At 66.8% G+C, this 57,671-nt stretch carries 52 protein-coding genes and 1 tRNA gene (2 of these 53 running past the window's edge); 16 read left to right on the top strand and 37 right to left on the bottom strand.

Features of this window, described 5'->3' with window-relative positions:
* On the bottom strand, positions 1-843 hold the 5' portion of the coding sequence (yedA, locus tag EO141_RS13670) for a drug/metabolite exporter YedA (protein ID WP_126943101.1). The gene continues 54 nt to the left of window position 1, outside the view; only the first 843 of its 897 coding nucleotides appear in the window; the start codon lies at positions 841-843; its stop codon lies off the left edge, out of view.
* 117 nt (positions 844-960) lie between these two features.
* Here yedA and EO141_RS13665 point away from each other — a divergent pair, with 117 nt between their 5' ends.
* Positions 961-1,344 carry a Rap1a/Tai family immunity protein gene (locus tag EO141_RS13665; RefSeq protein ID WP_232087887.1) on the top strand — a complete coding sequence of 128 codons (384 nt, stop codon included), beginning with the start codon at positions 961-963 and terminating at the stop codon, positions 1,342-1,344.
* 123 nt (positions 1,345-1,467) lie between these two features.
* Here EO141_RS13665 and EO141_RS13660 read toward each other — a convergent pair whose 3' ends face one another.
* From EO141_RS13660 to rocF, 7 genes are all read right to left on the bottom strand, one after another.
* A complete protein-coding gene (locus EO141_RS13660; RefSeq protein WP_164739224.1) occupies positions 1,468-3,162 on the bottom strand; it encodes a M28 family metallopeptidase in 1,695 nt (564 codons plus the stop codon).
* Between the two features lie 315 nt (positions 3,163-3,477).
* Positions 3,478-4,422, bottom strand: coding sequence for an MBL fold metallo-hydrolase (locus EO141_RS13650; protein WP_104584250.1), 945 nt, complete (start codon positions 4,420-4,422; stop codon positions 3,478-3,480).
* A 57-nt stretch (positions 4,423-4,479) separates the two neighbouring features.
* Complete coding sequence (locus EO141_RS13645; protein WP_104584248.1) at positions 4,480-5,769, bottom strand: tryptophan--tRNA ligase; 1,290 nt, start codon at positions 5,767-5,769, stop codon at positions 4,480-4,482.
* Between the two features lie 193 nt (positions 5,770-5,962).
* Positions 5,963-6,172, bottom strand: a complete 210-nt coding sequence (locus EO141_RS13640; RefSeq protein WP_016904514.1) for a CsbD family protein — start codon at positions 6,170-6,172, stop codon at positions 5,963-5,965.
* Positions 6,173-6,411: 239 nt separating this feature from the next.
* Positions 6,412-6,546, bottom strand: coding sequence for an entericidin A/B family lipoprotein (locus EO141_RS13635; RefSeq protein WP_016904515.1), 135 nt, complete (start codon positions 6,544-6,546; stop codon positions 6,412-6,414).
* A 78-nt stretch (positions 6,547-6,624) separates the two neighbouring features.
* Positions 6,625-6,777, bottom strand: coding sequence for an entericidin A/B family lipoprotein (locus EO141_RS13630; RefSeq protein WP_127169457.1), 153 nt, complete (start codon positions 6,775-6,777; stop codon positions 6,625-6,627).
* A 109-nt stretch (positions 6,778-6,886) separates the two neighbouring features.
* Positions 6,887-7,810: an arginase gene (gene rocF, locus EO141_RS13625; RefSeq protein WP_127169456.1), complete on the bottom strand. Its 924-nt coding sequence runs from the start codon at positions 7,808-7,810 to the stop codon at positions 6,887-6,889.
* A 469-nt stretch (positions 7,811-8,279) separates the two neighbouring features.
* On the opposite strand from rocF, the gene EO141_RS13620 reads away from it, so the two are divergent.
* From EO141_RS13620 to tmk, 5 genes are all read left to right on the top strand, one after another.
* The gene (locus EO141_RS13620; RefSeq protein ID WP_127169455.1) at positions 8,280-8,732 is read left to right on the top strand and encodes a roadblock/LC7 domain-containing protein; all 453 of its coding nucleotides are present in this window, start codon (positions 8,280-8,282) and stop codon (positions 8,730-8,732) included.
* 63 nt (positions 8,733-8,795) lie between these two features.
* On the top strand, positions 8,796-9,155 hold the full coding sequence (locus EO141_RS13615) for a hypothetical protein (RefSeq protein WP_016904518.1): 360 nt from the start codon (positions 8,796-8,798) through the stop codon (positions 9,153-9,155).
* Positions 9,156-9,249: 94 nt separating this feature from the next.
* The gene (locus EO141_RS13610; RefSeq protein ID WP_126942414.1) at positions 9,250-10,167 is read left to right on the top strand and encodes a hypothetical protein; all 918 of its coding nucleotides are present in this window, start codon (positions 9,250-9,252) and stop codon (positions 10,165-10,167) included.
* Positions 10,164-10,706, top strand: coding sequence for a GTPase (locus tag EO141_RS13605; protein ID WP_016904520.1), 543 nt, complete (start codon positions 10,164-10,166; stop codon positions 10,704-10,706). The genes EO141_RS13610 and EO141_RS13605 overlap by 4 nt, the downstream gene beginning before the upstream one ends.
* Positions 10,707-11,240: 534 nt before the next feature.
* Positions 11,241-11,918: a dTMP kinase gene (tmk, locus tag EO141_RS13600; protein ID WP_127169454.1), complete on the top strand. Its 678-nt coding sequence runs from the start codon at positions 11,241-11,243 to the stop codon at positions 11,916-11,918.
* Between the two features lie 170 nt (positions 11,919-12,088).
* Here tmk and EO141_RS13595 read toward each other — a convergent pair.
* The 4 genes from EO141_RS13595 to birA form a co-directional block, all read right to left on the bottom strand.
* Positions 12,089-12,164, bottom strand: a tRNA-Thr gene (locus EO141_RS13595).
* Positions 12,165-12,197: 33 nt separating this feature from the next.
* Positions 12,198-13,103 (bottom strand): SPOR domain-containing protein, encoded by a 906-nt coding sequence (locus EO141_RS13590; protein ID WP_127169453.1) that lies wholly within the window; start codon positions 13,101-13,103, stop codon positions 12,198-12,200.
* Between the two features lie 156 nt (positions 13,104-13,259).
* Positions 13,260-13,988: a type III pantothenate kinase gene (locus EO141_RS13585; RefSeq protein WP_126942420.1), complete on the bottom strand. Its 729-nt coding sequence runs from the start codon at positions 13,986-13,988 to the stop codon at positions 13,260-13,262.
* On the bottom strand, positions 13,985-14,989 hold the full coding sequence (birA, locus tag EO141_RS13580) for a bifunctional biotin--[acetyl-CoA-carboxylase] ligase/biotin operon repressor BirA (protein WP_343135054.1): 1,005 nt from the start codon (positions 14,987-14,989) through the stop codon (positions 13,985-13,987). Before birA ends, EO141_RS13585 begins: the two co-directional genes overlap by 4 nt.
* A gap of 50 nt (positions 14,990-15,039) precedes the next feature.
* Here birA and EO141_RS13575 point away from each other — a divergent pair, with 50 nt between their 5' ends.
* Positions 15,040-15,354 (top strand): hypothetical protein, encoded by a 315-nt coding sequence (locus tag EO141_RS13575; RefSeq protein WP_053046207.1) that lies wholly within the window; start codon positions 15,040-15,042, stop codon positions 15,352-15,354.
* A gap of 8 nt (positions 15,355-15,362) precedes the next feature.
* Positions 15,363-16,118, top strand: coding sequence for a M90 family metallopeptidase (locus tag EO141_RS13570; protein ID WP_127169451.1), 756 nt, complete (start codon positions 15,363-15,365; stop codon positions 16,116-16,118).
* Between the two features lie 146 nt (positions 16,119-16,264).
* On the opposite strand, the gene EO141_RS13565 is transcribed toward EO141_RS13570, so the two are convergent.
* The 14 genes from EO141_RS13565 to aroE all read right to left on the bottom strand — a co-directional run bounded on the left by EO141_RS13565 (position 16,265) and on the right by aroE (position 31,851).
* A complete protein-coding gene (locus tag EO141_RS13565) occupies positions 16,265-17,452 on the bottom strand; it encodes a DUF1501 domain-containing protein (RefSeq protein ID WP_127169450.1) in 1,188 nt (395 codons plus the stop codon).
* 84 nt (positions 17,453-17,536) lie between these two features.
* Entirely contained in the window at positions 17,537-19,126 is a 1,590-nt protein-coding gene (locus tag EO141_RS13560) for a DUF1800 domain-containing protein (RefSeq protein WP_206514803.1), read from the bottom strand.
* 123 nt (positions 19,127-19,249) lie between these two features.
* Positions 19,250-20,620 carry an ATP-binding protein gene (locus EO141_RS13555; protein ID WP_024939071.1) on the bottom strand — a complete coding sequence of 457 codons (1,371 nt, stop codon included), beginning with the start codon at positions 20,618-20,620 and terminating at the stop codon, positions 19,250-19,252.
* A gap of 74 nt (positions 20,621-20,694) precedes the next feature.
* The gene (locus EO141_RS13550; RefSeq protein WP_002808458.1) at positions 20,695-21,378 is read right to left on the bottom strand and encodes a response regulator transcription factor; all 684 of its coding nucleotides are present in this window, start codon (positions 21,376-21,378) and stop codon (positions 20,695-20,697) included.
* Positions 21,379-21,449: 71 nt separating this feature from the next.
* The gene (locus EO141_RS13545) at positions 21,450-21,752 is read right to left on the bottom strand and encodes a hypothetical protein (RefSeq protein WP_104584226.1); all 303 of its coding nucleotides are present in this window, start codon (positions 21,750-21,752) and stop codon (positions 21,450-21,452) included.
* A gap of 337 nt (positions 21,753-22,089) precedes the next feature.
* A complete protein-coding gene (dusA, locus tag EO141_RS13540) occupies positions 22,090-23,094 on the bottom strand; it encodes a tRNA dihydrouridine(20/20a) synthase DusA (protein ID WP_127169449.1) in 1,005 nt (334 codons plus the stop codon).
* A gap of 461 nt (positions 23,095-23,555) precedes the next feature.
* Positions 23,556-23,780, bottom strand: coding sequence for a hypothetical protein (locus EO141_RS13535; protein WP_016902784.1), 225 nt, complete (start codon positions 23,778-23,780; stop codon positions 23,556-23,558).
* Between the two features lie 864 nt (positions 23,781-24,644).
* Positions 24,645-25,220 (bottom strand): ankyrin repeat domain-containing protein, encoded by a 576-nt coding sequence (locus EO141_RS13530; protein ID WP_127169448.1) that lies wholly within the window; start codon positions 25,218-25,220, stop codon positions 24,645-24,647.
* Between the two features lie 57 nt (positions 25,221-25,277).
* The gene (katB, locus tag EO141_RS13525; RefSeq protein WP_206514807.1) at positions 25,278-26,783 is read right to left on the bottom strand and encodes a catalase KatB; all 1,506 of its coding nucleotides are present in this window, start codon (positions 26,781-26,783) and stop codon (positions 25,278-25,280) included.
* A 439-nt stretch (positions 26,784-27,222) separates the two neighbouring features.
* A complete protein-coding gene (locus EO141_RS13520; RefSeq protein ID WP_104649929.1) occupies positions 27,223-27,831 on the bottom strand; it encodes a DUF6624 domain-containing protein in 609 nt (202 codons plus the stop codon).
* A gap of 188 nt (positions 27,832-28,019) precedes the next feature.
* A complete protein-coding gene (gene dinG, locus EO141_RS13515) occupies positions 28,020-30,152 on the bottom strand; it encodes an ATP-dependent DNA helicase DinG (protein ID WP_115678023.1) in 2,133 nt (710 codons plus the stop codon).
* 250 nt (positions 30,153-30,402) lie between these two features.
* Entirely contained in the window at positions 30,403-30,639 is a 237-nt protein-coding gene (locus EO141_RS13510) for a hypothetical protein (protein ID WP_104584214.1), read from the bottom strand.
* On the bottom strand, positions 30,636-31,010 hold the full coding sequence (locus EO141_RS13505) for a hypothetical protein (RefSeq protein ID WP_181116597.1): 375 nt from the start codon (positions 31,008-31,010) through the stop codon (positions 30,636-30,638). The genes EO141_RS13510 and EO141_RS13505 overlap by 4 nt, the downstream gene beginning before the upstream one ends.
* Positions 31,000-31,851 (bottom strand): shikimate dehydrogenase, encoded by an 852-nt coding sequence (gene aroE, locus EO141_RS13500; RefSeq protein WP_104584212.1) that lies wholly within the window; start codon positions 31,849-31,851, stop codon positions 31,000-31,002. The genes EO141_RS13505 and aroE overlap by 11 nt, the downstream gene beginning before the upstream one ends.
* 52 nt (positions 31,852-31,903) lie before the next feature.
* Here aroE and EO141_RS13495 point away from each other — a divergent pair, with 52 nt between their 5' ends.
* Positions 31,904-32,785, top strand: coding sequence for a PD40 domain-containing protein (locus EO141_RS13495; protein ID WP_127169446.1), 882 nt, complete (start codon positions 31,904-31,906; stop codon positions 32,783-32,785).
* Between the two features lie 713 nt (positions 32,786-33,498).
* Here EO141_RS13495 and EO141_RS13490 read toward each other — a convergent pair.
* The 3 genes from EO141_RS13490 to EO141_RS13480 form a co-directional block, all read right to left on the bottom strand.
* The gene (locus tag EO141_RS13490) at positions 33,499-36,018 is read right to left on the bottom strand and encodes a sulfite reductase flavoprotein subunit alpha (RefSeq protein WP_127169445.1); all 2,520 of its coding nucleotides are present in this window, start codon (positions 36,016-36,018) and stop codon (positions 33,499-33,501) included.
* Positions 36,019-36,363: 345 nt separating this feature from the next.
* The gene (hemB, locus tag EO141_RS13485) at positions 36,364-37,353 is read right to left on the bottom strand and encodes a porphobilinogen synthase (protein ID WP_104584204.1); all 990 of its coding nucleotides are present in this window, start codon (positions 37,351-37,353) and stop codon (positions 36,364-36,366) included.
* A 254-nt stretch (positions 37,354-37,607) separates the two neighbouring features.
* Positions 37,608-37,850, bottom strand: coding sequence for a hypothetical protein (locus EO141_RS13480; RefSeq protein ID WP_206514806.1), 243 nt, complete (start codon positions 37,848-37,850; stop codon positions 37,608-37,610).
* A gap of 203 nt (positions 37,851-38,053) precedes the next feature.
* Here EO141_RS13480 and EO141_RS13475 point away from each other — a divergent pair, with 203 nt between their 5' ends.
* Positions 38,054-38,509, top strand: coding sequence for a hypothetical protein (locus EO141_RS13475; protein ID WP_104584202.1), 456 nt, complete (start codon positions 38,054-38,056; stop codon positions 38,507-38,509).
* Between the two features lie 112 nt (positions 38,510-38,621).
* Here EO141_RS13475 and EO141_RS13470 read toward each other — a convergent pair whose 3' ends face one another.
* From EO141_RS13470 to EO141_RS13460, 3 genes are all read right to left on the bottom strand, one after another.
* Entirely contained in the window at positions 38,622-40,412 is a 1,791-nt protein-coding gene (locus tag EO141_RS13470; RefSeq protein ID WP_164739208.1) for a DUF885 domain-containing protein, read from the bottom strand.
* 331 nt (positions 40,413-40,743) lie between these two features.
* Positions 40,744-42,972, bottom strand: a complete 2,229-nt coding sequence (locus EO141_RS13465; RefSeq protein WP_164739207.1) for a S9 family peptidase — start codon at positions 42,970-42,972, stop codon at positions 40,744-40,746.
* A 443-nt stretch (positions 42,973-43,415) separates the two neighbouring features.
* Positions 43,416-44,105, bottom strand: coding sequence for a glutathione binding-like protein (locus EO141_RS13460; RefSeq protein ID WP_119129823.1), 690 nt, complete (start codon positions 44,103-44,105; stop codon positions 43,416-43,418).
* A gap of 251 nt (positions 44,106-44,356) precedes the next feature.
* Between EO141_RS13460 and EO141_RS13455 the strand changes: the two genes are divergently transcribed.
* The 5 genes from EO141_RS13455 (at position 44,357) to EO141_RS13435 (ending at position 51,985) form a co-directional block, all read left to right on the top strand.
* On the top strand, positions 44,357-47,371 hold the full coding sequence (locus tag EO141_RS13455) for a TonB-dependent receptor (protein WP_127169443.1): 3,015 nt from the start codon (positions 44,357-44,359) through the stop codon (positions 47,369-47,371).
* 180 nt (positions 47,372-47,551) lie between these two features.
* Complete coding sequence (locus EO141_RS13450) at positions 47,552-48,253, top strand: SapC family protein (RefSeq protein WP_164739206.1); 702 nt, start codon at positions 47,552-47,554, stop codon at positions 48,251-48,253.
* On the top strand, positions 48,243-49,256 hold the full coding sequence (locus EO141_RS13445) for a cupin-like domain-containing protein (RefSeq protein WP_127169442.1): 1,014 nt from the start codon (positions 48,243-48,245) through the stop codon (positions 49,254-49,256). Before EO141_RS13450 ends, EO141_RS13445 begins: the two co-directional genes overlap by 11 nt.
* A gap of 12 nt (positions 49,257-49,268) precedes the next feature.
* Positions 49,269-50,831 (top strand): tryptophan halogenase family protein, encoded by a 1,563-nt coding sequence (locus EO141_RS13440; protein WP_127169441.1) that lies wholly within the window; start codon positions 49,269-49,271, stop codon positions 50,829-50,831.
* A 134-nt stretch (positions 50,832-50,965) separates the two neighbouring features.
* A complete protein-coding gene (locus EO141_RS13435) occupies positions 50,966-51,985 on the top strand; it encodes an energy transducer TonB (protein ID WP_127169440.1) in 1,020 nt (339 codons plus the stop codon).
* 468 nt (positions 51,986-52,453) lie between these two features.
* On the opposite strand, the gene EO141_RS13430 is transcribed toward EO141_RS13435, so the two are convergent.
* From EO141_RS13430 to EO141_RS13410, 5 genes are read right to left on the bottom strand one after another with little or no spacing between them, the layout of a single operon-like run.
* Positions 52,454-53,647 carry an ABC transporter permease gene (locus tag EO141_RS13430; RefSeq protein WP_127169439.1) on the bottom strand — a complete coding sequence of 398 codons (1,194 nt, stop codon included), beginning with the start codon at positions 53,645-53,647 and terminating at the stop codon, positions 52,454-52,456.
* Entirely contained in the window at positions 53,644-54,390 is a 747-nt protein-coding gene (locus tag EO141_RS13425) for an ATP-binding cassette domain-containing protein (RefSeq protein WP_104584186.1), read from the bottom strand. The genes EO141_RS13430 and EO141_RS13425 overlap by 4 nt, the downstream gene beginning before the upstream one ends.
* 31 nt (positions 54,391-54,421) lie before the next feature.
* Positions 54,422-56,020, bottom strand: coding sequence for an alpha/beta hydrolase (locus EO141_RS13420; RefSeq protein WP_164739205.1), 1,599 nt, complete (start codon positions 56,018-56,020; stop codon positions 54,422-54,424).
* 59 nt (positions 56,021-56,079) lie between these two features.
* Positions 56,080-56,280 (bottom strand): helix-turn-helix transcriptional regulator, encoded by a 201-nt coding sequence (locus EO141_RS13415; protein ID WP_016903655.1) that lies wholly within the window; start codon positions 56,278-56,280, stop codon positions 56,080-56,082.
* Positions 56,277-56,864, bottom strand: a complete 588-nt coding sequence (locus EO141_RS13410) for a hypothetical protein (RefSeq protein ID WP_127169437.1) — start codon at positions 56,862-56,864, stop codon at positions 56,277-56,279. The genes EO141_RS13415 and EO141_RS13410 overlap by 4 nt, the downstream gene beginning before the upstream one ends.
* Before the next feature lie 331 nt (positions 56,865-57,195).
* Here EO141_RS13410 and EO141_RS13405 point away from each other — a divergent pair, with 331 nt between their 5' ends.
* Positions 57,196-57,671, top strand: partial view of a beta-xylosidase gene (locus tag EO141_RS13405; RefSeq protein WP_127169436.1) — the 5' portion only. The gene runs 1,090 nt beyond the window's last position; only the first 476 of its 1,566 coding nucleotides appear in the window; it begins with the start codon at positions 57,196-57,198; the stop codon falls past the right edge of the window.

Genomic DNA, 57,671 nt, shown 5'->3' with positions numbered 1-57,671 from the left:
CATCGCGCCGATGTCGTGCGCGCTGAAACGCTCATGCCCCAGCCAGGCGCCCAACGCCACCGCAATCACCGGGTTGACGTAGGCGTAGCTGCCGGCCAACGCCGGGCGCACGTGATGCAGCAGCCACACGTAGGCGGTGAACGCCACGATCGAGCCGAACACGCACAGGTAGGCCACGGCCAGCAGCCCCTGCGGGGTCGGCAGGCGCTGTGGGCGTTCGCCGATCAGCAGGCCGGTGCCGACCAGCAACACGCCGCCGCACAGCATCTGCCCGGCGGCGGTCATGAACGGCGACGGCAGGTCGCGTCCGCGCGACCACACCGAGCCGAATGCCCAGCCGATCGGCGCAATCAGCAATAACACCAGCCCGCCCGGCGTGGCGGTCAGGCTGCTGCCGGCATTGAGCCAGACCACGCCCAGAAAGCCGACCACGATGCCCAGCCATTCGCCACGGCTGGCGTGCTGCCCGCGCACGGCGCCGAACAAGGCCATCCACAGCGGCACCGACGCCACCGACGTGGCGGCCAGGCCGGACGAGACGCTGCGCTCGGCCAGCACCACCATGCCGTTGCCCAGCAACAGCAGGGCCGCGCCCATCATCGCCACGTTCTTCCACTGCGCAGGTGTCGGCGCGGCCACACCACGCCAGCGCAACACCGCATACAACACCGTGCCGGCCACGATGAAACGCGTCCCGGACACCATGGTCAGCGGCAGCGCGCCGCCTTCCAGCGCAAAGCGGATCGCCAGATAGGTCGAGCCCCAGACCACATAGACCAGCAACAAAGCGACAACGACCAGGCCGCTGCGCGCAGGCACAGCAGCATCGTGTGAAGAGGACATCGGAGATTGCCAAGTGCAGCAGAAGCTTCAATTCTAGATCACCTGCCCACGCCAACGGCTACGCGCTCAGGCGCCTGCCGCGTTATGGTGCGCAGTGATCCCCGGCTCGGAGTGCCCATGCAGCGTCACGTCACCTGGTTGACCTTTGCCGCCCTGACCGTGCTATCGGCCAGTGCGTCTGCGCGCGTCCCCGAACCCTGGGAACCCAGCGGGCGCAAACTGCTCGAGGCCGGGCTGGACGGTTCGTTGGCGCCGGAAATCGCGCCCGAACAAACCGAACTCAAGGTCATGCTCTCGGCAAACCGCGCCGGCGCCTACCTGCTAGGCGTCGCCAGCAGCAGCTACCGCACGCACTGGTGCATGCCGGCCGGCAAAAGCGGCCCGCCGGATCTGCAGGCGATCATCGCCGATATCGGCGCGCTGCCGGATGCGCGCCTGGACGAGGCCGCACCCGCATTGATCGTACAGGCGCTGGCCAAGCGCTATCCGTGCCGCAAGTAGCGGGCGGTCGCCAGAAGCCAGCTCGACACACCGCCATGCAATGGCCGGATGTGGTGCACATGCGCCGCGCGAATCACTCGGCGCGCCGGCTTGGACGCACCAGGCGTTTGAACACCGCTGGCCTTACTTGCGCGCGGCATCGCTGCTGGCGCGGATCGCCTTGAACTCCGAACCGTCCTGCCAGCTCGGCCACTGCCGGCCGTTGGCCAGCGCCACGCCCACGTCGTAGACCAGGGTGGTGTCGGCCGCGTGGCCGCTGGCGTCCCATTGCGGGGTCCAGCGGTCGCAGGGCTGGTGATAGCACTCGGCAAAGTACTTGTCGCGCAGCGCCTTGCCGGCCGCCACGCCGCCTTCGAGCATGTCCAGACCGGGCCCTGCGGTGATCGCCGGCACGCCCATGCGCGCAAAGGCGAAATGGTCGGCGCGGTAGAAGAAGCCCGCTTCCAGATTCGGGTCCGGCGAATAGCTGCGGCCGCGCGCCTTGGCCGCGGTTTCCAGATCGCCTTCCAGCGACACCCGTCCGCGTCCCCACGAGGCGATATCGCGGGTGGGGCCATCGGGGCTGAACATTTCCATGTTGAGCACCGCCACGGTCTTGTCCAACGGCGCCAGCGGATGGGCGGCGTAGTAATTGGCGCCGAGCAGGCCCTTCTCTTCCGCCGTCAACGCGATGAAGTACAGCGTGCGCTGCGGCTTGGGGCCGGCGGCAAACACGCGTGCCAGCTCCAGCACGCTGGCCACGCCGGTGGCGTTGTCCACCGCGCCACGACGTACCGTGTCGCCGCCGGCATCGGCCTTGCCCACGCCGAACGCATCCCAGTGCGCGGAGAAGATCACCGTCTCGTCCGGATGCTGGCTGCCGGTGAGCTTGGCCACCACGTTGTGCGTGACCACGCGCTCGCGCTTGAGCTTGAAGTCCACCGACAGCGTCGCATCGCCCAACGCCATCGGTGCAAAGTCGCGCTGCTGCGCGCGCTGCTTGGCCTGCGCAAAATCCAGCCCGGCGCGCTGGAACAGCGACGCCGCCAATGCCTGCTGCATCCAGCCACGTACCGGTACGTGCTGCGCCTTTGCATCGGCGTCGCTGCGTTCGATATCGAACAACGGCGACAGGCCCGAACTCTGCACCGTCGCCCAGCCGTACGCGGCCGGCGCAGTCTCATGCACGATCAACACGCCGGCGGCGCCGCGACGCGCGGCCTCTTCGTACTTGTAGGTCCAGCGGCCGTAGTAGGTCACCGCCTTGCCATCGAAGGCGCTCGGCTGGCTGGATTCAAAGTCGGCATCGTTGATCAGCACCACCGCGATCTTGCCGCGCAGGTCCACGCCCTTGTAGTCGTCCCACTGCCGCTCCGGCGCGCTGATGCCGTAGCCCACGAACACCAGCGGTGCATTCTTCAAGCGCACCGCGTCCTGTGGACGGAGGCTCTGCAAGGTCACATCGCTGCCATTGACCAGCGCCTGGGTCTTGCCGCCGACACGCAGGCTGGCGCGCACCGGGCCGTCCACCTGCGCGCGTACCAAGGGCACCGCCTGGGTCCAGCCGCCCTGCTCGCCACCCGGCTGCAGGCCGCCGGCCTTGAACTGCTCGACCAGGTAATCGACCGTGCGCTGCTCGCCGGCACTGGCCGGCGCACGGCCCTCGAACTCATCCGATGCCAGCAGGCGCACATGCCGCGACAGCGCTTCGGCATCGATGCCGCCACCGGGCAGATCGTTGGCGGCCTGCGCCACGCCTCCCACGAACAGGCAGGCGGACAACAACAGGATGCGCATCGGATTCACGGCGTGGCCTTGCAACAGATAGATGACACACAGTTTACAAGCGCGCGCCCGCCACGGGACAGCAGACACGCCTTGCATACGCAACCTGCAACCTCTCGCCTGCCACCGCAAGCCGAACAACACGCTTTCAAGAAAGCAACCTGCAAACGGTCTGGTGCGGTGTCCTCGCCGGTTGCGGGACCGTGGCAGCATGGATGCCGCCACGAGCCCCCACGGACGGGTTCACGGCGTGCCCCGCAAGCGGCGAGGGCGCCGCACGCTCGACTGACTCGGCCTTTGACTGCAGCCACGCGAGGCTACGACTCGCGACAGCGTTCGCCTGGTGAGGCGTTACCCGCTCCAGGCGCGCTAATTCGTACGCGTCGCGCGGTCCAGCCAGCAGGCCAGGCCCTGCGCATTGAGTTCGATATCGGTACCCAGCAACTGCGCCACGCGCGCATCGTCCAGGCGGCAGCCATGCAGGCGGGCGCGCTGCAGATACAGGTCGGTCAGCGCCTCCACCATGCAGCGATGGCGATCGGCGCGCTGCGCGCAAGCGAGCGCGATGGCGGTCATCGCATGGATCTGCTCGACCAGCGCCTGCGCCAGCGGTGCCGGCGATTCGACCCGGCCGTAATGGGTGAGATACATCGCCTGCGGCGCGGCCTCCATCAGCCGCGCGATCGACTGCAGCATCGCCTCCGGCTCGAACTGCACCGGCGAGGAGGTCGGCAGGATAAAGGCGCCTTGCGCGCTATCAAGCTGGCGATACGACAGGCCGAAGGTGTCGCCAGTGAACCAGCTGCGGCTGCGCGCATCCCATACGCACAGATGATGCCGCGCGTGGCCGGGCGTCTCGATGGTGCGCAGCGCGCGCTCGCCCAGCATCACGGTCTGTCCGTCGGCCGCTTCCACCACGCGCTCGGCCGGTACCGGCACGATCGCGCCGTAGCTGCGCGCCATTTCCGCCTCGCCGTACACCGCCGTGGCACCGGCAATCAGCCGGGTCGGATCGATCATGTGCGGCGCGCCGCGCGGATGCACCAGTACCCGCGCATTGGGCAGGTGCTGCAGCAAGGCACCCGCACCGCCGGCGTGATCCAGATGCACATGGGTCAGGATCAGCCAGTCCACCTGCGCAGGCGTCAGCCCGGCCGACTGCAACGCGGCCAGCATCTGCGGCACCGACAGCGAAGTGCCGCAATCGACGAAGGCACCCCGTTGCGCCTCGACGATCAGGTACGCCGCATCGAACTGCACACCGCCAAAGCCGGTGTCGATGGTCTGGATGCTGGAATCGGCAATCGCTGTCATTGCTCCTCCACGGCTATGCGAGAGGCCCCAGTCTAGCCATGGGTTCCACGCATGTCGTTACGCCTCGCGCAACACGCGCAGCGCCGCCAGGATCAACTCCGCCTCCACCTGCGCATGCACGCCCGGCAATTGCAGGTCGCTGCCCTGCTCGGCCTGTTTCAGCCGCGCGATCAGCTGGCCCGCATCGCGTGGCGAGGCGAAGCCATCGCTGTGCAGCAGCAACGCGCCCGCGCCATCGGTCAACTTGAAATAGAACTGCCCATCGCTCTCGCGGTACTGCTTGAACACCGGCGGTGCGCTCTTCTCGCCCACCGCCGGCGCGGCCGCATCGCCCTGGCTGGACAGGTCGCGCAGGCCCACCGCAGCACGCAGCTCGGCCAGGAACGGCGTGGCGTAGCGTGCGCGCAGACGTGCGCCACCGGCGCGCAGAATCGCCTCGATCTTGCCCGGCTCGGCCATCAACGCGTCATAGCGCGTGCGCAGCGGTGCGATCTCCTGATCGATCCGCTCGAACAGCTGCTGCTTGGCATCGCCCCAGCCGATACCATCGGCAAAGGCCTGCGCAAAGGCGGCCGTTTCCTGCGGCGTGGCAAAGGCCTGGTACAACTGGAACAACGCCGACCCCTGCGTGTCCTTGGCCTGGCCCGGTGCGCGCGAATCGGTGAGGATGGAGAACACCAGCTTGCGCAGTTCCTCGCGCGGGGCGAACAGCGGAATCGTGTTGCCGTAGCTCTTGCTCATCTTGCGGCCATCCAGACCCGGCAAGGTCGAGACCTGCTCATCGATCACCGCCTCGGGCAGGGTGAAGAAGTCGCGGCCATACACGTGGTTGAAGCGCTGGGCGAAATCGCGCGCCATCTCGATATGCTGGATCTGGTCGCGTCCCACCGGCACCTTGTGCGCGTTGAAGATCAGGATGTCTGCGGCCATCAGCACCGGATACATGAACAAGCCGGCGGTCACGCCCGCGTCCTCGTCCTCGCCATCGGCGCGATTCTTGTCCACCGCCGCCTTGTAGGCATGCGCACGGTTGAGGATGCCCTTGCCGGCCACGCAGGTCAGCAACCACAGCAACTCGGTGGTTTCCGGCACATCGGACTGGCGATAGAACCACACCGTTTCCGGGTCCAGGCCGCAGGCCAGCCAGCTGGCGGCGATCTCCAGCGTGGAGCGTTGCGTCCGCGCCGGGTCCTGCGCCTTGATCAGGCTGTGCAGGTCGGCCAGGAAGTAGAAGCTCTCCGCATCGGCCGCCGCACTGGCCTGGATGGCCGGGCGGATCGCACCGACGTAATTGCCCAGATGCGGGGTGCCGGAGGTGGTGATGCCGGTAAGGACGCGAGTGGTCATCTGCGTAAGGCCAGGGAGTCAGCACGCAAGTTTAGCGTTTCCGCGCCCCTGGCATGGACGCAACCGCGTTGGATGCCTGCTGCCGCCTGCGCCGGCGGCAGACGCGCAACGGGCCGCATCAAGCGGCCCGTCGTGTGCAATGCGCCGTCACCACTGTCTCATCGCGGTGGCTGGACGCAGTGAAGCGACACCGTCAGGTGTCGTCGCGCAGCGACTTCTCGAAGGCGCGCACCTCGGTCTGGGCACGATCACGGTCCCAGCCATAGCGCTCCTGGAGCTTGCCCTGCAGATACTCGGCATTGCCTTCGGCCACCTTGAAATCGTCGTCGGTGAGGTCGCCCCACTTGGCCTGCGCCTTGCCCTTGAGCTGGGTCCACTTGCCGGAAATGATGTCAGTGTTCATTGCGTCGACTCCGCTGATGCGGCCGCGATTGACCGTATGCGCAGCTTGCCCCCGGCCCCGTTCGCCGCGGATCAAAAGCCGTCAAACCCGTACTCACCGCACTGAACGGTTGCCTGCGCTTGCGGCGCACCTTGTTCGCATGGGCTGTGCCCTCACACCTCATCGCAGCCCTGCGTGCGCAGAACGTCGGACAAAAAAAACGGGCCTTGCGGCCCGTTCTTTCTGCATGCAGCGCTCGATTACTTGCGCGCAGCGTCTTCCACCTTCTCGCCGGCGCCCTGCACGTCCTTGCCGGCACCTGCGACGGTGTTGCAACCCGACAGCATACCGACCGACAACACCGACAGCACCAGCAGCACAATTGCACGCTTCATAACAGACTCCTTCGTGGGTAAAGCGGCGGCTTGCCGCAGATCAATCAAATCAAACAACGATCAAACAAGACTCAAGGATCAGCACCTACCGTCACTGCAATTGTCGGCCTTCTTCTCGACCTTCTCGCCCGCGCCCTGCATGTCCTTGCCGGCGCCAGCCATGGTGTTGCAGCCAGTCATCACGCCGGCCGAAAACAGGCCCAGTACCATCAGTGTCAGCAGTCGCTTCATCGGTCTTCCTCAGTTCTGCGTTCGGTGCAGACGCACCATCTCTGGCGACAAATCTGACTGCGCGGCCGTGGATTTGATGTGAACGTGGCGTGCTGCGTTCAGCGATCGATCAATCTCGCATCAGTGTCGACTTGCCGAACAGGCTCTCGACCAGATCCACCGCCAGCTCCGCGGTGGCATTGCGGTTGTCCAGCACCGGGTTGAGTTCAACGATGTCCAGCGACCCCATGCGCCCGGTATCGGCGATCATCTCCATCACCAGCTGCGCCTCGCGGTAGTTGGGTCCCCCCGGCACGGTGGTGCCCACGCCTGGCGCGATGCTCGGGTCCAGGAAATCCACATCGAAGCTCACATGCAGATGGGTTTCCTCGCTCATGCCCTGCAAGGCGGTCTCCATGGTGCGCTTCATGCCGGCCTCGTCGATGTAGCGCATGTCGTAGACATCGATGCGGTGCTGCTTGATCAGGCGCTTCTCCTCCGGGTCCACCGAACGGATGCCGATCTGCCGCACCTGCTCGGGCAGCAGCGCCGGCGCACTGCCGCCCAGGTGGGTCAACGCCTGCGGACCCAGCCCGCACAGGCAGGCCACCGGCATGCCGTGCACATTGCCCGACGGCGTCACCTCGCTGGTATTGAAGTCCGAGTGCGCATCCAGCCACAGCACCCGCAACGGGCGTTGCTGCTCGCGGCAGTACCTGGCCACGGCGGTGATCGAACCGATGCCCAGGCAGTGGTCGCCACCAAGCATGATCGGCATGCGCCCGGCGCGCAGCTGCGCATAGCTGGCCTCCATCAGCACCTGGTTCCAGGCCACCACTTCGTCCAGGTGCCGGTAGCCGGCCTGCGGGGCCTGCCAGGGATTGCGGGGGCCATCCAGATTGCCCAGATCGCGCACCTCCACGCCGCGGCCGATCAAGGCCTCCTGCAACCCGGCGATGCGCAGCGCCTCCGGCCCCATCCGCGCACCACGGTGGCCGGCACCGATGTCGGTGGGAACGCCAATCAGGGAAACCGGCACGTACTGCGTCGCCATGCATTGCTCCAGCATCGAGAAAGCGCTGCAGTCTAGTCGCCGGCCCGCGCGCTGACGCGCGGCAGCGCAGCACGACGCACGCCGTGCGTCCCATCACGCAATCGCATCTGCCACTGCAGCAATCGAAAGTGCGGCCGATAGTGCGTAGCGGGCAGTCGTCGAACCGGCTCGGGCAGCAGGCGCAACACCGCCGCGTCGGCGTGATGCAGCCCGGCGAACCAGCGCCATCGGCCGCGTCCGCTTGGGGCGGCAACGGCGTCCCGACGGCCGCTTCAGGTGACGTGGTTGGGCAGTTTGTGGCGTATTCGCGCTTTGCCGAATGTGCTTGCCTGACCGCACAGTTAAGACATTGAGGGTGCTATGACGATGACAAAACGTGCCGATGCTACTGTTCGCCCGCCAGCGCGGGACCCGGTGTCATCGACAGGGTCCTTCATCGCGCAGCGCGTTTCGTACAGGGGAGGATTTCATGCCGCATAACGCCGTCAACCAGGTCGTCAAGGCTGCCGTGGGCGAGATCGCGCGGGCGACGCATCACTACGATCTGCAGCGCATCGGGCGCGAGTTCGCGCAGACCATCGAGCGCGAGCGGGGCATCCGCCTGTTGATGCTGTCCACCGCCGACGGGCGTGCCATCGCCGAACACTCCAGCCTGGATGTGGACGGTCGCCGTCTGGCGGCCATGGCCAATTCGTTCCTGACCCTGGGCGAGACGCTGGCGCGCGAATCCAGCCTGAGCGAAGCCGACTACGCCACCATCAGTACGCGTGGCGGGCAGCTGGTGCTGATCCGCATTCGCGCCGACAGACCATTGACGCTCACTGCGGTGGGCGGCAGCGACATCAATGCCGCGGCGCTGTTGTTCAACACGCGCGACTGCGCCGGCCGTCTGGCTGCGGCGCTGGCACAGCCGGCGAACTGAGCGTTTGGCATCGTTCGTGCTTGTGCCAATGCACCCATTTCTCATCGCTCGTAAGGACGACCCGTGTCAAAACTCAATCTGGAACACCTGCATTCGATCGCCGGCTTCGTCGGCGCCGCCCTGGTCGATAGCGACAGCGGCATGGCGCTGGGCATGACCGGCGGCACCGATCTCAACCTGGAACTTGCCGCGGCCGGCAATACCGAAGTGGTGCGTGCCAAGCGCCGTATCGCCGAGCAGCTCGGTCTGAACGACACCATCGAAGACATCCTGATCACCCTGGCGCGTCAGTACCACCTGCTGCGTCCGCTGGAGAGCAACGGCACCTTGTTCCTGTACGTCGTGCTGGATCGCGCCAAGGCCAATCTGGCCATGGCCCGCCACGAGCTCAAGGCGTTCGAGAAGACCCTGGACTTCGGTTGATGCCACACCGGCGGCGCGCACGCGTCGCCTGCCCGGCCTGCCGGCTTGTCCCGGCAGGCACCGCACTTTCAAAGCGCCGACGCGGCGCCCTGTCATGACCACACCCATTCACGCCATGCGGGTCGCCACGGCCGGCCTGGACCTGCTGCACACCACGCGCCTGAAACTGGCGTGCTCGTTGTTGCTGGCCGAACGCATCGACGTGCAGCTGGGGCAATGGCCGCAACATACCGCCGAGGTGGTGGTGCTGGGGCTGGAAAGCGCCGACGGCCTGGCCGCCTGGCAGGCCTTGCAGGGGCAACCCGTGCGTGTGCTGGTGGTGTCGCGGACACCGGTGGGCGGCGCATGGCTCAAGCACGGCGCCACCGTGCGCGAACTCAACGAACAGATGCGCCTGCTGCTGTCGTCCTCCGATCACGCGCAGGTCGCCGAGCCGGCATTGCTGGTCCGCCATTGCCGCGGCGAGTTCGGTACCGCTGCGGTGCTGTTGCGCCATGCACACCTGCAGGTGCGCGTGGATCCGGCCAACGGCTGCGTGCAGCTTCCCGCCGGCATTGCGTTGCCGGAGCTGGTCGCAGCACTGGATCGCCCCGGCTGGCAGGTCGTACCGGACACCGCCGATAGCGCATTGACCCAACGTCTTTCGTTCGAGGCGCTGTATTTCGCCCTGCCCGAGCACCTGCGCCCCGCGCTGCCGGCGGTCGAACCCAGCCACGCGTTGCAGCTGCGCCAATGGCCGGAGCTGAGCGCCGAGACCAGTTCACCGGCGCGGCTACTGGCCATTGCCCACCTGCATGCGCGTCCGTGGCGCCCGCAGGCGCTGGCCAAGGCTTGCAAGCTACCGCTGCAAACGGTGGAATGCCTGTTCGCCGCGGCACTCGCCAGCGGCCTTGCCCAGACCGCGGAGATTCCCGTGCCTGCAACGCAGCCCCGCCCGGACAGCAGCAACTCCCGGTTTCTCTCCTGGGTCGCACGTCGCTTTGGCCTCTCTCTCTTTCAGGCGCAGTCATGAGTCTTCCGGCCAACAAACTGGTGTTCGTTGGCGGCATGGGCGCCGGCAAGACCACCGCCGTGCGTGCCATTTCCGACGTGGAGCCGGTCAGCACCGAGATGCCGCTCAGCCAGGATGCCTACGGCGACAAGACCTACACCACGGTCGCGCTGGACTACAGCTCGATCGAACTGGAAGACGGCGAGTTGCTGCACGTCTACGGCGTGCCGGGGCAGAAGTACCTGGATTTCATGTGGCCGCTGGTGTGCGACGGCGCCTTGGGCGTGATCGTGCTGGTCAGCGCGCGTGATCCGCAGATGCGCGATGCCACCGTGGCCTTGCTGCGCGAGTTTTCGCAGATCGCACCTGCGGCAAGCCTGGCGGTGGGCATCACCATGACCGACGAAATGCAGGACTTTTTGCTGCCGCCGTTCCGCGACGCATTGGTGGCCGAAGGCTTCCGCATCCCGGTCATGCGCGTGGATGCGCGCTCGGCCACCCAGATCACGTTCCTGGTGAAGTCGCTGCTGTCCTATCGTTACACCTCGGCAACCAGCTGACCGGCCATGCGCCTAGCGCATGCCGAGGCGGGCGGCGCAAAGACAAGACGAGGCGCGAGACAAAACAAGGAATCCGGTCACGACGGTGCCTGAGGGGCGTCACGCGGGGGATGCCGCCTCTAGGGTGGCGGCGACGCGTCCATCTTCCTTGATGCCAGGCACGCGACGCGAACGTCATACCTTCGAGCGCGCTGCCTGACTTGTTCAGTATGGCGCACGGTCGGAAACCAGGGCATCGGGACATTCCCGACATCGCGCAGGACATACCGGCGATACGGCATGGGCAATAGCGCTGGCGGCCGGTCGCCAGCCGTGCACGCAACCGGCGGTTGCAAGGCACGCCCGGCGACGCGTTGGACACACCAGTCGTCCCGCCGTTTCACGCACGCAGCGATGTGCGGCATCAACGCCCATCGGTGGACGCAGCAGATAGACGCAGCAGATACCTGACCCACCGGGATCGGCGATTGCAGGCCGAGGTCGATGCCGCTGCGCAAGTGCTGATCCAGCACCATGATCGGATAAAGTAGCGCGATGACACTCGAACTGAAGCCCGGCGGTCTGCTGATCGCGATCGAAGGCATCGACGGCGCCGGCAAGACCACCCTCGCCCGCAGCCTGGCCACCACGCTGGAAGCGGCCGGCGCGCGCGTGGTGCTGAGCAAGGAGCCGACCAACGGCCCCTGGGGCACCAAGCTGCGCCAGTCCGCCGCCACCGGCCGCCTGCGCGCGGACGAAGAAGCCGAGTTGCTGATCCGCGACCGCCACGAGCACGTGGACACCCTGATCGCACCGGCGCTGGCACGCGGCGACATCGTGATCCTGGACCGGTATTTCCCCTCGATGGTCGCCTACCAGGGCGCTGCCGGCCTGCCGCTGGACGATCTGCTGGAACGCAACGCCTTCGCGCCGCGCCCGGACGTGCTGCTGCTGCTCGACCTGCCCCCGCCCACCGGGCTGGCGCGTATCCGCGCCCGCGGCGATGCGCCCAATCACTTTGAGACCCAGGACAACCTGGAACGCTGCCGCAGCATCTTTGCGCAGCTGCAGCTGCCGGGCAAGCACGTCGTGGACGCCAGTGCCGATGCGGACAGCGTGCTCCGCCAGGCCCACGCCATCGTCGTCGCCGCACTGGCCGACCGCCTGCGCAGCGAGGCCGCCGACGCCGACAAGGCCACGCTGGAGCTGCTGTCGGCCGGTCGCCCGGCCTGAGGTGCTGCGCGAACCACGCGCAGGCAACCGCAACCGCGCAGTGATTGGCGGGCTGCGTGCAGGGATCTGTTCTCGACCGGTCGAACCCGCGAAGACGCGCTCCGGAGCGCTGACGGGCAGCCAGCACCGAGCTACATGCACAGATTGCGGGAGAGCACGAAGGACCTTCGTGGTGCCGGCACCCGGATTCGAACTGGGGACCTACCGCTTACAAGGCGGTTGCTCTACCAACTGAGCTATGCCGGCAAAGGCCAAGCGCGTTGCGCGCCGGTGCGCATTCTAGCGCAGCGTGGTGCAATCTAGCGACCGCTGACGCGTTGCGCCTGCGGTGCCCTGCAATGTCCCGATTGCGGCCGTGCTGCGCACATCGATCCACCAGCGCGATTGCCCGTTGCCGCTGGGCAGCAGCTGCGCCGGAAATCCCGCGCCGACCAGGCTGGCCTGACGTCGCTCGGCACGTTCGCGGCTCTGGTACTGGCCCAGCGCGATGCTGGTGTCCTCACCCTGGGCAATCACGTAATAGTCGCCGATGCCGGCCGCAGCAATACGTTTGACCAACGCCTGCGCCGCCGCACGGTCGCCGACATTGGGCAGCATCACCCGGAACGTACTGACCCCGGCGTCCTTGTCCTCGCGCACGCGGGTGCGCGTGGCCTGGCCACGCAAGCGTGCCAGCGCGGCATCGGCCTCGGCGCGCGCCGCATACGGCCCCAGGCTGGCACAGCGCTCCGGCGCAGCGGCCGGAGCGGGCACCGCCGGCGAAGCGTTGATCGGCGCTGCCGCGGCACGCTCGGCCGGCGACGGAGCGGGCTTGGCCGGTGCTGGTGATGGCGCCTGTGCCGCTGACTGCGACGTGGCGGCCACCTTCGCCGCTGCCGCAGCTGTCGAGGAAGCCGCTGCCGCTGGTGCGGTCGTCAATGTCTCAGGCGATGCCGGTGCCGGTGCCGGTGCCGGCGCATCCGATGGTGCGGTCGGCGCAGCGCCCGACGCTGCCGCTGCGGTGCCTGCCTCGCCTGACACCGCAGCCGCCGCGGCTGTCGCCGTGCTCGGCAGTACTTCCAGGCGCGCCACACCTGCCGGCTGCGGCGGTGCAGCCACGGCTGCCGGTGCCGGCTGCAACGCCCACCACAACGCCACACCGGCATTGAGGACGATCAGAACAACGATGAGTGCGCGCACATACATGCCAAGGATTCTAAGCGGGGGCGGTCACAACGCACGAGTGCTCGTCGACCCGCCGCCAAGGGCAGGGCTCGTGGGCGCAATGCACCGGCGCGGCCGGCCGGTTCCGTCTGCCGGCCGCACCCGCTGCGAGGCCGTGCGATCGCGCGGCTCGCGCGTTCAAGCTGCCGACGCAGCCCTGGCCCAGGTCGCCAGCCCGTCCAGCACCAGCGCCGCGCGGAAGCTGGCATCGGGCAACAGCGGCAGCAACGGCGGCGCACCGCCCCCGTGCACCAGCAGCCGCACCGGCACGCCCAGGCTGCGTTGGGCGTGCTGCAGGCTGCGTTCGATCAACGCCACCGCGGCGCCATCGCAGCCGGAGGTCAATGCGTCGTCGGTGTCGTCGGCCAGCTCGACATAGGCCCCGCCGCTGGCCGGCAACTGCACTGCGCGCGCATGCAGCGCTTCGCGCATCGTGGTCGGCGAGGCAGCGATCCGCCCGCCGTGGTGCTGTCCGTCGGCGCCCAGTACATCGATGGTCAGCGCGGTGCCCACGCCGGCCACCAGCACCGGTGCGTCGCCGCGTGCGCCCAGCAGCGCGAGGAAGCGGTCCACCCCGAAACGGCCCGGGTCTGCGTAGGCGATGCGGATGCCGGCGCATTCGGCCACGGTCCGCACGATGCGCACCTGTTCGAAGCGCTCGCGCAGGCAGCCCAGCATGCGCTGCGTCAATGCCGGCGCGGCCACGCTGGCCACGTGCGCAATGCGCCCGGTGGGCAATGCGGCCAATGCGGCCGCATCCATCGCCTCGGCACCGTGCGGCCAGGCCTGCACATCGCCTGCGCGGTCGCCCTGCAGCGGTGCGTACTTGAACCGCGAATTTCCCAGGTCGAACAGCCACTCGCTCATGCAGGTCTCACGCTCACTTCTCCGGAGTGGAACAGCCGCACCGTCTCGCCCAGTTGCACCCGCAACGCGCCGTCGGCTGCCAGGCCAAGCGCAACACCGTGATGCCGGGTGCCGGCCTCTTCGACCTGCACCGCGCGGCCGCGCAAGACGTCCAGGGCCGCATAGCGGCCCAGGAACGGCGCCAGCCCCTGCGCTTCGAACAGCGCCAGCGTCGGCAGCAGCGCCGACACCACCGCCGCAACCACGGTCGCGCGCGACACCGCGCGGCCGGCCAGCGTATCCAGATCCACCCATGGTTGGTCGATCTCAACGGCGGCGGCGGCCGGCATATGCACGTTCAAACCCAGCCCGATCACCGCGCGCGCGTTGCCGGCCATTTCGCCGCCGCCTTCGATCAGCAGGCCGCCCAGCTTGCGCTCGCGCGCCAGCAGATCGTTGGGCCATTTCAGCCCGACATCGGCAAAGCCGCATTCACGCAAGGCCTCGGCCACCGCCACGCCCACGGCCAGGCTGAGCCCGGCCAACTGCCCCAGCCCACCGCTGAACCGGCGCGAGGCCGAGAGATAGATGTGTGCGCCCAGCGGCGAAGTCCATTGGCGTCCGCGCCGGCCACGCCCGCCGGTCTGCCGCTCGGCCAGCAGCACTGCCACGCCCTGCTCCGGCGCCGGACGCGCCAGCAAGCTGGTATTGGTGGATTCCAGCGTCCAGGCGACCTCCAGCGCAGCCAGGCCTGCCAGCGCATCGGCCGACAGCGCTGCACGAATGCGCGCCTCGTCCAGCAGGTCCAGCGGTGCCGCCAGGCGGTAGCCGTCCCCGGCCCGCCCTTCGATCTCGACCCCGGCCGCGCGCAGATGCTGGATCCGCTTCCATACCGCCGCACGGGTCAGCCCGGCGTCGCGCGCCAACGCATCGCCGGATAGCCGGCCGCTCGCAAGTTTGGCCAGCAAGGCGCGGTCATCCACGGCAAGGTTCCCAAATCGATCCGTGAAAGTATGCGCCAAGCGCTCCCACCCGCCCAGCCTGGCTTGCGTGAGGGAGTGAAAAGCACGTTATGATCGGCCACTCACGCCGCTTGCCCTGGATGTGGACGATGCGCCGAATCACGGTTTGCCTGCTGTTGTTGTTGGCTCCGCTTGCCGCACTGGCATCGGACCCGCTGACCGATGGCGATCATGAGAGTTGCGTCAGCAGCAACTCGGCGGCACGCGGCAGGACCCCCAACAGCGACCCGGCAGCCCCGGCACGCGCTCCGGCGCACAAGCCCGCGCCAGCCACCGGCGGCGGCGGCAGCGACGGCGACGGACTGTTCCCCCGCATGCGCACGATGCCGCGCTGGCATAGCTTCCTGCCGGGCATGTTCCGCTGATCCAGTGGTTGTTGCGCCGGCTGCGCCGGCCGCCGCTCGATATTCCCGATGCGTTGTGGGTTGCGGTCAGCCGCCGCTGCGCCTGGGTCGCTGCGCTCGACCCGCCCCGCCAGCAACGTCTGCGTGCATTGGCCGCGCAGTTCCTGCGGCAAAAGACCATTTCGCCGCTCGGCGGGCTGCAGCTGCAACCCCACGATCGCGTCTTGCTGGCTGCCAGCTGCTGCCTGCCGCTGCTGAACATCGGCGCGGCCGGCTGGCGTGGCTGGTCGCAACTGATCGTCTACCCGGACGCGTTCCGCGTGCAGCGCACGCATGTGGATGCGGCCGGGGTAATGCACGCCTGGGACGACACCCTGATCGGCGAGGCCTGGGAACAAGGCCCGCTGATCGTCAGCTGGGCCGACGTGCAGGCCGACCTGAACGACCCGCAGGCCGGCTTCAACGTGATCGTGCATGAGATGGCGCACAAGCTCGATGCACTCGATGGCGCCCTCGACGGCACTCCGCCGCTGCCGCGCGATGCGCAGCGCGCCTGGGCACGCGATTTTCAGCGCGCCTTCGATACATTCTGCCAATGCGTCGATGCGGGCCAAGACACCGAGATCGACCCGTATGCCGCCGAAGCACCGGACGAATTCTTTGCAGTGGTGAGCGAATACCACTTCTCCGCGCCACAGCTGCTGGCGCGCGTCATGCCGGATGTCGCTGCGCAGCTGACGCGGTTTTACGGGCCTTCCCCGTTTGCATCTTCAGCGCAGCGCTGAGGGTGTGACATCGCAGCAAGCACCGGGATGGCCTGATGCGATGCTGTCGCGCGTGTCGGCCGCTGGTGTTACCCACCGCGCCAATGCGCGATGCCGCACGGGTCCGCACGCAGACCGATCGCCCGCATCAACGCACTCCCACGCAGTCACACCAGCCCAAGATCGCGCGGCCTGGCCCCGGGAAACACCCGGTCCAGCTGCGCAGGCGACAATCCCCACAACCGGCTCAACACACCGCCGAACAGGCTGCGGTAATTGGTGAGCACCGGATAATCGCGGTTCTGCAGCAGCTGTGCCTGCGCAACGGCGACCTGCTCGCCCGCGATCCGGCCGCCACGCACGCTGCCGCCCAGTACCCAGTACGTGGTGCCATGCCCATGATCGGTGCCCTTGCTGCCGTTCTCGCGGAAGGTGCGGCCGAACTCGGACAGCACCACCACCACGGTGTCCTTCCATGCCGGCCCCAGGGCCTGGGCGTACGCGGCCAGCCCTTCGCCCAGATTGCGCAGATTGTTGGCCAGGCCACCTTCGACACTGCCCTGATTGGCGTGCGTGTCCCAACCGCCGACATCGACAAATCCCAGCCGATAACGCTCTCGCATCAGGCTCGCCATGCGCCGGGTTTCGTCGGCGAAGCTGCGCGCGCTGGCGGCGCCGCGACCGGCCTGCTCCATCTCTTCGCGCAGCTGCGCGGTGACCTGCTGACGCAGCGCCAGACCTTCGCGCGCGGCCGCTGCCAGCGGCGTTGCGTCGTACATCTGCGACAGGATCTGCGCCTGTCGCGCATCCACACCGCCCTTGCCGATGCCCCGCAACGACACGTTGGGCAGGTCGCCGCCACCCTGGAAGGTCAGCGGCAGCGAATCGGTGAAGGCAATCGCCGGCACTCCGCTGAGCACGCCCGACAGGCGCGCCATGAAGCCGGAACGATAATCGCGGCGCTGCGTGCCGGCCTGCCCGGATTCGATGTCGTCCTGGGTTTCGAAGTGACTGCGCGACAGATCGTCGGTGCCGGCAAACGGCACGAACGCCAGCTGCTGGCGTTGCCATAGCGGCAGCAGCGCATCGCGCATCACCGGGTTGAGCCCCCATTGCGTATCCAGCGCAATGGCACTGTCCGGATTGGCCGCATCCGGCCGCGCAATCGCCAGGGTCGGACGCGCCTGATAATAGAAATCGCTGGCATGCGGCACCAGCAGGTTGTTGCTGTCATAGCCGCCACGCAGGAACACCACCAGCATGCGTGCACTGTCGCGTGGTGCAGCAAACAGGCGACCGCTCCAGGGCAGGCTGGCGGCCGCTGCGGAGGCGAGCAGAAATCGACGTCGTTGCATGGCGCACTCCCGTGGCGGTGATCGCTGGTCGGTTGTTGATCAGCGGGTATTGCATCGGCGGCCGTTGAATCGGCGCCCCTTGAATCAGCGATAGTTGAAGTCCGGCGATGACAGCAGGAATCCGTTCCATTCCGCAGGCGAACGCGCCTGGTCCAGCGCCTCACGCGTGCTGCTGGAAAGCGACGGCGCAACCCAGCGATACGATGGGCGCGTGTCGATCCGCGTCAGCGCCGGAAGTGGCGTGTCGTTATCGCCATCGAAGCGAAACAATTGCCTGGGTCCGCCACCCAACGCACGCGCCACCTCGAAGCGGCGTGCCAGCTGCCCGGAGCTGGTCCACGCCTGCGATTGCAGCGACCACCCATCGGGAGTGATGCGCCCGAACACCGGCTCGCCGAGTTGCTGCACCCAGCTCACCATCGGCGCGGCATTGACCACCGGCTGGCCCTCGTACGCCAGCCGCATCGCCGAGACCACAAACCGATTCGGATCCTTGAACTTGCGCGGTTGCGCCTGCGCAAACTCCGCTGAATCCAGCAGGGTCTGCATGACCTTGGCGATATCGCCATCGCTGCGCTGAAAGGTGTTTGCCATGCGCTCGACCAACGCGGCCGGTGGCGTGTCGCTGACAAAGTACTCGGCCAGGCGCTGCGAAATGAAATGGGCGCATGCCGGCTGCCGCACCAGCAACTGCACCGCACGCGCGATCTCATCCAGGCCGCCGGCGGCGATGCGCTGCCCCAGCAAGGTCTTGTCGCCAGGTTGATGACGCGCAGGATTGAATTCGAACAGCCCCTTGCGCACCACCTGCGGCTGCCCCGGCGCGGTAGCGGCCATCGGCGGAGCGCCCTCGGCCCTGACCGGCACCAGGCCGGCACCGGTAAGAATCAGCGCCAGCTGCTGCACATCCTGCTGGCTGTAGCCGCCATGCACGCCCAGCGTGTGCAGCTCCATCAGTTCGCGTGCGTAATTTTCGTTGACCTTGCCCTTGGCGTTCTTGGCGTTGTCCAGATACTCCAGCATCGCCGGGCTTTCCAGCGTGCCCATCACCAGGTCGGCGAACTTGCCGGTGGCGTGTGGGCGGATCGCGTTTTCCATGTAATCGGCCGCCATCCATTTCACGCGCCCCTTGTCGGCGTACACGCTGAAATGATTGAGCCAGAACCACACCAGCTGCTCATGCACCTGCTCCGGCGCATACACCGCACGCAGCAGCTGCGCCTGACGCGCCTGGGTCAGCATCTGCCCGCCACGCGCCTGCCACGCCTTGCGCAATGCCGTCTTTTCGTCGCCATCGGGCATGTCTTGCAGGCGGATCTTGTCGGCCTCGTACTGCGTCAGCAAGGCTAGCAAGGGCGTGTGCAATGCATCGAATTGCTGCAGTTGGGCACGGATCGGCGCTGGCAGTGCCGCATCGTCGCCGGCCTGCAATAGCAACCTGCCGTAGCGTTTGGGCCCGAGCCGCTGCAGTTGCGCTGCGCTGTCGGCATCCACGCCGTAGGTCGCACGCTGCAGCCAGCGCGTCTGCGCCGGCGTCAGTGCTGAATTGGCAGCACTGCACGACATCGCCAAAGCGCAGCCCGCCAACAGCCATGCCAGCTGCCATCGGTGATGGCGGGGCGCGCCTGCTGGACGTGCGCTCAGCCAGCGCGTCTGTGCATTGCGCTCGAACATGCAGCTCTCCATCGCAACGGCCTGAAACGGGCCCAGTATGGTCAAGCCAACGCGCGGGGCGTTAAACGGTTGTCGGAGTGCGCTGCAGCGTTGACCACGGGTTCATTCCGCACCCCATGCCGGTCACAGCCCCGGCGGAAGGGTCACGTCGAAGCGTGCACCGCCCAGTTCCTGCGAGCGCACCACCTGCAGTTCGCCGCGGTAGGCCTTGATCAGGTCCTGCACGATCGACATGCCGATGCCGTGGCCTTGCACGCGCTCGTCGCCGCGCACGCCACGCTGCAGGATCTTGGCCACGTCTTCCGGCGCGATGCCGGGGCCGTCGTCTTCCACCGACAGGATCAAGCCGGCGCGACGGCTGCCGGTGGTGGGACCGGGCTGGGCGGTCAGCAGCACGCGACTGCGCGCCCACTTGAAGCCGTTTTCCAGCAGGTTGCCCAGCAGTTCCTGCAGGTCGCCCGGCTCGCCATGAAAGCGCGCGTCGGGCGAAATATCGAACTCGCACAACACGCCCTTGACCGAATAGACCTTCTCCAGTCCGCGCACGATTTCTTCGGCGGTCGACTCGATCGGCAGCGGTGCGGCGAACAGCTTGTGCCCGCTGGAGGCCGCGCGAGCGAGCTGGTAGGACACCAGATCGTTCATGCGGCGCAACTGCACATCCATTTCCTCGTGCAGATCGCGCTCGGATTGGCCGCTATCGAGCTGGGTGCGCAACACCGCGATCGGCGTCTTGAGGCTGTGTGCCAGATCGGCCAGCGTGTTGCGCTGGCGGTCCAGATTGTCGCGCTCGCTCTCGATGAAGGCGTTGATGCTTTCGGTCAGCGGCTCCAGTTCGCGCGGATGCTGCTCGCTCATGCGCTGGATCTCGCCGCGCTGCACCTTGGTCAACTCGTTGATGACCCGCCGCAGCGGACGCAGGCTCCATTGCAGGATGAAGGCCTGCAGCACCAGCAGCACCACGCCGGCACTGCCGAGATAGAACCACACCGCGCCACGGAACACGCGCAGCTGCGCACCCATCGAGCGCGCGTCTTCCATCACGTAGATGGTGTACGGAATCTCCCCGCCGTGTTCGCGCTCGACGTAACTCACGCCCAGGCCGTAGCGGTACAACTGGCCCACGCTGCCGTCGATCTGGGTCATCTCCAGCGGGCCGATGAATTCTTCCTGGCGCGGCTCGAGCATGCGCCCGTGCGGAATGTTCGGGCCCTCGGCCGACATCGAGGTCCAGCTTTCGTCCGGGCGCACGACTTCCACGTACAGCCCGCCGCCGGGCACATCGAAACGCGGGTCTGGCGGCTGCCCGCCGATATACAGCGAGCCGTCGCGGACGAAATCGATATTGGCCGCGTACGCAGAGGCGTAGTTCTTCAGCCGCTCGCGCAGGTTTTTCTCGGCGGTATCGGCAAACGCCACGTCCAGCGCATACCCCGCCAGGGCCAGGAAGGCCACCAGACTGAGGCTGGCAGCCAGCAGCTGGCGGGCCTGCAGGGAGCGCGGCCGCCAGCGTCTATACCATTTGGAGCGGCCCGGCACCTGATCTTCCTGCTTGCCGATGCGCGGACTCAGCCTTCGGTACGCGGAATGGCGAAACGGTAGCCGCGACCGCGTACGGTCTCGATCGGCTTGAGCTCACCATCGGGATCGAGCTTCTTGCGCAGGCGGCCGATGAACACTTCCAGCACGTTCGAATCGCGATCGAAATCCTGCTGGTAGATGTGCTCGGTCAGATCGGCCTTGGAGACCAGTTCGCCGGCATGCATCATCAGGTACTCGAGCACCTTGTACTCGTAGCTGGTCAGGTCCACGTTGGCGCCATTGACGCTGACCGTCTGCGCTGCCAGATCCAGGGCAACCGGGCCGCATTCCAGGGTCGGCTTGCTCCAGCCTGCGGCGCGCCGCAGCAGCGCATTGACGCGCGCCAGCAACTCTTCCACATGGAATGGCTTGACCAGGTAATCGTCGGCGCCCTGCTTGAGGCCTTCGACCTTGTCCTGCCAGCTCGAACGCGCGGTCAGGATCAGCACCGGGAATTTCTTGCCCTCGTCGCGCAGCGCCTTGATCAACTCCATCCCGGACATCTTGGGCAGGCCAAGGTCGATGATGCCGACATCGAACGGGACTTCGCGGCCCATATACAGGCCTTCTTCGCCGTCTTGTGCAGCGTCGACAGCAAAGCCTTCACGCTTCAGGCGCGCGGCAAGGGTCTCGCGCAGCGGAGCTTCGTCTTCGACCAAAAGGATACGCATGCACTCTCCCTAGTTACGTTGTCGGCCAATGGCCGGGGAATTTATGAGACTGAACGCAGAACTATCTACGTTTAGTGGTTATCGTCGCGTGGTGGCGCATCCGGCTGAGCCTGGCTGCGCGGCGGCGTGGCCTGCATCTGCTCCGACTCGTACACGGTATGCACGCGGCCATCCTTCATGTACTTGATCCGGTTGAGATTGCCCCCGTCGAACGGCACGCGCTCGGCACTGAGGATCTGTCCACCGGTGGACCGCTGCACCTGCCGGATGGTGTCCGAGAGCGTGCGTCCATTGCCGCGCGCAGACGGCGGCAACGCCTCACGCCCCGCATGCGACATCGGATACGCCTGTCCCCATGCCAACGGCGCTGCCATGGCAACCCCAAGGGCAACCAGGACGACATAGCGGGCGCGGCAGGACGGCTGGGTCACAATGAATCCTAGCGGGTTGTTCAGGAACATTCAAAATTCGTGAAGACGGCCACCGGGCACCGCATGGTCGAACCCGAGAATAGACCCAAATTCTTGATTTTTCGGGGTGAATCCCATCTGAACTTTTTAGCTTTGTGTTAACGCGGTTCAGCGAAATGAATCCATTCGACTGCCATAGGGCGGTTCAGCGCCGGATTTCGCAGTCGCGCCTGACCGGCGGCATCCCGCTACATGCCAGACATCCGTATGCCGGTTCAGCTAATGCAAGCTGCAAGCCAGTTCAGGCCACCACGCGCCAGCCCTGGGTGTCGGTGCGCTGCAAGGCCTGCTCGACCAGATCCCAACCCGCACCCGGCCGGTGTGCGCCCTCGCTCAGGACCTGCCGGAACGCGCGTCCGCCCGGCTGGCCATGGAACAGCCCCAGCACGTGCCGGGTCATATGCTTCAGCGCCAGGCCGCGTTCCAGCTGCGACTCGACGTAGGGCCGCAAGGCGCGCAGCAACGCATCGCGCGGCTGCTCCGCACGCTGGTTCAGGGCCGCATCCAGGCGATGCAGCACGTAGGGATCGTGGTAGGCGGCGCGGCCGAGCATGACGCCGTCGGCCTGGTGTAGATGCTCCAGGGCGGCCTCCACCGCCGCAATGCCGCCATTGAGCACCACCGGCAGCGCGGGGCACTCCTGCTTGAGGCGATAGGCCCAGTCGTAACGCAACGGCGGCACCTCGCGGTTTTCCTTGGGCGATAAGCCCTTGAGCCACGCGTTGCGGGCATGCACCACCACCATCGCCGCGCCGGCTGCGACCACCTGGTCGACGAAGCTGGCGAACACGGCGTAGTCGTCGTCATCGTCCACGCCGAGGCGGCATTTGACCGTGACCGGCAACATGGTCGCCGCACACATGGCGGCAACACAGTCGGCCACCAGGCCCGGCTCGCGCATCAGGCAGGCACCGAAGCGCCCGGCCTGCACCCGATCGGACGGGCAGCCGCAATTGAGGTTGATCTCGTCGTAGCCCCACTCCTGCGCGATCGCCGCGGCCTGCGCAAGCTGCGCCGGCTCGCTGCCGCCCAGTTGCAACGCCAGCGGATGTTCGACCGGATCGAAGCCGATCAGCCGCGTGCGATCTCCATGGATCACTGCATTGGCATGCACCATCTCGGTATACAGCCGCGCCGAGGGTGCCAGCAGGCGATGGAAGACCCGGCAATGGCGGTCGGTCCAGTCCATCATCGGGGCGACGGACAGGCGCAGGGAGGCGGCGTAGCGATCGGCGGAAGCGGTCATCGACATGTGGCCGCAACAGGCGGCCATCGGAATGCGGAGCAGGATCAACAGCTTACACGGGTGTCGATGAATCTGCCGCAGCGCGGCGCGGCATCCCGCACGGCTTACCTATCGGAGTCCTCTGCAGGATCATCGCTCACTGCACTCTGTGACTGCCCCATCTCGGCTGGCCGAATCCACGCAGGACGCAAGTTTATGACGTGCTGGCGGCGCGCGCTTCGGTGGCTGGCATCGGGCGACTTTCTGCGTCGGGAGGAGCGAACAACATCGCGCCGGCGCTGTTCTCGTTCCCGTCGCTTGCCCGGTGCAAGCGTCATCAGGCGGCTCAGGCGGCATCGCTGCAGGATGCGCGTGTCTGGCGGCGTTCGCCTGGACAGGGCGAACGCAGTGCATCATCGGTGACGCGCGAAGCTCATTGGTCCGGTGCAGCGGAGTTTCCTGCGCCTGGACCGCATCTGCAGTTACGGGTTGCGGAAGCCCACACGCTCTTCGGCGCTCAACGGCTTGCCGAGGGCGTGGTACGAAGCGACCAGAGTGATCAGGGCAGTGCCCAGCACGGTGTAGAAGCTCCACGACGTGGCCAGCACGTGTACCTGACCGAACACCAGGGCGACCACAGCAGTGGCGGTGCACAGCACCATGGCCAGCAGGGACATCAGGAAAGGGATGGAGGGATCGAGCTTCATGGTCCGGGGGGTTCCAGTGTGCGATAGCGGAAGCATCGGCGTTCGCAGCGCTTTCTTGAACTGTTTTTTGCGGTTTTCCCGAACAAATTTCAGGCAAGTCAGCGCGCACTCAGACTTCTGTCAAACCCTTGGCGCACAAGCATTTCCACGTCAGGAGACTCCTGACGCAGTGGCGGAAAAATCACCACTTCCGCCAGAGATCCAACGCGCCTGCGGCAGAAAACCGGCGGAGGCGGTGGCTGCACTTTTTGGCGGGTCGTGGAGGCAAATTGAGCAGGTCGGCGAGCCACTAGCCGCTCCGGGAGCGACGATTCGCTGCGCTCGGTGCACGATGGCTGACCTCCGAACCTGGCGGGGGCGATGGTTGCCCATCTCGGCAGGTGATGAAGGCAGATTGAGTAAGTCGAGGCGCGGCCAGCCGATCTCAGAGCGAGGATGCGGTGCGCTCGGTGCGCAACGGCTGCCCCCGAACCACGTCGGTGGTCATAGCCGAGCGGGCGTCGCCGGTACGCACCGGTAGATGGAGTGCTGCTGCGAGGCCGCCGAGGCTCCGTGTATCGAGGTGCAGGACTCAGGCGATGCCGATCAGCGGCTCATCCGACGGCCACCGGGACGGATCTGCCGTCGCAACCACGTACAGCGCGTCGAAGATGCCTGAGCGCGAGGCGTGTAACCCGCTCGGATGGGGCCTACAGGCGGCTGGCCGGTTGATAACGGTGCGGCACGCTGCAGCACATATCACCGATGGCTCTCGTCGGCATCGGTGGCCGGACTAACACCGGCATAGGCCGAGTGGCGCCGGTACGAGGTTACTGACGCCTTACGCGTCACACATGCCAGGCGCGCCACGCATGAGTGGCGCGCTCAGCGCGCCGGGGTCGTCGCGAACTCGCCGCGTTGCAGCCTGGTCACATCGTTGCCCTGCCCATCCTTGAGGCTGAGGTCCGCGCCCTTGGCGGCCAGCTCCTTGAGTACATCGGTCCGCTGGAACAGCGCTGCGTACATCGCCGCGGTCTGCCCGGCATTGTTGCGCTGGTCGGGAGCACAGTCGGCCTGCATCAGGCGCTTGGCGATGCCCAGCTCGCCCTTGAAGATCGCGCCCATCAGCGCAGTGTTGCCGCGCTTGTCCTGCGCGCAGGGGTCGGCGCCGGCGCTGAGCAGCTGCTCCACCGCCGGGCGCTGGCCGTGATAGGCCGCCAGGATCAGGGCGGTGTAGCCCTTCTCGTCGCGGGTGTTGAGGTCGTAGTGCGAGCGGATGAACTCGGCAAGCATGTCCTGCCGCCCTTCGCGTGCGGCGTCGAAGAAATACTCGCGCAACTGCAGCTTGATCTGCGCCGGGTCGGCGGCGGCAGTCGTGGCGCTGGTGGAGGCAGCTGTGGGCGAGGCAGCGTTGGCAGCCGCAGACAGGGTGCCAAGCATCAGAAACAGCAAGGTGCGCATATGGCTCTCCCGATAGCGAAACGGCACCGCGGCACAGGCCGCGATGCCGTGGGCGGATCAGTCCTGCAGGCTGGAAGCCAGCTGCTTGACCCGGGCCAGGTCGCCCTTGGCGACACGGGTCACGCCGGTGCCGTACTCGGGGTCGGCCTTGTACAGGAACGACAGCAGGATGTGCTTGCTCTCGGTATCGGTGTTGGCCAGCGACTCGCCGAAACTCTGCACCAGATCGGCGCGATCCTTCTTGCTGTAGGACCGATACAACTCACCGGCCTGCTTGAAGTTCTGCTCGCGGGTGATCTTGGCCTGCTGGGTGGTACCCGACAGCGGCAGTTCGCTATAGCGCGCAGCAGTGTCCTGCGGACGCGGTTCCAGGCGGCTCGGCTCGTAGTTCACGCCACTGGTGGTGTGGCCGTGATTGGCCTCGCCATCCTGGTTGCCGTTGTTGACCGCCACACGCGGACGATTCACCGGCAGGCTCAAACCATTGGTGCCGACGCGATACAGCTGGGTATCGGCGTAGGAGAAGATACGGCCCTGCAGCAAACGATCTTCGGACGGCTCGATGCCCGGCACCAGGTTGGCCGGCGCCATCGCGACCTGCTCGGTTTCCTGGAAGAAGTTGTCGACGTTCTTGTTCAACACCATCTGGCCGACCTTCTGCTCCGGCACGTCCGGCCAAATCTTGGTGGCATCCAGCGGATCGAAATCGAACTTGGCCAGGTCTTCCGGCTTGAGCACCTGCACGTACAGGTCCCACTTCGGGTAGTCGCCCTTCTTGATCGCACCGACCAGGTCGTTGGTCAGGTGGCTGTAGTCCTTGGCCTGGACGGCGGCAACCTGCTTGGGATCGAGGTTCTTGATGCCCTGCAGCGTCTTCCAGTGGAACTTGACGTAGTGCACTTCACCCTGGGCATTGACCAGCTTGTAGGCATGCACACCGTTGCCATCCATGAAGCGATAGCCGGCCGGGGTGCCTTCGTTGGAATACAGCAGCGTCAGCGTGCGGGTGCTTTCGGGCACGTGCGAGAAGAAATCGAAACGGCGCGAGTCGTCGTCCAGGTTGGTGCGCGGGTCCGGCTTGAAGGCATGGACCATGTCGGGGAACTTGATCGCATCGCGGATGAAGAAGGTGGGGAAGTTGTTGCCGACCAGATCCCAGTTGCCTTCGCTGGTGTAGAACTTGGTGGCAAAGCCGTGCGGGTCGCGCAACGTTTCCGGCGAGTGATTGCCGTGCACCACCGAGGAGAAGCGCACGAACACCGGGGTCTTTTCGCCGGCACCGAATACCTTGGCCTTGGTCAGGCTGGACAGATCGGCGGTAGCGGTGAACTCGCCTTTGACGCCGGTGCCGCGTGCATGCACCACGCGCTCGGGGATGCGCTCGCGATCGAAGCGCTGCAGCTTCTGGATCAGCTGCACATCCTGCAGCAGGGTCGGGCCATTGGCTCCGGCGGTCTGCGAGTTCTGGTTGTCACCGACCTTGGCGCCATTGTCGCGGGTCAGGACGGATTGGGCGAAGACCGGCGGGGCGATCAACGTGGGGGCTAGCAGGGCTAGCACCATGAGGGATCCAGGGCGCATGGCGTCAGCTCGTTTGAGGGAGCTGAATGATGGCCAGCGGACCGAAGCGTGAGAAGTCGTTAGTTATGATCGCTGCGATAGGCGAACATGATGATGACTACAGAGCGTGATATGCATCGCGTAACAAAGCGGCGGTACGTTGAAGATCATGCCGCTTATGCCGCGGATGCGGTGACCAGGCCTGATTCACAGCGGCGCACGCAGTGCGTTGGTGGCTGTAAGAATACTGCAGTGCAGAAGATCGGCAGGCTCACGAACCAGCAGCAGCATGCGGTGAAAATACGCACAGGGCCGGGTGTCATCGCCAGCGAAAACCAAGGCACCCGTACATCGCGACGTCTTTTTGACCCAGGCATGCACGCGCCCCATGCGTTGACAAGCAGCGCAGCCATCGCATCGCACTTGGCGATCTCCGCAAGGTTCAAAGACCGCCAGAACCGCCCTGTTCGTCAGGCAAACCGACCTCTGCCCGTCTGCGTGCCAGCTGCGCCGGATCCTCCAGCTCGAACAGGCTGCCGTCCGCCTTGCGCTGGGTACCGTAGCGCTGCGGCTTGCCCGACATGATCAGATTACGATCCACGAACAATGCCATGTCCGCGGTGCTGTAAGACCCGCGCGCCACTGCAACCTCGATGCTCTTCAGGAAGCCATCGCGAAATGTGCGGTCAGTGGAGTGCTGCGCGACCAGGAAACCAGCATGCGCCCCGTCTTCGCCAACCGACGCGACATCGGGGAAGCCGAATTTCTCGATCAATGCAGACAGCGCAGCCTGGTTTTCCCGTTGCGACGCAACCAGACGCATTGCCATGTCTTTCGCTGCGCCTTGGTTGGCCTGTAGCTGTTGCGCCGTGAAAGCACCACGAATCTGCTCGCGGATCTTCTGATCTGCATCGGCCAGTGCCAGCAGCTGTTCGCGGTAAGAGGCGTTCATGCCTGGACCACCTTGCTGCAAATTGCGATCGACTCCGGCAATCGCCCATCCCGCAGTCGTCAGCTGCCATAGCAGTACACCGAGCATCACTGTCTTCATCCGCAATCCTCCCGGATCTGAAAAGGTCACGACATCGCGTCGATAAAGCACGGCAGGGAAAGATACCGCTGCCATCGACATGCCACGCGCATTGACGGGCACGGTCATGCACCGCAAACGCGTGACAGCGGCACTCTGCGAGACGGACGGTTCATCCTCCGTGCAGGACTGGCGCAGGCTTGGCGCCGCTAGCCGATCACCCGCTTGAACGGCGGCAGCGCGTCGATGATGCGTTTGCCGTAGCGGCGCGTCAGCAGGCGCGAGTCGAGGATGATCACGCGGCCGTGGTCGCTGGAGCTGCGGATCAAGCGGCCTGCAAACTGCGTGAGCGTGCGCAGCGCGTGCGGGATGGCGATCAGGTTGAAGGCATTGTGGCCGCGGCTTTCCAGCCATTCGCTCAAGGTCGAGGTCTGCGGGTCGGTCGGCACTGCGAACGGTACCTGGGTAATGACCACAGTGGTGCAGGCATCGCCGGGCAGGTCCAGGCCTTCGCCGAAGGAGTTCAGGCCAAACAGCACCGAGCCTTCGCCGGCGGCGATGCGGCGCAGGTGTTCGGTGATCAGTTGCGACTTGTTGCCCTCGCCCTGCACCAGTACGCGGTTGCGCTGCGCCAGCGGCATCAGGTCGGCGACCTTTTCCATCTTCCAGCGCGAGGTGAACAGCACGATGCTGCCCTTGGACGTCCAGTCGAGTTCGCGCACCAGGTAACGTGCGACTTCCTTCGGGTGGCCTTCGCGGTCGTCGGGAGTGACCGGGAAATTGGGCACGATCAACTCGGCTTGGTTGGGCAGGTCGAACGGTGAGGCCAACGAAGCCATCTCGGCGTGATCGGGCAGGCCGTTGTCGATGGCAAACGATTGGAAATCGCCGCCACCGGTCAAGGTGGCCGAGGTCATCACCACCGAATCCACTTCGTTCCAGATCATCGTGCGCAGCACCTGCGCGGCCGACACCGGCGAGCAATGGCAGATCAGATCGCCATCGCGCGACAGGGTGATCCAGCGGGCCATCGGCGGCTGGCCTTCCTTGTCCTCGCGCCGCCAGCCGCTCCACAGATTGTGTTGCTGCTCGGCCATCTCCAGGGCCAGGCCGAGGCTGCGCTGCAGGCGTTCGCGCGCCGCATCGTCCTGCTTGCCCTTGGCGATCGCACTGTGTGCGGCATGCACCCAGTTGAACAGCGCGCGGGTTTCTTCGCCGAGTTCTTCGATGGCCGGGCCCCACTGCGGCGGCAGCTTGCCGTTGGCCGCACGCCACAGGGGATCGCGCTCGCCGGGCTCGGGCTTCCACACGCGTTCGACCTCGGCATGGAAGGCCTTGAGCAGCTTGGACACGCGCGCGGCCACCTCGATGGCCTCGTTGGGCAGCAGGTTGCCGAGCTTGTCCTTGTCCACGGCGCGGTAGGCGGCGGCGATGAGGATCTGCAACCGGCCGGTGCGCTTGGCCATCTCGTCCAATGGCAGGTTGGCCGCGCCCTGGTCGATCGCCACGCCGGCGATGTGGTGGCCTTCGTCGAGCACCAGCAGCATGTCGGCGGGCGGGGCGATCAAGGGCTGGCCATTCTCGGCATCGCCCAGCGACAGCGACGACAGCAGCAGTGCATGGTTGGTGACCACGATCTGCGCTTCGCGCACGTCGGTGCGCGCCTTCAGCACCGGGCATTGCGCGGCGTAGCTGCAGCGGCGGCCGGCACAGCCGGAGGCCGGCGTGGTGATGCGCAGCCGCAGCGGTACCGAGACCTGTTCGGGCGCATCGTCCAGATCGCCGTTCCAGCTGCGCTCGGCGTAGGCCTTGGCCAGGCGCTTGGCCAGATCCGCGTCGGCCGGGCTGAGCGGGCGGTCGTAGAGCACCTGCTCGTCGTCGAACATGCCTTCCTGGCTGGTTTCGCCCTGCAGCTCGGCGGCGTTGCGCGTGCACAGGTAGCGGGTGCGGCCCTTGGCCAGCGCAACCGTGGCTTCCAGGCCGGTGGCCTTGAGGAAGGCCGGGATGTCGCGCTCCACCAGCTGCGATTGCAGCGCCACGGTGCCGGTGCTGATGACCAGCTTTTTCTTGGTGGCCAGCGCGATCGGCACGCCGGCGGTGAGATAGCCCAGGCTCTTGCCGACGCCGGTAGGCGCCTCGGCAATGCCGATGCCACCGGAGGTGGCCAGCGCGCGCGAGACCAGGCCGATCATCTGGCTCTGCGCCCGCCGGGTGGCGAAGCCGGGCGTGTTGGCCTGCAGCTTGGCGTAAGCCTCGCGGATGCCGGCCTTGATCGGGTCGGTCAGCACACGCTGGGTGGGAACGGGCGCCGACGGCGCGGCCGGTGGGGCAACTTCATTCATCGGGCTATTTTCGCACGGACCGGCGCAGCGCCTGCGACCGGCACGGCGCTCGGCTGAACGTGTTTGCTGGCGCAGGGCGCCGCCGCCACCCTGTTCCCGGGTGCGCACGCTGCACGGCCACCGCATGCCTCGGATCCGATCAGCGCCGGCAGGCACTGGCCACAAGTCCTGACCCGAAGGGTCGCGCAATGGATGCCGACCGAATCACCCTGCGCCACCTGCAACGAGCAGGCAGCGTCGCTTCAGGTTGTCAGTGGCCTTGCGGCCGCCGCGGCCATGCATGGCGCGCCCAGACCAGTCCGATGACCACCATTGCGATGCCCATCAGCAACATGCCGGCGCCCACGCCAGTGGGCCCGAAGCGTTCGTACAGCAGACCGCCGCGATTGACCGCGGCCAGCGCCTGCGGATGCAGCAGCGTCCACCCGCCCTGCCCGGCGCTGACCAGCCCGACCACCACCAGCGCGATGGCTTTGAGCGGAATCATGGGCGCGGGCCGGTGGCGGGCGGCATCCGTTGCAGGCTGCCTGCCAGCGTCCACACCAGCACGCCGATGCCCACGCCTTGCACCGCCATCAGCACGAAGTGGGCGATGCTGACCACCGTGCTGATCTGACGCACATTGCCTTGCTGCAGCAGCAGCATCGGAATCGCCTGGAAGGCAACCTCGGCAAACAGGCAGCCCAGCAGTAGCCAGAGCGCGGCCAGCCCGGCACGCCGCAACGGGCTTTGCGAGGCACGCCACAGCAGAACCAGCCCGAGCAGCAGCGCGATCAGCATCGGCACGCGCGACAGCAGGCTGGTGACCAGGGTCAGCAGGATATCGGTGGCGGTGACGCTGCCCACCTCAGTCGGCACTGACCAGGAGGGCCTCGCGCGCGCGCAGCGCGGCGTACACCGGGTCGGTGTCCGGGCGCACGCCATGCCACAGCGCGAAACTCTCGGCGGCCTGCTCCACCAGCATGCCCAGGCCATCGACGGCGTAGCGGCATTGCGCTGCACGTGCCCAGGCCAGGAAGGCGATAGCGGTGGCGCCGTAGTTGAGATCGACCGCTGCGGTGAGGCTGTTGACCAGACCCAGCGGCATGGCGAACGCACCGGCGTCGCGATCACGCCCGGCTGCGGTGGCATTGACGATCAGTTCGAAGTCGCCCAGGTCGCGCAGGTCTTCGATATAGCGCGAGACCACCCGCCCCGGTTCGCCAAGCGCATCGCACAAGGCATCGGCGCGCTCGGGCGAGCGGTTCACCACCACCATTTCGGTGATGCCCGCTTCCAGCAGCGCCGGCGCCACGCCGCGCGCGGCACCGCCGGCGCCCAGCAGCAGCACACGGCGACCGCGCAGATCCAGCCCGTGGCGGTCGGTGAGATCGCGCACCAGGCCGGCGCCATCGGTGTTGTCGCCCTCCCAGCGGCCGTCGTTGCGCACCAGCGTATTGACCGCACCGGCCAGACGCGCACGCTCGCTCAGGCTGGCCGATAACGCACAGGCGGCCTCCTTCAGCGGCAGGGTCACGTTTGCACCCTTGCCGCCTTCGTCGGCGAAGCGCTCCAGCGCGGCAGCGAATGCTTCCGGCGCTGCGTCGATGGCGGTGTAGTCCAGCGCGATGCCGGTCTGCTTCCCGAAGTCGGCGTGGATGGCCGGCGACAGCGAATGGGCGACGGGGTGACCGAACACGGCATAACGGGATACGGGCATGAAACGCTCTCTGGTTGACTAGACTGTGCGCGACTTGAGACAGGAACACCGCATGCAACTTCGATGGACGCTGCTCGCGCTGGCGGCAAGTTTACTCTGCGTCCCGGCCGCTTCGGGGCTTGCCGAATTCGGCATCGAAGGCATGGGTGTGGTCTCCACGCCGGCCAACGAGGCGCGCGCCACGCTGAGTCCGGACGGGCAACGCATCGTCTGGGCCAGCGACCGCGCCGGCGGTACCGGCGGCTGGGATCTGTGGCAGGCCCGGTTGAGCGGCGGGCGTTGGCAGAACGCCGAAGTGCTGCCGATCAACACCGAGCAGCACGAGACCTCCCCGCTGTTCAGTGCCGATGGCCGCTGGCTGCTGTTTGCCTCCACCCGGCCCGGCGGTACCGGCGGCGCGGACCTGTATCGCGCGCCGGTGGATGCGCAGGGCCGGATCGGCGCGGTGCAATCGCTTGGCGCGCCGATCAACAGCCGCAGCGACGAGCGTTCCCCGACGCTGTCGCTGGACGCCACGCGTCTGGTGTTCGCCAGCGACGGCCACGGCGGCGCCGGCGGCATGGACCTGTTCATGGCGCGCTGGGACGGGCAGGCCTTTGCGGCGCCGGTGCCGTTGAGCGACATCAACAGCGCTGCCGACGAGCTGGATGCGGCCTGGCTCGGCGATGGACGGGGGCTGGTATGGGCACGCGGTCAACGGGATGGCCCCAGCCAGTTGGTGCTGGCGACCTGCAACAACGGCCATTACACCGTGGGCCAGGCGCTGCCGCTGTCGTTCAACGGGCCGCAGGAACGCACCTTCGGTGCGGTGGTGGACGCGGCCAAGCCGGGCGAGTTGCTGGTGACCGGCAGCGCGCGCGCACCGCGTGCGGGGCAGCTGGACATCTACCGGATGAAGGCACCGGCGGCGGAGGGAGATACGAGCTGCCGTTGAGGTGGCTGGATGTGCAGATTCAGGCAAGGAGCGGCCAGCCAGACTATGTCGCGTCGGTCTATGGCGAAGTGCTGATCCGGGCCCTTGGTGCAGGGCGGCTGATCAGCGATAGAACGTCTCGCCCGGTGCGTTTTCACTGCCCGTCTGTTGATCTGAGACCTGGCTGCAGGGCAGCTGAGCTGCTCGGCTGCTGAGCTGCGGCTTTGCCGAGGGGCCCTTGCCCGCCCACCATCGCGGGACACGCCGTGAATCCATCCATGGAGGCTCTTACGCGGCATCCATGCCGCGTAAGGTCCCGCGACGGTGGGCGGGCAAGGACCAGTCGAGATGGCCGGTGTGCATGGTAAGAGCGGTGCTGGATGCGCCTCGTTCGATCATGAAGCATTGGCTCCCTGTCTATGCACGCCGCACGACAGACAACCTTTGAGATGAGCGCCGACCAACTCGCTGGTGCGGTGTCCTCGCCGGTTCCGGGACCGTGTGGCGGCGTGGATGCCGCCACCGAGCCCCGAGGGACGGGTTTACGGCGTGTCCCGCAAGTGGTGAGGGCACCGCGCACTCGATTAGCCAGGCTTTTGACCGCATCCAACAAAAGCGGCCGATTAACCCTCCGGATGCACTGCGATTCCTATACGCCGTTCGCACCTGATTGATGCGCGCTCGCTATGGTTTGTCGGCACTCCAACGCCGCAATGCGGCGGTCATGACCTCGCTCAATAGACATCGCGCCGGTAACGCCCCGCCGCGGTCAGCGACTCCAGCCGCGTCTCGCCCAGCAGTTCGCGCAGCGCGGCATCGACCTCACGCGCCATGCTGTCCAGGCTGCCGCAGACATGGATCACCGCACCGCGATCGATCCAGTGGCGCAAGGTGTCGCCGGCTTCGCGCAAGTGATGCTGCACGTAGCGCTTGTGCGCCTGGTCGCGCGAGAACACCTGATCGAGTTGCTGCAGGTGACCACGCGCCTGCCAGGCCTGCAGTTCGTCGGCGAACAGAGCATCGTGTGCGGCCTGCCGTTCGCCGAACAGCAGCCAGTGCCCGTGCACGCCGGCCAGCTCGGCCTCGCGCAGCAGGGCGCGCAAGCCGGCGATACCGGTGCCGTTGCCGATCAACACCATCGGCGCCTGTTCGACGCGATGGAAACCGGGATTGGTGCGCAGCCGCGCGCGTATGTGCATTCCGATGGGTGCGTGGCAGATCAGCCAGCCCGAGCCCAGGCCGGGGCTGCCGTCGGCGGCTGTGGTCAGGCGCACCACCGCGCTCGCCATGCCGTCGGCCGGCACGCTGGCCAGCGAGTAGTCGCGGGTCGGCAGCCAGGCGCAGGCATCCAGCCAGGTCTGTGGATCCGGATGCGGCGTTGGCGGGCGCGTGGGCGGCTCCGGCAGCACGCGCTCGGCAACGGCCTGCTGCAGCGGCAGCAGCTGCGCATCGACATGCACCAGCGCGTCTGGCGGCAGCCCCCAAGCGGCCAGGCACGCGCGGACGTGGGTGTAGGCATGCGCCGGCTGCACTTCGAGAATGTCGCCGGCCTGCCACTGCGTGCCGGATGGTGGCAGCAGATCGATCTGCCAGATCGGGGCGCCCTCGCTGCCCGGGTTCAGATGCGTGCGCGTCGACAACGTCCACTGCAGCAGGGTCGGGCGCGCCAGCGGCACGGCCGCCACCGGCGCGCCGGCAATCTGCGCCAATTGCGCATGCCATTGCGCCAGGGCCTGCGGATCGGTGTTGTCCATCTCCACCGCCGGAAACAGCGGCTGCGCGCCCTGCGCCTGCAGCCACTGCTCGATGCGCCGCGAAAACCCGCAGAACTGCGCGTACTGGCGGTCGCCCAGGGCCAGCACGGCATAGGTCAGCTGCGACAGCGTCATGCGCTGGCGCAACAGCTCGCGCTCGAAGCTGCGCGCGGTATCGGGCGGCTCGCCATCGCCAAAGGTGCTGACCACGAACAAGGCATGCCGGGTGCCCTGCAGATGCTGCGCGCCGAGCTGTGCCAGCGAGCGCACCTGCACCGGCAGACCGGCGGCCTGCAGATGCCCGGCCGCCTGCCAGGCCAGCCGTTCGGCAAACCCGCTCTGGCTGGCGAACCCGATCAACCAGGGCTCGGCTTGCGAGGCCGCCGGCGCACCGTGCAGGACCTCGCGCGCGGCACGCAGCGCGCGCTTCTTGCGGCGGCGATCCAGATACAGCATCCAGCCGGTCACGAAGAATACCGACATGCCGACACTGGCCAGCATCACCACGATGCGGCCCGGCAGCCCGAAGAAACTGCCCGAATGCAGCGGGAACATGCTGACCAGCAGCTGTTGGCCACGCGGCAGCAGCGCATAGTCCTGGCGACGCAGCAACGCGCCGCTGCCTGGCTCGATTTCCAGATTGTCGTAGGCGCGGTCGTGGTCGGGATGGTCGGGCAGGAAGCGCACGCTCAGCGGTTGACCCGCACGCGGCGGGATGCGCAGGTCCAATGCCGTGCTGTGCGTGGCCGGAATGGCATCCAGGGTGCGCTGCACGGCCGCGAAATTCACCGTGGCCGGGCGATGATCGCGCCCGTCGCCGCGTATCGCCGGCTCGGTGCCGAGCAAGGCCACCATGCCGTCGCGGTACCACGGGTAGGACCAGGTCAGCCCGGTCAGCGCCACCAGCAGATACACCAGCAGGCACCAGGTGCCGAACACCGCGTGCAGGCTCCACAGAAAACTGCGCCCCTGCCGTCGCCATTCCACCGCCCACCAGGTGCGCAGGCTCCACCAGCGTCGCGGCCAACGCAGATACAGGCCGGAGGCGCAGAAGAACAACAGGATCAGGGTACTTGCACCGGTCACTGCCTGGCCGCGCTTGCCGGCGGCCAGGTGGCGATGCAGATCCTCGATGAAGGCAAACGCGCCGCTCAACCGCGGAGCGGCGACCTTGTCGCCGGTATATGGGTCGAAATACACCCGCCCGCCCCCCTTGCCGGCCAGGCGCGCGGTGGACGGACGCTTGCCGGTCGGATCGATCAGCATGCGCGTGACTGCCTGCCGTTGATCCAGGTCGAGCCGACGCAGCAGCACATCCACCGGCAATGGCCGCTCGCCTGCCGCATGCCGCTGCGCCAGCTGTGCGATCGCCGGGTTGGCCAACCGCACGATCTCGTTCTCGAAGGACATCAACGCGCCGGTCAGTCCCATCACCGACAGCACCAGCCCAGCCGTGATGCCGAGCAGCCAGTGCAGTTGGAACAGGACGGTCTTGAGCACGCGCGAACAGCCTGAAACAGTGGGGTCCGCTATTGTAGATGAGAATCGTTATCGCAGTTTGGCTGCGGATTTTCGGGATTCACGCCACTGACGCAACGCGATGCGGCATGGGGATCACCCGATCATTGCCGCATTGCCGGTATCCGCTGGTCCTCTGAAATCAGCCTGGCCAAGGCTGCCTGCGCTGCACGATCCTCGCTCATCCAGGTGCCTGCTGCGCTCTGCACGAAGCCCAGGCCGCGGAAGACCGCGGCCTGCGGAGTCAGTGCGTCTTCATCGCATCAAGCCAGACCTGCAAGCAGCGATTCCTTGCCTGCACGCCGTCACGCCACCGCATCACCGCACTCAGCCTTCCCGCAACCAACGTGCCACCTGGGGGGCGAAGTAGGTCAGCACGCCATCGGCACCGGCGCGCTTGAACGCCATCAGCGCTTCCAGCACGCAACGACGTTCGTCCAGCCAGCCATTGGCGGCCGCCGCCTTGAGCATCGCGTACTCGCCGCTGACCTGATAGGCGAAGGTGGGCACGCGGAATTCCTGCTTCACCCGCCGCACCACATCCAGATACGGCATGCCCGGCTTGACCATCACCATGTCGGCGCCCTCTTCCAGGTCCAGCGCGATCTCGCGCATCGCCTCGTCGCTGTTGGCCGGATCCATCTGATAGGTGGTCTTGTCGGCCTTGCCAAGATTGCCGGCGCTGCCGACCGCATCGCGGAACGGACCGTAGAACGCCGAGGCGTACTTGGCCGAGTAGGCCATGATGCGCACGTTGAGATGGTCCTGCGCATCCAGCGCGCGGCGGATCGCACCGATGCGGCCATCCATCATGTCCGAGGGCGAGATGATGTCCACACCGGCTTCGGCATGCGACAGCGATTGCCTGACCAGCGCCTCGACGGTGATCTCGTTGAGCACATAGCCCTTGGCGTCGATGAGGCCGTCCTGGCCGTGCGTGGTGTACGGGTCCAGCGCCACGTCGGTCATGATGCCGAGTTCGGGAAAGCGCGCTTTCAGCGCGCGTACCGCACGCTGTGCCAGGCCGTCCGGATTCCAGGCCTCGGCCGCGTCCAGGCTCTTGCCGGCCGGGTCGATCACCGGGAACAGGTCGATCACCGGAATGCCCAGTTCCAGGGCCGCTTCGGCTTCGCGCAGCAAGTCGTCCAGCGACAGACGCTCCACGCCCGGCATCGAGGCGATCGGCGCACGGCCGGACAATTCATGCACGAACACCGGCCAGATCAGGTCGTCAGTGGTCAGCGTGTTTTCGCGCATCAGGCGCCGCGAAAACGCATCGTGGCGCATGCGGCGGGGACGGTAGTGGGGATGGGCCATCGTGGGCTCCTGTCGGCAGCCGGCAAGTTTACGCCCGCCATCCGCTGTCGGACGCGCTGCGACGCAGTGTCGCAGCGCTGCAACGGACAGGAGCGCGCCGCGATTCATGCCAGCGTGATTCGCCGGGGCACACGGTCGGCTCGCCCCATAGGGAACGCGTTCGGATGGCGGCGGTGTCACGCAGCGACCTTCTTCATCGCCAGCCGGTGCAAGGCGCTTCCGGCTCGCGCGACCTGCTTTGACGCCGCCGCGCGCTAGATCACGCCGCCGCCCAGGCTCAGGCGGATCACCCCGACCACGATCACCAGGCCGTTAAGCAGCAGACCGGTCTTGGCACGCCCGCGATTGCCGGCCGAGGTGAACAGCAGCGCGACCGCCGCAATCAGCGCGCCCACCGCCGCAAACGGGATCAGGAACCAGTTGCCCCAGCCCAGCAACGGGATGAAGGCCAGCACCATCCACAGCAGCGCCACAATGCCCCACAGCAGGCTGATCAATCCCACGTATCACCTCGACGTCTTAGAAGAATGGCCTGAGCTTAGCCCTGTGGCCGCCAAGACGCCGTGGGCAGGTGGTCACCCTGACCAATGGCGGCTTGGCGGTAGCCTCACGTGGGCACGGCTAGGGTGCGGCGAAGTCCGGCGCGATTCAGTCCGGGCGCCGGATCATCGTCATCACTGTCGTCAACAGGGGCCGCATCATGAACAAGCATGTCGTCATCGCCGCTGCGCTCGCCATGCTCCTGGCCGGTTGCGCCAGCAGTTCCAAGGTGATGCTGGGCCAGGCGCGCGCACCGATCGACCCGGCGCAGGTGCAGGTGTACTCCAATGCACCGGTCGGCTCGGTGGAGATCGCCCAGCTCGAATCCACCAGCGCCGCCGGCTTCGGCACCCAGGGCCAGACCGATGCGGCCGTGCAGCGCCTCAAGCGTGAGGCGGCCAAGCTCGGCGCCAATGGCGTGGTCATCGTCGGCGTGGGCTCGGAACGCTCCGGCGGCGGCCTGTCGGTGGGCGGCGGCAGCTACGGCGGCCGCGTCGGCGGCGGCCTGGGCATCGGCATCCCGACCACTCAGAAGCGCGCGGCCGGCATGGCGATCTGGGTGCCGGCCGGGGCGCAGCAGCGCGCGGCGCCAGAGGTGTCGCCTCCAATGCGCTGAGGCGAGCCTCAACGATTCGAAAGCATTTGCGAAGGCAGTGCTGCAACAGGGCGCGATAGTTGGCCGATTCAAGCTCCATCGTGCCCTGCTGCGTTACGCCGTCTTGAATTGCTTAGCGCTTGCCCTGCTGCGCAGGGATGAACTGCGTCTCCACCGCCTTGGCCAGCTGGTCCGGCGGCAGCAGACCCTGGTCGAGCAGGAAGTTGTTGAAGGCCAGGCGGTCGAACTTCTTGCCCAGGACCAGCTCGGTGCGCATGCGCAGTTCCAGGATGCGGGTGTAGCCGTAGAAATAGCTGCCGGCCTGGCCGGGGGCGCGGACGGTGTAGCGGTCCAGTTCCTGGCGAGTCATCGCCGGCGAGAGGCCGACATCGTCTTCGAGCACCTGGCGTGCGCGTTCGCGGTCGATCAGGCCGAGGTTGAGCATCGGGTCGAGCATGGCGCGTGCGGCGCGCAGCAGGCGGAACTGCAGGGCGATCAGCTGGCCGTCAAGCGGTTCGTACGGGACCATTTCGGCTTCGGCATACAGCGCCCAGCCTTCGACGTTGACCGAGTTGAACGCGAACAGGCTGCGCGCCAGCGACACGCCACGTTCGACCATGGCGGTGAACTGCAGCTCATGGCCGGGGCGGCCTTCGTGTGCGCTGAGCGTCCAGGCGGCCGAGCCGAAGTTGAAGTCGTCGTACTGCTCCTTCTTGGCGCCGTCGGCAGTCGGGTTGCCCAGCGGCAGCACGAACTGGCCCTGCTGGCCGGTATTGCCGATCAGCGGGGCCGGCAGGAAGTGCGGTGCCGGTTGCGCAGCGCTTTCGGCCGCGCTGCCCAGGCGCATCTGCATCGGGCGGTTGGGCACATCGACGATGCGCTGCTGGCGGATGATCGGGTCGATCTGGTCGATCACGCCGCGGTAGTGGGTTTCCAGCTGGTCGTCGGCAATCTTGTTGCCCTTGAGCGCGCGGATCACCTGCACGTAATCGCTGCCCTGCACGCCCTTGGCCTTGGCCACCAGCGGCGCGAGCTGACGCATCGCCGAGCGGGTTTCCATGAATTCCAGCTGCGCGCGCTGGATCAGCTGCTGCGGGGCGATGTCGATGCCGACCTGCTTGAGCTGGAAGGCATACAGCGGCTCGGGCAGGCGGGTGTCCTTGCGCGCTTTCGGCAGCACCGTGGTGCGGGTCCAGGTGGCGTACTCCTTCAACTGGGTGGACATCGCCTTGAGCGCTTCGTCGGCGCCGGCGATCTTGTACTTGGCGAACAACTCGCCGATGCCGGCGACGTAGGTGTCCACGTTGGCCAGCGCCTGCTCCACTTCGCGCTCGGTCGGCTGCAGCAGGGCCTTGTTGCCAAGCTGTTCCTCGTAGCGCTGGCGGGCCAGCGTGGTGGTCGGCGTCGTGCCCGGCACCAGGCCCACGTAACGCTTGAGGCGATCCAGCGCCTTGGCGCGGCGCTCGGGCACGGTCTGGTCGGACAGCAATCCATTGAGGCCGCTGAAGACCAGCTGCGGCGCGTCGCTCCACGGCAGCAGGTAGCGCTCGTTGAGCTGGCTGCCTTCGATGTTCTGTTCGGCCGCCGCGATCATGATCTGCAGGTCCTGGCGCACGTTGACGTCGCGCTCGGTCGCCAGCTTGGCCTGCAACGCGGTGCGCGCCTTGCTCATCGCATCGCGGTAGCGCGCGGCGTTGTTCGGCCCCAGGTCGATGACCTGGTCGTCGTAGCCGGGCACGCCGAAGAAGCTGGCGTATTCGGGCTGGAACGGCGCCTGCGCGTTCAGCAGGATCTGCGCGTCGCCGTTGCTGGTCTGCACCCAGGCCGGCGTGGCAGGCTGGGCCTGCCCGGGCTGACCGGTCTGTGCCTGCAATGGCAGCGAAGCACCGAGCGCCAGCGCAACGGCGAGAACAAGTGGTTTCATGGGGTGGATCCGCAAGTTGAGTAGCGCGACCCTACCCATCCGCAGCGGCTGCGGCAATGCGCCTTAGGTCATGGTCGCAGGAGTGCGGCGGCGCTTGCGCACCCGTTACCAGGCTGCAGACGTTGGCGATTGCAGCTTGCCAGGCGCTGCAGCCGGAACCGGCGGCAGCGATGACATGACAACGTCCTTGTAGGCCAAGTGTTGGGGCACGACTGCAGATGACCTCGGCGGTGAGCAAAAACCACGGCGCGGCCAACATCGCCGCGGGGCCGCGGCGGCGGCCGCTGTACCACTGCAGTGGCCGCGTCCCCTGCAGCCGGCCGCCGGCCGCTCAGGGCATCAGGCAGCGCTGGATGAAGGCCTCCGCGGTCTTGTAGCGATGCAAGGCGGTGCTGCCGGACAACCCATGCTTGGCACCGGGATAGGTCATCAATTCAAAGGCGGTGCCGCGCGCCTGCAGCGCGCTCATCAGCGCGGTGGAGTTGGTGAACAGCACGTTGTCGTCGGCCATGCCGTGGATCAGCAGCAGCCTGGCGCGCAGGCCATCCAGATGGGTGGCGATGCGTGCGTCGCGGTAACCGTCGGCGTTGCTGGCCGGCAGGTCCATGTAACGCTCGGTGTAGTGGGTGTCGTACAGCCCCCAATCGGTGACCGGCGCGCCGGCCACGCCACAGGCGTAGGCCTCGCTGTGCCTGGCCAGCAGCATCAGCGTCATGTAGCCGCCGTTGGACCAGCCCTGCACGCCGATGCGGGCCGGATCGACCCAGCGCTGCGCCTTGAGCCAGGCCACACCCTGCAGCTGATCGTCCACTTCGACTGTGCCCTGCCTGCCGTACAGCGCACCACCGAAGGCGCGGCCACGCCGCGGCGTGCCGCGGTTGTCCAGCGAGAACACCACATAGCCGCGCTGGGCGAGGTACTGGTCGAACAGCGCATCGCCACGGCTCGGCCAGGCATCGAGCACGGTCTGCGCGGCAGGGCCGCCATACACGTACACCATCACCGGATAGCGCCTGGCCGGGTCGAAGTTGTCCGGCTTGATCAGGCGATACTGCAGCGGCGTGGTGCCGTCGGCAGCGGTGAGCGTGCCGAATTCCACCGGGCGCTGCGCGTCGCGGTATCTGGCGTAAGGGTGCTGCGGATCGGCCAGGTCGTTCTTCAGCAGCGTGGCGATTTTTTCGCCATTGGCGCGGAACAGCTCGATCTGCGGCGGCGTGCCGGTGTTGGACCAGCTATCGACATACACGCTGGCATTGCCGGCGAAACTGGCCGCGTGCGTGCCGCGGGGCATCGAACGTTTTTCGATCGCACCGCCGGCCAGCGGCACGGCGTAGATGTGGGTCTGGGTCGGCGATTCCTTGCTGGCGGAGAAATACACCGTGCCGGCGTGCTCGTCGACGGCGAGCAACGCATCGACCACCCAGTCGCCGGAGGTCAGCGGGGTGAGCGTGCGCCCGTCTTCCGATGCCACATACAGATGCGCGTAGCCGCTGCGCTCGGAGTTCCAGACAAAGCGGCCGTCCTTGAGAAAGCGCAGATCGTTGTGGAGCGGCACCCAGGTCGGCGAGGTCTCGGTGACCAGCACGCGCTGCTTGCCGCTGGCCAGCGTGGTTTCGATCAACGCAAGGGTTTTCTGGTCGCGCGACTGGCGCTGGAAGGTCAGCCGCTGCGCATCGCGCCAGTCCACCCGCGCCAGGTAGATGTCCGGGTTCTTGCCCAGGTCGATCCACTGCGGCTTGGCTGCAGCACGCGGGGCGATCACGCCGAGCTGCACGGCCACATTGGGCTGGCCTGCCTGCGGATAGCGCTGGTCGATCACCTCGGTGTGGTCGGCGTAGACCTCCGGGCGCTTCTGGATCGGCACAGCCGATTCGTCGATGCGCGCGAAGGCGATCGCCGAATCGTCCGGCGCCCACCAGTAGCCGGTGTGGCGATCCATTTCCTCGTCGGCGACGAACTCGGCCACGCCATTGCCGATGGTCTCGCTGCCGTCGCGGGTCAGTTGCAGCTGTTTGCCGCTGGCTAGGTCGATCACCCACAGGTTGCGCGCGCGCACGAAACTGACGAAGCCACCCTTGGGCGAGAGCTTGGCATCGGTGGCGAAGCCTTCGCCATGGGTGAGCTGGCGCACCGCGGCGCTGCCGGTCTTGCGCAGGTCGTACAGATACAGCTCGCCGCCGAGCGGAAACAGCAACGCGTGCGCGTCCGGCGCCCATTGGTAATCGACGATGCCGGCGAAGGCGGCGATGCGTTGGCGCTCACGGCGGGCCTTTTCCACATCGCTGAGCGTCTCGGTGCCAGGCAACACGAGCTTGGAATCAACCAGCAGGCGGGTCTGGCCGCTAGCGATGTCGTACTCCCACAGATCCAGTTGATTGCGGTCGCTGTCCTTGCCGCGCAGGAAGCTCACGCGCGAGCCGTCGGGAGCGACCTTGGGTTTCATCAGCGTCGGGCCGGACAACGGCAACGGGCCGGTGATGGCATCGAGGGCGAGCTTTTCGGCGTGGGCGGTGGGGAGCGTGCTGAGCATGAGGGCAAGTGCGGCGAACAGGGCGCGCATCGAAGATCCTGTCTTGAGATAGCACACAGGATGCGGGCGCGTGAGGTGTTTGAGAAGCGCGGCGATGGCGCGTGTGCGCGATGACGGGTTGTGCGTGGTTGCGCGCATGTGCGGCAGCGTGGTTCTGGAGTCGTCCTCGCCCTGCCTTGCGCGGCACAGGTGCGATGGCCCGATGGTCGCAGTTGGCGCGCTGCGCAGGTTCCGGGGGGCGGTGGGTCTGGCTCCACTTGCGTGCCCTTGCACCGACTCCTCCCCCGGGGGAGAGGGGCTCGCTGCGCCGGGTGCGTGTCGCGCACGATTGATGCACGCGCATGCCGCTGCTGGGTCCTGATGCCGGCTTACTGTTGCTGCCTGCTGCTGTTGCTGCTGTCGCTGCTGTGCAGTTGCACCAGTCGCCGCTATCGCCGCATGGGCTTCTACGCAGCCGCGCCTGCCGCTTTGCTTCAGCGCTTGCCGAACAGGTGCCTGCGTTCTTCCTCGCCCAGTGGCTTGCCGGCGTCGGGGTTGACCTGTTCCTTGAGCGCGTAGGCGCGCTGGGTGGCCGGACGCGCGGAGATGGCGTCGTGCCAGCGCTTGAGATGCGGGAAGTCGGCGTAATCGGGGCGGATGTCGGCGTAGACCTCGATCCACGGATAGCTGGCCATGTCGGCGATGCCGTACTCGGGGCCGGCCAGGAACGCGGAGGCGGCCAGGCGCTTGTCGAGCACGCCATGCAGGCGGCGTACTTCGGTGTTGTAGCGCTCGATCGCGTAGGGAATCCTTTCCGGCGCATAGACGTTGAAGTGGCCCATCTGGCCGCTCATCGGCCCCAGCCCGCCCATCTGCCAGAACAACCATTCCAGCGCGGCGATGCGGCCACGCGCATCGCGCGGCAGGAAGCGGCTGGTCTTCTCGGCCAGGTACAGCAGGATGGCGCCGGATTCGAACACGCTCTGTGCGGGACCGCCGTCGGCCGGTGCGTGGTCGACGATCGCCGGCATCTTGTTGTTGGGCGAAATCTGCAGGAAGGCCGGCTCGAACTGCTCGCCCTTGCCGATGTTGACCGGCTTGAGCGTGTAGTCCAGCCCGGCTTCTTCCAGGAACAAGGTGACCTTGTGGCCGTTGGGGGTGGGCCAGTAGTACAGGTCGATCATCGTGCGCTCCAGTTCGGCAGGGGGTGGCACGCAGGCGCGCGCCTCGACGACCGATGGTACGACCAAGCCCGCGACCTGCGCGTGCGCTCGCCGTAGTGCTGATTGGAACGATGTGTGACGCGATTGCTCGCGGCCGATGCTGCAGTGCAAGTTGACTTGGTTAAGGCTGCGCTCACAAATGCACGACTGTTTCATCGACCTTCGCCTGTCCCGCCTGGGGCCGGCTTATCTTCACTTGGGGAAGAATCATTGTGAGAGAGCCACGCACCCTGCCGCGCACGCGGCGTCTGACGTCTGCCCTGCTGTTTGCCTTGTCGACGCCGCTGGCCGCGCAGACCGCACCGCCGCCGCAGTCCGCCTCCACGGTCCCCGGCGCGAGCCAGGCCGATCCGGCCACGCTCGATGCGGTGCAGGTCACCGGTATCCGCGGCAGCCTCACCTCGTCGATGAACGTCAAGCGCGATGCGCAGGGCATCGTCGACGGCATCGTGGCCGAGGACATCGGCAAGTTCCCCGATACCAATCTGGCCGAATCGCTGCAACGCATCAGCGGCGTGTCGATCGACCGCTCGCTGGGCGAAGGCTCGCGCGTCACCGTGCGCGGCGTCGGCCCGGACTTCAACCTGGTGCTGCTGAACGGCCGGCAGATGCCGGGCGCCAGCATCGAGGAATCCAACGCCTCCAACTCGCGTGCGTTCGACTTCGCCAACCTGGCGTCGGAGTCGATCTCCGGCATCGAGGTGTTCAAGACCAGCCGCGCCAGCACGCCCACCGGCGGCATCGGTGCGACCATCAACATCAAGACCAGCCGACCGCTGGACAACCCGGGCCTGCATGCCAACGTCGGCCTCAAGGGCGTGCACGACAGTTCCAACGAGAACCTGCCCGGACGCCTGCAGGGCGATTCGCTGACACCGGAAATCTCCGGCATTTTCAGCAACACCTCGGCCGACGGGCGCTTTGGCGTGTCGCTGAGCGGCAGCTACCAGGAGCGCGACTTCGGCTATAGCCAGGTCGGCGTGCCCAACGGCTGGCGTTCGTTCCGCGGCGATGCCACCGCCTACGGCACCATCCCGCAGCCGGGCGCGCCCGGCTCGGAGAACATCGTCAACCGCCCCGGCCCCAACGATATCTATTCGGTGCCGCAGAACCTCAACTACCGCGTGGTCGGCGTGGAGCGCCAGCGCACCAACGGCCAGCTGGTACTGCAGTACAAGCCGCTGGACAACATCACCACCACGCTGGATTACACCTATTCGGAAAACAAGATCCAGCAGCAGCGCAACGAGATGTCGGTGTGGTTCAACTACGGGCCGTCGGCCAGCGCATGGACCAACGGCCCGGTGGCAGGACCGGTGAGCTATTCGGAAATCGTCAATCCGGCCACCAGCGACCTGGCCACCGCCGGCTCCAATGCGGCCACGCGCAACCAGAACAAGTCGCTGGGCTTCAACGTGGATTGGGCGGTCAACGATCAGTTCAAGCTCAACTTCGACATCCACCGCTCCACCGCCGAAGCCGGTGCGGACAGCCCGTTCGGTTCCAGCAATTCGCTGGGCGTGTCCGGCTTTTACCGCGGCACCTCGGTGGTGGATTTCAGCAAGGATTTCCCGGTGTTGCAGCAGCAGTTGGGCTTCGGCCTGACCGGGCTGGATCCGTCGCGCACGCTGGTCACCGGCTCGGCGTTCCGCAACAGCTACATGAAGTCGGAGATCGACCAGGCGCAGGTCAACGGCGACTTCACCTTCGAAAACTATTCGCAGTTGAAGTTCGGCATCGGCAGCACCGAGGTCAAGAACCGCTCGGCATTTTCCAACGTGCAGCGCGACACCTGGGGCGGTGCCGGCACCGCGGCCGATTATCCGGACGATCTGTGGATTCCAAGCTCGTTCGCGCAGTATTTCGATGCGATCGACGGCAGCAGCAACCCGGCGCAGTTCGATCAACTGTTCCTGTTCGACTTCGAACGCGCCCGCCAGGCCGCCGCGCAGGTGGCCGGCGACGACGCGCTGTACCGCACCTCGCCGGTGTTCACCACCGACCGCCGCGTGACCGAAAAATCCAAGAATGCCTATTTGCAGTGGAACAACAGCTGGGACGATCTGCGCGTGCCGATCAGCCTGGCCGCCGGTGTGCGCTACGAAGAAACCGAGGTGGACGCACAGGCGCTGGTGCCGGTGGCGGTGGGCATCGACTGGGTCGCCAACAACGAGTTGCCGATCCGCCTGGCCGACTCGGCATTCGCCAGCGGCAGCGGCAAGTACGAGTACTGGCTGCCCAGCCTGGACCTGAGCTTCAAGCTCACCGAAGACCTGGTGCTGCGCGGCAGCTACGGCGAAACCATCGGCCGGCCCGGCTGGGGCGATATCCAGGGCGGGCAGACGCTCAACCAGATCGCGCGCCTGGAAGGCGGCACCGGCCAGGAAGGCAACCCCGGCCTCAAGCCGCTGCTCTCGCACAACATCGACCTGTCGCTGGAGTGGTACTACAGCGATGCCAGCTACGCCTCGGTGGGCTTCTTCCGCAAGAACATCGACAACTACATCGGCGTGACCACGCGCAACGATGCCTCGCTGGGCCTGAACACGCCGGTGGGCGGTGCGTACTGGAACGAAGCGCTGGGCAACGGCTGCGCCTCGGCGGACCTGACCTGCATCCGCAACTACATCTTCCGCAACCGCGGCGGCGCGCCGGGTGTGGTGCGCGGGACGGACGATTCCAATGGCAATGCCACCGGTGTGATCAGCGGGCAGCCGGGCGATCCGGTGGCCAACTTCGCCATCACCGCGCCAGCCAACCAGCGCTCGGCCTCGCTGGACGGCTGGGAATTCAACCTGCAGCACATGTTCGGCGACAGCGGCTTCGGCGTGTCGGCCAACTACACCATGGTCGACTCCGGCCTGACCTACGACAACTACGTGATCGGCGAGCAGTTCGCGCTGGAAGGGCTGAGCGATTCGGCCAACGTGGTCGGCTTCTACGACAGGGACAAGTGGCAGGTGCGTGCGGCCTACAACTGGCGCGACGAGTTCCTGGCCGCACGCTTCGACGGCAGCGGCCAGCCCAACCCGGTCTATACCGAAGCCTATGGCCAGCTGGATCTGAGCATCGGCTACCAGTGGACCGAGAACCTGTCGCTGAGCCTGGAGGCAATCAACCTCACCGACGAGGTGCAGCGCCAGCACGGCCGTCACCCGAACCAGATCATCTACGCCACCCAGACCGGCCCGCGCTACATGCTGGGCGTGCGTTACAAGTTCTGGTGATGCAGCGCTGTGGTCATGCAGTGATGTTCTTTTTTTAAGCGCTCCCGGCAGTGAGTCTGCCGGGGCGTTTCGCACGGCCCTCTCGTGGCGTTTCCCGGATGTGTCGCATCCGGGACTTGCCATGCCGAAGCAACTGTCCAAGCATGGGCCACGCGCCCCGCGTGATCTGCCTGCCCCCCCATGACCAATGCCGTGTTGTTGAACAACCTCGATCACCGCGATCTGCGCGTGATCACCGCGCACGGCGCCGCCTTCGGCGATGACGTGATGTCGGCTACGACCTTTCCGCAGGAATTCCGCCAACTCCAGGCGCAATACCCGATCGTGTTCCATCGCAGCGGCGAGCGCAGTTTTCAGCCGCTGGCGTTGCTGGGCCTGCGCCTGGGCGAGAACCTGTTCCTGGACGGTGCGCGTTGGGATGCGCCGTACGTGCCGCTGGCGATCCAGCGCCAACCGTTCTTGATCGGCGAGCAGGCGGACGGGCCGATGGTGCACGTGGACCTGGACAGCCCGCGCATCAGCCGCAGCGAAGGCGAGGTGCTGTTTCGCGAACACGGCGGTACCACCGAATTTCTCGACCACATCAGCCAGGTATTGCGCACCTTGCACGATGGCCTGACCGCGAGCGAGGCCTTCGTCGCACGCTTGCTGGGCTACGACCTGCTCGAACCGTTCGTGTTCGAGGCCACGCTGCAGAACGGCCTGGAATGCCGTCTGACCGGGCTCTACGCCGTGCACGAAGAACGCCTGCGCGCGCTCGACGATGCCGCACTGCTCGATCTGCACCGGCATGGCGATCTGGAACCGCTGTACATGGCGGTGGCCTCGATCGCGCAGTTCCGCCACCTGCTCGACCGCCTGCAGCGCCGCCATGCTGGCTGAGCCGCGCGCCATCGAAGAGCGACACGGGCTGGACCCGCAGCAGCTGGATCCGGCCATGCTGCGCTCCACCACGCCGCTGGTCTTGCGCGGGCTGGTGCGCAACTGGCCGCTGGCGCAGGCCGGCGCGAGCTCTGCGCAGGCGGCGGCCGCCTACCTGCGCGGCTTCGATCGCGGCGAGGCGGTGGTGGCGCAGGTCGGCCCGCCGGAGATCGATGGGCGCTTCTTCTACAACGCGGACATGAGTGGCTTCAATTTCCGCCCCGAACGGGTGCCATTGAGCGTGGTGCTGGAGACCTTGCTGCGCGATCTGCACAACCCGCAGCCACCGGCGATCTATGTCGGCTCCACCACGCTGGACACCTACCTGCCCGGCCTGCGCGCGCACAACCCGATCGCGCTGCCGCAGGCGCAGCCGCTGGCCAGCATCTGGATCGGCAACCGCACCCGCATCGCCGCCCACCAGGACCTGCCCGACAACCTGGCCTGCGTGGTCGCCGGGCGGCGCCGCTTTACCCTGTTTCCGCCGCAGCAACTGGCCAACCTGTATATCGGCCCGCTCGATCTCACCCCGGCCGGGCAGCCGGTCAGCCTGGTCGATATCGCCGCGCCGGACCTGCAGCGCTTTCCACGCTATGCGCAGGCGCTGGAACACGCGCTGGTGGCCGAGCTGGAACCGGGCGATGCATTGTTCATTCCCAGCATGTGGTGGCATCACGTCCAGGCGCTGACGCCGTTCAACGTGCTGGTGAATTTCTGGTGGCGGCAGAGCCCGGCCTACATGGATTCGCCGATGAACGCGCTGATGCTGGCGCTGCTCACCATGCGCGACCTGCCAGCGGAGCAACGCGCCATCTGGCAGGACGTGTTCGACCATTACGTGTTCGATGCCGACGCGGACACCGCCGCACACGTGCCGGAGTCTGCGCGCGGCGTGCTGGCGCCGATGGACGAGGCCCGTGCCCGCAGCCTGCGCGCGCGCTTGCTGCAACGCCTGAATCGCTGAGGATCTGATGCCATGACCGACACCACGCCTGCGGATCCACAACAGCGCCCGGTGCGCCGCGTCGTCATCGCCGGTGGCGGCACCGCCGGCTGGATGGCCGCCGCCGCGTTATCCAAGGTGCTGGGCCGGCACCTGCAGATCACCCTGGTGGAATCGGACGAGATCGGCACGGTGGGCGTGGGCGAAGCCACCATCCCCAGCCTGGTCACCTTCCACCGCCTGCTGGAGATCGACGAGGCCGCGTTCATGGCCGCCACCCAGGCCACCATCAAGCTCGGCATCGGCTTCGAGCACTGGCGCGATGTCGACCGGCACTACATCCATTCCTTCGGCCATACCGGCACCGATCACTGGAGCGCCGGCTTCCAGCATTTCTGGTTGAAGGGCCGGCAGCGTGGCGTGGCACGCGACTTCGGCGACTATTGCCTGGAGCTGCGCGCCGCGCAGGAGGGCCGCTTCGCCCACCTGCCCAACGGCGGCATGAATTACGCCTATCACCTGGATGCCGGCCTGTACGCGCGCTTTCTGCGCCGCTTCAGCGAAGGCTTCGGCGTGCAGCGCATCGAAGGCCGCATCGGCAGCGTGGAGACCGATGCGCACAGCGGCTATCTCACCGCGCTGACGCTGGACAACGGCATGCGGGTGGAAGGCGATCTGTTCCTGGATTGCACCGGCTTTGCCGGCCTGCTGATCGGCAGGACGCTGGGCGTGGGCACGGACGACTGGTCGCACTGGCTGTTCGCCGACAGCGCGCTGGCGGTGCAGACCGAATCGGTCGGCGCGCCGGTGGCGTACACCCGCTCGCGCGCCGATCAGGCGGGCTGGATGTGGCGTATCCCGCTGCAGCACCGGGTCGGCAACGGCATCGTGTATTCCAGCCGCTACATGGACCAGGACAGCGCCGCGCAGGTGCTGCAGCGCAATCTCAGCGGCCGCGCACTGAGCCAGCCGCGGGCACTGCGCTTCACGCCCAATCAGCGGCATCGGGTGTGGGAGAAGAACTGCGTGGCGCTGGGGCTGGCCAGCGGCTTTCTGGAGCCGTTGGAATCGACCAATATCCATCTGATCCAGCGCGGCATCATCCGGTTGATGCAGACCTTCCCGCAGGTCATCAACGCCATCGATATTGCCGAATACAACCGCCAGGCCGCCGCCGAAATCACCCATATCCGCGATTTCGTGATCCTGCATTACCACGCCACCGACCGCCGCGACACGCCGTTCTGGCGCGATTGCGCGGCGATGGACATCCCCGACACGCTGCGCCATCGGGTGGAGTTGTTCCGCCAGAGCGGGCGGGTGTTCCACCAGGCCAACGAGCTGTTTGCGGAAAATTCCTGGGTGCAGGTGATGCTGGGCCAGGGCATCACGCCGAAGCAGCATCACCCGGTGGCCGACCTGATGGGCGATGCCGAGCTCCGTCATTTTCTGGAGACCATCCGCACGCGTGTCGATGCTGCCTTGGTGCGGCTGCCGGCGCATGCGGACTTCCTGCGGCGCTATTGCCCGGCACCGCTGCCCGAGCCGGCAACGCGGCTGCCGACCGACACGGCGCTGGTCACCGGGACGCGATGAATTTCGCGCCCGGCAGGCGCCCCCCTTGGCTTAGACCGCCTCAGCAATGCTAGATTGCGGCTTTGCCAGCCATTGCGGGAACAATGGCCGGCGCTCGCCGCAGCATCTTTTTGCAATCGGGGTAAGGGGAACGCATGTTGGATCTGACACAGGGCCGTATGGCACGCCGGATCGCGCCGGTCATTTTGTTGGTCGGCCTGGCCGCCTGCTCCAGGCAGGACGACAAGGCCGCCACCACCGCGCCTGCCACCGGCGCCACGCCTGCGGCACCTACCGCCGCGCCAACGCCGGCCACGGCGGTGTCGCCGCAGGTGCAATCGATGGCTGCCGACCAGTTGCGCGCCTCGGCCACCAAGGCCTTGCAGGACAACCGCATGTACGCCCCGGCCGGCGACAACGCGGTGGAGTACTACCTGGCCCTGCGTGAGAAGCAGCCGCAGGACGCCACCGTCAACAGCGCGCTGACCGACCTGATGCCGTACACGCTGATCGCCGCCGAACAGGGCATCAGCCGCGAAGAATTCCCCGAGGCGCAGCGCCTGATCGCGCTGATCGAAAAGGTGGACCCGAAGGCACCGGCACTGCCGCGCCTGAAAAGTGGCCTGGACACCGGTATGAAGACCGCCGCCAGCCGCTCCGAGCAGGATGCCGAGCAGGCCAGGAAACTGGTCGAGGACAAGGCCAAGCAGGCGGCCGAGCAGAAGCGTCTGGCCGAGCAGCAGACCCGCGAGGCGGCCGCTGCGCAGCAGATCGCCGCGCAACAGGAAGCCGCCCGCCAGCAGAGCGCCGAGGCCGAACGCCAGGCCGCCGCGCGCCGTCAGGCCGAAACTCCGGCGCCTGCGCCGACCCCGGCGGCCCCGCGCCCGGCACCGGCAACTGCCGCAGCTGCACCGGCCGCGCAGTCGCTGCGCCCGATCAGCACACCGGCACCGCGTTACCCACCGGAAGCACTGCGCGCCGGCACCTCCGGCGAAGTGCTGGTGGAGATCACCGTCGGCACCGATGGCTCGATCACCGCCTCGCGCGTGCTGCGCGCCACCCCGCCGCGCGTGTTCGACCGCGAAGCGCTCAATGCGGTCAAGCGCTGGCGTTTCGAACCGGTGGCTGCACCGGTGACCACGCGGCGCACGCTGTCGTTCAACCCGGGGGGTTGAGTGGGGCGTTGGGCGATCGGATGGTTCTGCATGCAGCTGAGTGAGTGCGTTGCTCGTTGATCTCCGCCGATGGTTGATTGTTGGATCGTTGGTTGAGGGTTTGATCGATGGCTGATGGTTGCTGATGTTTGCTGACGTTGATGCACTGCACTCACGGCGAATGTCAGGCGCCAAACAGAAAGCCCGCAGCGATGCGGGCTTTCTGTTTCCTGGTGATCCGTACCCTCATCCGCCCTTCGGGCACCTTCTCCCCGAGGGGAGAAGGAACTGCTAGCCCCTTGCCCCTCGCCCCTCGGGAGAGGGGTTGGGTGAGGGTACGGCGACCGAGTCGACGTCACGCACTGCGCAGACAACAACACCGTTCAATCAATCAACGTCAACATCGACATGCGTCACCGCGCATTCGTACCGGCAATTTGCACCGTCCTCCGGCGCTGTGCGCCACCGTCTCCCGGCAGGAGAAGGGCATCAGCCGGAAATCGCCAGCCGTTCCTGGTGATAGCGCCTTACCGCCGCGTACCACAGCAGCGCGGCCAGGCCAAAGCCCGCCAGCAGGTACACCGCCCAGGTCTGGGCGTCGATCTGCTCGTGGCGGATCACCTTGAGCAGCATCTGGTTCTGCGCCAGGAACGGCACCGCGAAATGCCACAACTGCGTCTTCAACGGATACGCCATCAGCGCATAGCCGGGCAGCATCGGCAGCAGCAACAGCCAGGTCATATGCGCCTGCGCTTCCTTCATGCTCTTGGCGGCGGCGGCCAGATAGGTCAGCAGCGAGGTGCCGATAAACAGCATCGGCACCAGGATGAACAGCATCTGCAGCATCGGCACGATGCCGACATTGAGCTGGCGGCCCAGGTTCGACGTGGACAGCTGCGCGCTCACATTGAAGGCCAGCAAGGTCAGCAGCAACGACAGCATGCCGATCACGCAGGCGGCGGCGATCTTGCCGCTGACGATCGCGCTGCGCGGCGCCGGTGTGGCCAGCAGGGGTTCCAGCGACTGGCGTTCGCGCTCGCCGGCGGTGGCATCCAGGATCAGCGAGGCGCCGCCCAGGAACGAGGTGATCACCAGCAGTACCGGCAGCAGCATCGCCATCATCTGCCCGCGTTTGGCTTCGGCGGTGGCCAGATCCTGCGCGGCGATTTCCAGCGGCCTGCCCACCTGCGCATCGATGCCGCGCGCCAGCAGGCGCAGTGCACCGACCTGCTGGCTATAGCTGCTGAGCGCGGCCTGCAGGCGCAGGCTCGGCACGTCGGCCTCGCGCCGCGTGCTGTCCTTGATGACCTCCACCAATGCCGGGCGCCCGGCGCGCCAGTCGTCGGCGTAGCTGGCGCTGATGCGCAGTGCCACATCCACATCCTGGTTGCGGATTGCGGCGGTCAGATCGGCCGGCGCATCGACTGCGTTGAGCCCCTGCGCGGCCAGAAAGCGCACCAGATTGGGCGCGTTCTCGCGGCCGAGCATGGGAATCTCCAACGGTTTGTCGATCTGGGTACGCACACGGCTTTCGCTCAGTGCGCCCATGCCCAGGATCAGGATCGGATACAGCAATGGCGACAGCAGCAAGGCCAGTGCCAGCGTGCGGCGATCGCGGCCGATGTCGCGCAGTTCCTTGCGCAGCACCGTCCACAGCGTGGACAACAACGATGTGGTGCTCATGCGTGCAGTCCCTCGTCCGAGCCGATCGCCTTGACGAAGGCGTCTTCCAGATTGTCTTCCCCGGTGGCGGCGCGCAGTTCGTCGGCGCTGCCGCAGGCCACCACCGTGCCCTTGGCAACGATGACGATGCGGTCGCACAGCGCCGCCACCTCCTGCATGATGTGGCTGGAAAAGATCACGCAGCGGCCCTCGGCCCGCAGTTGCTGCAGAAAGCCGCGCATGGCGCGCGTGGTCATCACATCCAGCCCGTTGGTGGGCTCGTCGAGGATGACGTTGCGCGGGTCGTGCACCAGCGCGCGTGCAATCGCGGTCTTGGTGCGCTGGCCCTGGCTGAAACCTTCGGTCTGGCGATCGAGAATGTCGTCCATGTCCAGCGCCGCCGACAGCAGGCGCGTGCGCTCGGCAATGCGCGTGCGCGACATGCCATGCAGCTCACCGAAGTAGGCGATGTTCTCGCGCGCGGTCAGCCGCTTGTAGACGCCGCGCGCATCCGGCAACACGCCCAGCGCGCGGCGCACGGTCACCGGGTCGCGGGTGGCATCCACGCCATCGACAGTGACGCTGCCCTGGTCGGGCGACATCAGCGTGTAGAGCATGCGCAAGGTGGTGGTCTTGCCGGCACCGTTGGGGCCGAGCAGGCCGGTGATCTGGCCATCGGCGGCGCTGAAACTGACCCCATCGACCGCCTTCACCGGCCCGGTCTTGGTCTTGAACGTTTTGTGCAGGTTGTCGACGACGATCATGCGTGCGCCTCCGTGGCGTGGTCGGTGCGACTCATGGTTCCCATCCGTTGAACGAGGTAAACGCGGGCACGTTGTTGAGGCTGGCCACGCACTGCGCATCCAGTGCCTTGGCATTGGCGGTCTGCAGGAACTGGCCCAGCACCTTGGGCATGCAGCCGAGGCGAAAGACGCCATGGCCCTGCCCTGGCGCCACCAGGTGGCGGCCATTGGGCAGGCCCTGCAGTACACGTTCGGCATAGCGCGGCGGCGTCACCGGATCCAGCTCGCCCGACAGCAACAACACCGGCAGGTTGGACTTGAACGGCGCGGCATCGGCAGCCGGGGCCGGCTTGGTCGGCCAGGCCGTGCAGGGCGCGAAGAACATCTGCGCCACGTCCGCCCCCAGCAAGGTCCCGTCCTTGGCGGCTGGCGGGGTATAGCGTCCGGCGTCCTCGCTGCACAGCACCGACCACTGCATCGGGCGATTCATCTGGTCGGACATGTCCGATGCGCTCATCTGCGCCAGCGCCATCAACGAGGCGTAACGGCCCGCCGCCGCCTCGTCCAGCACCAGCGGCAGCAACGAGGCGGTTTCCGGCGCATACGAAAACCCGAACGCCAGGCCGACCACGGTATCGGCCGTCACCTGCTCGTGGTGCAGTTCACCGGTGCGCGGATCGCGGTAATCCACTGCAACCGGCGCCTGCCGCAGGCGCTCCACCACCTGCCGCAGCTGCGTGCGCGTGTCCACCGGAAAGCGTTTGGCGCAGGCGGGTTCCTTGCGACATTGGCTGGCCTGCAACGCGATCGCATCTTCGAACGTGCGCGCGAACTCGCCGCCGATCACCAGATCGTTTGGCGCAACGCCATCGATCACCAGCGTGCGCGTGTGTTGCGGATAGCGCGCCGCATAGTGCTGTGCCACTCGGGTACCGTAGGAGCCGCCAATCAGGTTGAGCGTCTGCACGCCCAGTGCGGCGCGCACCGCATCCAGATCGCCAATGGCCTCACTGGTGGTGAAATAGCGTGTATCGGCGTCATTGCGCAGCCCCTGTGCACACTGGCGTGCGTAATCGGTCAGTTGCTCGGCGGTGGCGGCACTGCTGTTTTCCAGCATGAGCGGCTTGCCGGCGGCATCGCGGCACTCCAGCGGATGCGAGCCGCCGGTCCCGCGCTGGTCGACCAGGAAGATGTCGCGCTGCTTGCGGACTTCATGCAGACCCATGTCCACGATCGCGGCGACCTGCGTGGCCGATTGCCCCGGCCCACCGGCGATGAAGAACACCGGGTCCGGCGTGCTGCCGGCGCCAGCATCGCTTTCCAGCCAGGCGATCTTCAGGTCGATGCTGCGCCCTGTCGGCGCGGCCGGGTTTTCCGGCACCCGCAGGCTGGCGCACTGCGCTTCGATATTGCCGGCCGCGCTGCCGGAACTCAGCGTGCACGGTGCAAAGTGCAATGCGCCGTAGCGATTGCCGGCGGCGGTGCCGGTCTGCGCCGTTGCAGCACGCGGCTGCACGCTGCCGGACGCGGCCGGGCCAGCCTTGGTCGCGCCAGCTGCGTTTTCAGCCGGCTGGTCCGCCCGCTGACATCCGCTCGCCAGCAGCGCGAGCAGCAGCATTGCCACCAGTGTGGGTTGCTTGACCATGTTCACCATCTCTCCTGATATCCCTGTCCCCTGACACCGCAGCCGGTCGGGTGTGACCGGCGCGACTACTGCCCGTCTTCGTAAAGAAAAACGTGCTCGATCGATTCCCCGAACAAGCGCGCGATGCGAAACGCCAATGGCAGGCTGGGATCGTACTTGCCGGTCTCCAGTGCATTGATGGTCTGCCGCGACACACCCAACCGCTCGCCCAGCTCGCCTTGCGACCAGCCACTGGCCTCGCGCAGTTCGCGCACGCGACTATTCATTGAAACCGTCGTGCGTTGATGCTTTTGGTGACGCCGTAGATGGCGCACAACATCGGAAACACCCACAACATCGCCACCGTCGCGGGAATGTCGATCAGCTTGGCGGCCTGCAGAAAGCCGCCGGTCATGTACGCGCTGCTGAGCAGGCCGGCGGCAATGGCGATGGACTCCAGCTCGATGCGTCGCTGCATCTCATCCGAGTCGCGCACGTAGCGCGCCACCGCGCGGATCACCAGGGCGACCAGCACCGCCGGCAACAAGGCGATCAGCACGCGCGCCCAGCCCGGATCCACGCGGGCAAGCACATGGTTCCAGAACAGCATCACCACCACATACATCCCCATCGGCACGCCGAACTCGCGGTGATAGCGTCGCGCCAGGACCGGCCGCGTGCTGTCGCGCAGGCTGCCACGCGACAGCCAGAGCAGCAGCGACAGCAACAGGCACGACACGCCCCCGCCCACGCACAGCCCGGCAAGGTAGGCGCCCAGCGGCAGCAGCCGCCAATGCCCGAGCACCCCCACGGCAAGCAGGCCCGCACCCAGGCAGAGCGCCATCAGCGCGTTGCGATTGCAGCCGGTCATGCGCCGTGCCGCGCAGGTGTCGATGCAGGCAGTGGCAGGCCAGTGCTGCGGATTCCGACTCCGCCGCGCAGCAAGGGCTGCGCCGACCATGCCGGTCTGCATTGCAGTTGCCGATGCCGCTGACGCATTCCCTTCGCCTGTCAAGTCAACTTGACAGGCAAGATGCGCCTGCCGTGGCCAGCTGTCAAGCACCCTTTACATGGTCGATCGTGTGCGCCTTTCCCACGCTGCGGCGCGACGATCGCAAGAAGCAGACGCAAGCAGCTGCGGCGTGCAGCGCGGGACCCGAGCTGGGTTACGCTCCCCCGATCGAACCTCGGCGGGAGCGCCAATGCGTCTGAAGATCTTGTTGGCAATTGCACTGGGCGGCTGCATGGCGGCCTCTGCCATGGCGCAGGCGCCAGCGCCGCGCACCATCCAGGTGGATCTGGGCAGCGCCGGCGGGCCGGTCGACCGGTTCTACGACCTGTCGATCGGCTCGGACTTTCCCGGCACCTTGATCCGCAGCGACAGCCAGGCGCAGCTGGTGCCAGCGGTGCAGGAGCTGGGGTTTCGCTACATCCGCTTCCACGACGTGTTCCATGACGTGCTCGGCACCGTCAAGGAGGTGGACGGCAAACTGGTGTACGACTGGACCAAGCTGGATCAGCTCTACGACGCGCTGCTGGCCAAGCGCATCCGCCCGTTCGTCGAGTTGGGCTTTACGCCCAGCGCGATGAAGACCTCCGAGCAGACGCTGTTCTACTGGAAGGGCAACACCTCGCATCCGGACCCAGCCAAGTGGACCCAGCTGATCGATGCATACGT

The organism is Xanthomonas sp. BRIP62415 (assembly GCF_003993515.1).
In the GTDB taxonomy this organism is placed as follows: Bacteria; Pseudomonadota; Gammaproteobacteria; order Xanthomonadales; family Xanthomonadaceae; genus Xanthomonas; species Xanthomonas euroxanthea.
This window is presented reverse-complemented; position numbering and strand designations above follow the sequence as displayed.

Coding starts and splice junctions, on each gene's coding strand:
- EO141_RS13425 (WP_104584186.1), bottom strand. CDS start 54,390: ATGATCGTCGTCGACAACCTGCACAAAACGTTCAAGACCAAGACCGGG.
- EO141_RS13520 (WP_104649929.1), bottom strand. CDS start 27,831: ATGAAGACAGTGATGCTCGGTGTACTGCTATGGCAGCTGACGACTGCG.
- EO141_RS13560 (WP_206514803.1), bottom strand. CDS start 19,126: ATGTTCGAGCGCAATGCACAGACGCGCTGGCTGAGCGCACGTCCAGCA.
- tmk (WP_127169454.1), top strand. CDS start 11,241: ATGACACTCGAACTGAAGCCCGGCGGTCTGCTGATCGCGATCGAAGGC.
- EO141_RS13575 (WP_053046207.1), top strand. CDS start 15,040: ATGATCGGCCACTCACGCCGCTTGCCCTGGATGTGGACGATGCGCCGA.
- EO141_RS13650 (WP_104584250.1), bottom strand. CDS start 4,422: ATGACAGCGATTGCCGATTCCAGCATCCAGACCATCGACACCGGCTTT.
- EO141_RS13475 (WP_104584202.1), top strand. CDS start 38,054: ATGAACAAGCATGTCGTCATCGCCGCTGCGCTCGCCATGCTCCTGGCC.
- EO141_RS13510 (WP_104584214.1), bottom strand. CDS start 30,639: ATGATTCCGCTCAAAGCCATCGCGCTGGTGGTGGTCGGGCTGGTCAGC.
- dinG (WP_115678023.1), bottom strand. CDS start 30,152: ATGAATGAAGTTGCCCCACCGGCCGCGCCGTCGGCGCCCGTTCCCACC.
- EO141_RS13415 (WP_016903655.1), bottom strand. CDS start 56,280: ATGAATAGTCGCGTGCGCGAACTGCGCGAGGCCAGTGGCTGGTCGCAA.
- aroE (WP_104584212.1), bottom strand. CDS start 31,851: ATGCCCGTATCCCGTTATGCCGTGTTCGGTCACCCCGTCGCCCATTCG.
- katB (WP_206514807.1), bottom strand. CDS start 26,783: ATGGTGCTAGCCCTGCTAGCCCCCACGTTGATCGCCCCGCCGGTCTTC.
- EO141_RS13605 (WP_016904520.1), top strand. CDS start 10,164: ATGAGTCTTCCGGCCAACAAACTGGTGTTCGTTGGCGGCATGGGCGCC.
- EO141_RS13665 (WP_232087887.1), top strand. CDS start 961: ATGCAGCGTCACGTCACCTGGTTGACCTTTGCCGCCCTGACCGTGCTA.
- EO141_RS13645 (WP_104584248.1), bottom strand. CDS start 5,769: ATGACCACTCGCGTCCTTACCGGCATCACCACCTCCGGCACCCCGCAT.
- EO141_RS13545 (WP_104584226.1), bottom strand. CDS start 21,752: ATGGCAGCGCCGTTGGCATGGGGACAGGCGTATCCGATGTCGCATGCG.
- EO141_RS13460 (WP_119129823.1), bottom strand. CDS start 44,105: ATGATCGACCTGTACTACTGGCCCACCCCCAACGGCCACAAGGTCACC.
- EO141_RS13590 (WP_127169453.1), bottom strand. CDS start 13,103: ATGTATGTGCGCGCACTCATCGTTGTTCTGATCGTCCTCAATGCCGGT.
- EO141_RS13430 (WP_127169439.1), bottom strand. CDS start 53,647: ATGAGCACCACATCGTTGTTGTCCACGCTGTGGACGGTGCTGCGCAAG.
- rocF (WP_127169456.1), bottom strand. CDS start 7,810: ATGGCGACGCAGTACGTGCCGGTTTCCCTGATTGGCGTTCCCACCGAC.
- EO141_RS13470 (WP_164739208.1), bottom strand. CDS start 40,412: ATGAAACCACTTGTTCTCGCCGTTGCGCTGGCGCTCGGTGCTTCGCTG.
- dusA (WP_127169449.1), bottom strand. CDS start 23,094: ATGACCGCTTCCGCCGATCGCTACGCCGCCTCCCTGCGCCTGTCCGTC.
- EO141_RS13630 (WP_127169457.1), bottom strand. CDS start 6,777: ATGAAGCGACTGCTGACACTGATGGTACTGGGCCTGTTTTCGGCCGGC.
- EO141_RS13535 (WP_016902784.1), bottom strand. CDS start 23,780: ATGAAGCTCGATCCCTCCATCCCTTTCCTGATGTCCCTGCTGGCCATG.
- EO141_RS13495 (WP_127169446.1), top strand. CDS start 31,904: ATGCAACTTCGATGGACGCTGCTCGCGCTGGCGGCAAGTTTACTCTGC.
- EO141_RS13565 (WP_127169450.1), bottom strand. CDS start 17,452: ATGCAACGACGTCGATTTCTGCTCGCCTCCGCAGCGGCCGCCAGCCTG.
- EO141_RS13550 (WP_002808458.1), bottom strand. CDS start 21,378: ATGCGTATCCTTTTGGTCGAAGACGAAGCTCCGCTGCGCGAGACCCTT.
- EO141_RS13640 (WP_016904514.1), bottom strand. CDS start 6,172: ATGAACACTGACATCATTTCCGGCAAGTGGACCCAGCTCAAGGGCAAG.
- hemB (WP_104584204.1), bottom strand. CDS start 37,353: ATGGCCCATCCCCACTACCGTCCCCGCCGCATGCGCCACGATGCGTTT.
- EO141_RS13440 (WP_127169441.1), top strand. CDS start 49,269: ATGACCGACACCACGCCTGCGGATCCACAACAGCGCCCGGTGCGCCGC.
- EO141_RS13450 (WP_164739206.1), top strand. CDS start 47,552: ATGACCAATGCCGTGTTGTTGAACAACCTCGATCACCGCGATCTGCGC.
- EO141_RS13530 (WP_127169448.1), bottom strand. CDS start 25,220: ATGCGCACCTTGCTGTTTCTGATGCTTGGCACCCTGTCTGCGGCTGCC.
- EO141_RS13410 (WP_127169437.1), bottom strand. CDS start 56,864: ATGACCGGCTGCAATCGCAACGCGCTGATGGCGCTCTGCCTGGGTGCG.
- EO141_RS13465 (WP_164739207.1), bottom strand. CDS start 42,972: ATGCGCGCCCTGTTCGCCGCACTTGCCCTCATGCTCAGCACGCTCCCC.
- EO141_RS13620 (WP_127169455.1), top strand. CDS start 8,280: ATGCCGCATAACGCCGTCAACCAGGTCGTCAAGGCTGCCGTGGGCGAG.
- EO141_RS13610 (WP_126942414.1), top strand. CDS start 9,250: ATGACCACACCCATTCACGCCATGCGGGTCGCCACGGCCGGCCTGGAC.
- EO141_RS13435 (WP_127169440.1), top strand. CDS start 50,966: ATGTTGGATCTGACACAGGGCCGTATGGCACGCCGGATCGCGCCGGTC.
- EO141_RS13445 (WP_127169442.1), top strand. CDS start 48,243: ATGCTGGCTGAGCCGCGCGCCATCGAAGAGCGACACGGGCTGGACCCG.
- EO141_RS13585 (WP_126942420.1), bottom strand. CDS start 13,988: ATGAGCGAGTGGCTGTTCGACCTGGGAAATTCGCGGTTCAAGTACGCA.
- EO141_RS13635 (WP_016904515.1), bottom strand. CDS start 6,546: ATGAAGCGTGCAATTGTGCTGCTGGTGCTGTCGGTGTTGTCGGTCGGT.